The sequence below is a fragment of the Sphingomonas astragali genome, assembly GCF_051400615.1.
In the GTDB taxonomy this organism is placed as follows: domain Bacteria; phylum Pseudomonadota; class Alphaproteobacteria; order Sphingomonadales; family Sphingomonadaceae; genus Sphingomonas.
Window position 1 is genome coordinate 725666 of the sequence record NZ_JBLFFH010000001.1, and the last position, 53651, is coordinate 779316.

The window sequence follows — 53651 nt, forward strand, 5'->3', positions numbered from 1 at the left end:
ACGCCGGAGTCCATCGACCGGCTGACCAGGCTCGCCCCGCTGGAACGGCTCGGCCGGCCCGAAGACATCGCTGCCACAGTCGCCTTCCTCGCCGGCCCTGATGGGGCCTGGATCAACGGTCAGATCCTCCGCGCCAACGGCGGGATCATCTGAAACCCAATCTCACAGGAGGATGAAATGACCGACCGTAGCAGCGTGACCATCGTTGAAACCTTTTGGCGGAAGGTCTGGCAGGACCTCAATCCCGAAGCGGTCGACGAACTGGTTCACGAGGATTTCGTCATCACGTCGGGCGGCAACGACATTGTTGGGCGGGACGAGTTCAAGGCCTGGGTGCGGGACTTTCAGGCGAAGGTCCACGAGTTCGAGTTCCATATCGTCGAGACGTTCCAGAACCATGATGGGAGCCGCGTTGCGTCGCGCTGGCGCGTGACCGGACGCAACAACGGCCTCATGGACACCGAGCCCAACGGCGCGCCGTTCGAGATGTTCGGCACCGCCATCCTCGAAGTCGGACCCGATGGCCGGCTCCGCCGCAATTGGGTCGAGCGCAACGCCTTCGAAGTCCACGGCGCGATCACCCGCGAGAGCGGCGAGAGCAACGTCTTCTGACGGCTGCTCTCCCACTTCCTCAAAACCCAATACTCGAAAGGAAATCGTCATGACGAAGAAGATCATTCTCATCACTGGCGCGTCCAGCGGCTTCGGTCGCATGACCGCCGAAGCACTCGCCCGGGCCGGCCACACCGTTTACGCCTCGATGCGCGACATCGCAGGGCGCAACGCGAGGAACGCCGGCGAGCTGGCGGCGATCGAAGGCAGCGACATTCGCCCGATCGAGCTTGACGTTCAGTCGGACTCGTCGGCCAACGAAGCGGTCGCGAAGATCATCGCCGAGAGCGGCCGCATCGACGTGTTGGTCCACAATGCCGGTCACATGATGTTCGGCCCGGCGGAAGCCTTCACGCCGGAGCAGTTCGCCCAGCAATACGATGTCAACGTGCTGGGCACGCAGCGCGTGAACCGCGCTGCCCTGCCGCACATGCGCAGCCGGCGGCAGGGCCTTCTAGTCTGGGTATCGAGTTCCAGTTCGGCTGGCGGGACGCCGCCCTATCTGTCCCCCTATTTCGCGGCCAAGGCGGCGATGGACTCGCTGGCGGTCCAATATGCCCGCGAGCTGGCTCGGTGGGGCATCGAGACAACGATCGTGGTACCCGGAGCCTTCACCAAGGGCACCAACCACTTTGCCCATTCCGGCAGCCCCGCCGACACCGCACGCCTCGCTGAATATGAGGCGGGTCCCTACAAGGACTTCATGAACGACCTGCCGCCGGCCCTGGCGGCGACCGTTCCCGACGACGCCGATCCTATCGGCGTTGCTGAGCGCATCGTTGCGGCGGTGGATATGCCCTTTGGCGAGCGTCCGTTCCGGATCCATTTCGACCCGGCCGAGGACGGCGCGAACGTCGGTTTTGCGGTGCTCGACCGCGTGCGCGCCGAAATGCTCCACCGCATCGGCCTCGCGGACCTGCTCAAGCCTGCGAGGCTTGCCTGACGCGAACAGTCGGCGGCGTCCGCGACTGGCGGGCGCCCCCTTTCCCGCCGACACACGCGACAGGAGCATCCTATGTCGACCCAGACTGCGCTCATCCTCCCCCGTCTCGCGCCGTTCTACGAACGGGCAAAACCGCTAACCTACACGCTTCTCCGAATGGCCTTCGGCCTGACCATCCTCACCCATGGTATTCCGAAGCTCTTGGGAACGGCTCACGGGTCGATGGCCAACCCGATGGCGGGATCAACGCGCCTGATCGGCGAGGTACTTGGCCTGCCGTTCGCGCCGCAGCTCGCCGTGTTCGTCGCGCTGCTGGAGACGTTCGGCGGCCTGGCCGTGGCGGGCGGCCTCGCGACCCGGATATTCGCGCCCATGCTGGCGATCCAGATGGCCGCTATCTGCTTCGCCGTCGGCCCAACCTATCCGTGGATCGATCGCGGTTTTGAGTATCCGCTGATCCTGGGCTTCGTCGGGCTGATGATTTCCATCCATGGCGGCGGCAAATGGTCGGTTGATCGGCTGATTGGCCGCGAGGTCTAGACCCCGTGCGTTCCTCAGGCAGCGTGCCGTGGTGCCGACTAAGATAGAGCATGAGTGCAGCCGCCATGCTTTCGGCATAGGCGGGATCGAAACCTCCATCGAGGCGATGAAGACGCGCGCATTCGGCAACGGCAGCAACGACGAACGGGTGGCGTTCGTTGGTGAAGGCCCCAGCAGATGGCGCTGGCATCTCCGGCCGTAGGCGAGAGAACATGCCGGTGGGAAGCGAGATCGAGGCCCAGCGGGAACGCACGTCCTGCAAGACGAAGCGCCGCTCACAGCCTGCTGGTACGAACGAGACCGCGCCCATGGTCTCGGGTCCTTGAAAGTGGTGGCCGCAGTCGGTGCGGACGTCGAGATGGCGCGCGCCTCCGGTCAGGGTGACGAAGAGCATGTCGCGAGGCGTTCGGATGAGGCCCTCGACGAGCGGCGTGGCGGCCCGGCTTCCAGTGTCGAACGCACCGTCGGTGAAGGGTGCGCTCACCCAGTCGCTTGCGCGCGGGGTGATCCGGCGGATGTCGGGCTCTGCATTTGACATCGTGGCGTCCTGAGCGGCGCATTGCTCGTACGCAGACGTCACGATCGGACCAAAGCGGCCCGACGCTGTTGCGCCGACAGGCGGCTTCGATCAGGTCAGCCACGAAAGAGCCGTGCGGGTGGGGTCGGGCGTGCGAAAGGGAGCTTGGCCGTTCAGCGTCTATCGAGATCAGGGCTTGACAGAGTAAGGAATATTCCTTACCTCCCTTTGCAGGGAGACCGATCATGTCCGTATCACTCGAAGAGATCAGCACCATCACCGCCAAGGGTCAGACCACGATCCCTAAATCCGTGCGCCAGGCGCTCGGCGTCGATTATGGCGGCAAGATCGCCTTCCGCGTCGACGAGCATGGGGTGTCGGTGCATCGCGCCGATGCCGAGCATGACGATCCGGCGATCGACGGCTTCCTCTCGTTCCTCGCCGAAGACATCAAACGCCGGCCGGAGGCACTGACCGCCCTTTCCCCGACCCTCGCCGAGCGGCTCGCTGCGCTGACCGAAGGCGTCAAGGTCGATCTGGATGCGCCGATCGACGGCGACGTCGATCTCTGAGCCATGATCGTCGTCAACGGCTGGCAGCTTTTCGGCCATCCGCTGTTTCTCGACCAGCTCGAGAAACTGATGGCGGCGGTCGAATGCGCACGGTCGAAAGACCCGCGCGGCTGGCGCAAGTCGGCCAACGCGAAGCTGCTGGCGGCGCTGCGCCAGCTCGTGTTCGAGACGATCCCACAGGACCCGGCGCGCACCGAGTATCGGCAGGGTGGAACGCTCGGCGAGGACCGCAAGCACTGGTTCCGGGCGAAGTTCGGCGCCGGACGCTTCCGCCTGTTCTTCCGATACAGCACGAGCGCGAAGATTATCATCTTCGCCTGGGTCAACGACGAGACCACGCTGCGCACCTACGGCTCAAAGTCGGATGCCTATGCGGTGTTCCGCAAGATGCTCGACAAGGGCAATCCGCCCGATGATTGGGCGGCGCTAATGGCTCCGACACGACGACGGCACCTATGCTCGCAATCACATTCGCGCGGTTGCGCAACGGGTCGAGGTGATCAGCAAGACGGAGGTTCGCATTCGGGGCACCCGCACCGAATTGCTACGAACCCTCACCGCCGCCTCTGGCGTAGAGGCGGCGGCGCTAGGGTCTCGTGGTTTTGGACCGAAATGGCGCACCCGACAGGATTCGAACCTGTGGCCTCTGCCTTCGGAGGGCAGCGCTCTATCCAGCTGAGCTACGGGTGCCGGCGGAGGCCCACCTAGCAGGCGCCCGCGGGGTGCGCCAGCCCCTCGCGTTCAGCGTGCTGTCTTGGCCAGCTCGACCGGCTGGAACCGGCCGAGCCCGCAGCTTGCTCCGCGCGTGATGCCCGGGCCGGTAAGGACGGTGATGATGTCCGTCGAGCAGAGCTGACCCGTTGAGACCTGATAGCTGAAGCGCCGCTCGAACCCGAGCTGGGGACAGCCGCCGTCCAGCGCGTTGCGGTAGACCTTGTTGCTCTTGGTCACGAAATCGATCACCTCGTCGCTCCGGACGCGGCTCTCGCGGATGTCGTTCAACCGGATGCAGTCGACCGGCTTGCCGGTGGGTGTCGCCGCCGGGACCGGCTTGTCGCGGCCGAGAGCGGGGGCGGCGACGGCGAGGACGGCTAGCGCGAGCACGGCGCTTCTCATCACGGCTCTCCTCTGGCCGCGGCGGACGATCGCTTGCGCGCCGCCGGCGGCGGGGTCTTGGGCTGGTAGGGGCAGAGGTCGGCGACGATGCAGCGCCAGCACTCCGGCACCCGAGCCTTGCACGTGTATCGGCCGTGCAGGATTAACCAGTGATGAGCGTGGATGCGGAACGGCTGCGGTACGCTCTCCTCGAGCTTGCGCTCGACCGCGAGCGGATCCTTGCCGGGGGCGAGGCGGGTGCGATTGCACACGCGGAAGATGTGGGTGTCGACGGCGAAGGTCTCCTGCCCGAAGGCCGAGTTCAGCACCACGTTCGCGGTCTTGCGACCGACGCCGGGCAGCTTCTCCAGCGCCGTGCGGTCGGCGGGCACCTCGCCGCCATGGTCGCGGATCAGCGCCTCGCTGAGCGCGATCACGTTCTTGGCCTTGGTGTTGTAGAAGTTGATCGTGCGGATGCGCTCGCGCAGCGCATCGACGCCAAGCGCGACCATCTTCTCGGGCGTGTCGGCTTCGGCGAACAGGCGCCGTGTCGCCTTGTTGACGCCGGCATCGGTCATCTGCGCCGAGAGCACCACCGCCACCAGCAGGGTGAAGGGATTGGCGTATTCGAGCTCGGTCTCCGGGTGCGGATTGTCCGCGGCGAGCCGGGCGAAGAACTCGACGACGTCGGCCTGGTTCAAAGCCCCAACACCTCGGCCATGGTGTAGCGGCCCGCCGGCTGCTTCGCGAGCCATAGCGCCGCCGCGATCGCGCCGCGGGCGAAGATCGCGCGGCTGTCGGCGCGGTGGACGAGCTCGATCCGCTCGCCCTCGCCGGCAAGGACGACGCTGTGGTCGCCGATCACCGAGCCGCCGCGCAGCGAGGCGAAGCCGATCGTGCCCTCGCTCCTGGCGCCGGTGATGCCGGAGCGGTCGTAGGCCGCCGCCTCGGCGAGCGTGGTGCCGCGTCCCTCGGCCGCCGCGGCGCCGAGCAGCAGCGCGGTGCCCGACGGCGCGTCGACCTTGTGGCGGTGGTGCATCTCGGCGATCTCGATGTCCCAGTCGGCCGCGCCCAGCCGCGCCGCCGCCTCGCGCACCAGCCGGGCGAGCAAGGTGACGCCGAGCGATGTGTTGCCGGTCTGCAGCACCGCGATCTCCCGCGCCGCCTCGTCGATCGCGGCGTGATGGGCCTCGGTGAGACCGGTGGTGCCGATCACGATCGGCTTGCCCGCGGCGCCGGCCGCGGCGAGATGCGCCTCCACTGCGCGGGCGCTGGAGAAATCGACCAGCACGTCCGCCGCCTCGGCGACCAGCGCCGGATCGTCGGTGGCATCGGCGCCCCCGGCATGGCGCGCGCCCATCCCGGCGAGCTCCGCAACGATTGCCTGGCCCATGCGGCCGAGGCTGCCGTAGATGCCGATCGCGGTCACTGTACGCCTCTCCCTCTCGGTGAAAGTTGACCAGAAAAGTTGACTGAATTGACTCACCCCAATGCCCGCGCCGGGCCCGGTTCGGCGCGACCCGCAGAGCCTACTCACCCGCCTCTGGCACAGCTCGACCCGTGTAGGACAGCGGAATTTGGCCTTGACCTCTCCATAACTTATAGGTTATATAACTATTCAATGATCGAAGCAGCTGCTCTCGACCGTCGCTTCGCTGCGCTCGCCGATCCCACCCGCCGCGCGATCCTCTCCCGGCTCGCGCGAGGCGAGGCGACGGTGGCGGAGCTCAGCCGACCGTTCGCGATCAGCCAGCCGGCGATATCGAAGCATCTCAAGGTGCTCGAGGAAGCGGGGCTGATCGCGACCGGTCAGGCGGCGCAGGCGCGCCCGCGCCGGCTCAATGCCGAGGCTTTGGCCGAAACCGTCGCCTGGGCCGACGGCGTGCGGCGGATGTGGGAGGAGCGGCTCGACCGGCTCGACGCGTTCCTCAAGGACCAGATGAAGGGAGACGACCATGCTGACCGTGACTAGCCCGGCGCCTGAAGCCGACAGCGATTTCGTCCTTGTCCGGCGGTTCGCCGCGCCCCGCGAGCTGGTGTGGCGCGCGTGGACCGATCCGGCGATGCTCGCCCGCTGGATGGGCCCGGCGGGCTGTGCGGCCACGGTCGAGCATCACGACCTCCGCGCCGGCGGCCACACGCTGATCCGGATGGAGATGGGCGAGATGACCCTGCGCGCGCGGCTCGGCTGGCGCGACGTCGAGCCGCCGGCATTGCTCGCCTACGAGCATTCGGCGGGGGACGCGGACGGCAATGTGGTGCGGATGCCGTTCGACGGCGATTGGCCGCTCAGGCTGATGACCGTGGTCGAGTTCCACGACGAGGGCGAGGCGACCCGGCTCGAGCTGCGCTGGTGGCCGATCGAAGCCAGCGCCGCGGAGACAGCCTATTTCGCCGGCCAGCATGATTCGATGCGGCAGGGCTGGGGCGGCAGCTTCGACAAGCTCGACGGCGTGCTCGCCCGCTGAAAGCGAAGCGCAATTTGATCCATAATTCCCGTTCGCCCTGAGCTTGTCGAAGGGCGAACCGGGTCAAATGATTCCAATCGATCTGAAATCGCCTTAAGCCCGCCGTCGTGTCCGAGGTTCGCAACATCGTCATCCTCACCGGCGCCGGCATCTCGGCGGAAAGCGGCATCGCCACCTTCCGCGGCCCCGGCGGGCTGTGGGAAGGGCATCGCGTCGAGGACGTGTGCACGCCGCAGGCGCTGGCACGCGATCCGGCGCTGGTGCACCGCTTCTATGACCTGAGGCGCGAGGCGGTGGAGGGAGTCCAGCCCAATGCCGCGCACGAGGCGCTGGCGCGGCTCGATGCCGCATGGCCGGGCGAGCTGCTGATCGTCACGCAGAACGTCGACGACCTCCACGAGCGCGTCGGCGCGAAGCGGCTGCTGCACATGCACGGCAAGCTGGGCTCGGCGCTGTGCGCGGCCTGCGGCGGGCGGCAGGCGTGGCGCGGATCGCTGCCGCCGGGTACCGAGTGCGGCACGTGCGGGCGGCCCGCGCTGCGGCCCGACATCGTCTTCTTCGGCGAGATGCCCTATGAGATGGAGGCGATCGACCGCGCCCTCGCCCGCGCCGACCTGTTCGTGTCGATCGGCACCTCGGGCGCGGTCTATCCTGCCGCGGGGTTCGTCCGCACCGCCCGCTATCGCGGCGCCGACACGCTGGAGCTCAACCTCGAGCCGTCCGAAGGCAGCGTCTACTTCGCGGAGAGCCGGATGGGGCCGGCGGGGGTACTGGTGCCGGCGTGGGTTGAGGAGGTGCTGGCGGGTTAGCGCCAGTCCGGTTCGGACCGGAAACGATATTCGGTGCTCCTGCGAAGGCGGGAGCTCTGGCCGCAAGCGCCGTACCCATGATCCAAGGCTCCTGCCTTCGCAGGAGCACGGTCTCGCTATATCCGGCAGATGCTAGTCTGCCTTTTCCAGCGCCAATGCCATGAACAGCGAGCAGGGTGTCGGCTCGTAATAGGCCGGGATGCGGCGGAAGCCCATCGCCTCGTACATGGCGATGGCGGCGGTCATCGACGGCAGCGTGTCCAGCCGGAGCTCGCGATAGCCACGCTCCCGCGCCGCGCCGATCGCCGCCTCGGCGAGCGCACGGCCGAGCCCGAGGCCGCGCGCAGCGGGGACGAGGTAGAGGCGCTTCATCTCGCAGACGCCCTCGTCCGCCAGCGGCCGCACGCCGACGCAACCGAGCGGTTCACCGGCGTCGTTGCGGGCGAGCAGCAGCGCCCCGCGCGGCGGCGCATAGCTGCCGGGCAGGCCGGCGAGCTCGGCGGCGAAGTTCTGATAACCGAGGTCGACCGGCAAGGATGCCGCATAATCCTCGAACAACCTCGCGACCGTTCGCAGATCGTCGTCGCTGACTGCCGGTGCGATGCGGAAGCCGGTCACGACCGCGCCACCGCCTCCTCGCCCGCCCGCGCCAGCACCCGCTCCGCCTGGAGGAGATGTGGGCGGTCGATCATCCTGCCGCCGAGGCTGAGCACGCCGGCGCCCGGATGCGCGGCGAACGCCTCCACCACCGCCCGGGCATGGGCGACCGCCTCGGCTGAAGGAGTGAAGGCGGCGTTGATCACCGGCACCTGCATCGGGTGCAGCGCCATCATGCCGGTGAAGCCGTCGCGCGCGCCGCGGGCGGCATAGGCGGCGAGGCCGCCCAAGTCGCGGAACGCAGGATAGACCGTCTCGATCGGCGCCACCCCTGCCGCCGCGGCACCGAACAGGGTGAAGGCGCGCGCCACCTCATAGGGCGGGGTGTAGCGGCCGTCCGCCTCGCGGCTGGTCTCGGCGCCGATCGCGGCGGGCAGGTCCTCCGCGCCCCAGGTGAGGCCGGCGAGCCGCGCCGCCTGCGCGCCATAGGTGCCGAGCTGGAAGATCGCATTGGCGGTCTCGGTCGCGATCGGCAGGATTAGCGCGGTCTCGTTGCCGCGCCGTTCCAGTCGCGCGGCGAGGTCCGCGACCGAGATCGCGCCCTCCGCTTTGGGCAGCACGATGCCCTCGGGGTCGAGCCGCGCCACCGCGTCGAGATCGAGGTCCGCCATCAGCGTGTCGAGCGGATTGACCCGCACATAGGCCGGCACCGCGCGCGGCTCGCCGAGCCAGGCCGCCACCGCCTCGCGGGCGGCGGACTTGGCTTCGAGCGCGACCGAATCTTCGAGGTCGAGGATCAGCGCATCGGCACCCGACGCGGCAGCCTTGGCGAAGCGCTCGGGCCGGTCGCCCGGCACGAACAGAAGCGAGCGGAGGCGGGTCATGATGGGGGGCTTATCGCCGATCGGAACGGAATTCGACCGGCAATCCGCGATTTCCGTTCGCCCTTCGACAAGCTCAGGGCGAACGGAAACCCATATCGGCTTCTCAGCACACCTCCGCCGTGTTCATCGGCAGCGGTCCGGGCGGCACGCGCGCGGCGCTTTCGTAGAAGGGATCGGCGCCGAGGCGATGGCGATCGCCATAGGCGGCGCGCAGCACCTCGGCGAGCGGCGGATCATAGGCGGCGAGATCGGCGTCGGAGAGGATGCGACGGCCGTCGAAGATCGCAAGTCTGTTGGAATTGAACCAGAACTGGCTGCCTTCCGCCCAATATTCGTCGAGGCTGGTCGCGGCATATTCGTCCTTCCACCGCCCGGCCTTCAGCGCCGCGGCATAGGCGGCCTCGACGCGCGCATAGAGCGCCGGGTCGCGCGCGCGGATCGCCATCAGCACGTCGTGGGCGAACTCGTGGACGAAGATCGTCTCGCCATAGTAGCGCGAGCTCCGGAGGCCCAGCAGGTCCTCGGTCGCGGCGCTGGTGAAGCGGCCCGCCATGCCGCGGGCGCGGGCGTTCCAATATTGCGCGTCGGTGAGCCGACCGATGCGCTCGTCGTAATGTTTGCGCTCGCAGCGTGTGAGGCGTGGGTCGTCGCGCGCCGGCCGGGTCCAGTGGCGCTGTTCGGGCAGGTCGAGCGTGCCCTCGTCCTCCGCCATCACCGCGACGCGGAAACCGTCGGCGGCAAGCTGCGCGGCGAGGTCGGGACGATGGGCGAGCATCTCGACGATGATGTCGTGCGCAATCGTCAGCGCCCGGTCGGGCACCTTGGCGGAGGCGATCACCGGGATGCCGCCAGCGTCGAGGTACTTGGCGTAGAAAGGATCGGCGCGGAGCGTCGCCGGGGGTGGGCCGATGCTCACCGCGATTCCGTCATGCGCCGACACGCCCATGGTCCAGACGGCGGCGAGGATCAGCATCGTGCGGAACGACGCCTTCCGAGGTATATTTGCATCACGAGCGGGCACCGGTAGCAGCCATATCAAGCCCCTCCCCTTCAGGGGAGGGGTTGGGATGGGCCTATCCACTCGGGCGTCGGTCTCGGTGAGACTGAAATGCCCCACCTCCAACCCCTCCCCTGAAGGGGAGGGGCTTATTGTAGACGCTGCTCACCCCTTCCATTTCGCTTTCGTTTCGCGGGACCGATGCCTATATCCTAGGCATGGCAGACACCCCCCCGCAGAACGAATACGGCGCCGAATCCATCAAGGTGCTGAAGGGCCTCGACGCGGTGCGCAAGCGTCCCGGCATGTACATCGGCGATACCGACGACGGCTCGGGCCTCCACCATATGGTGTTCGAGGTCAGCGACAACGCGATCGACGAGGCGCTCGCCGGCCATTGCGACCGCATCTCGATCACGCTCAACCCCGACGGCTCGGTCTCGGTCGAGGACAACGGCCGCGGCATCCCGACCGGCATCCACCCGGAGGAGGGCGTCTCCGCCGCCGAGGTGATCATGACCCAGCTCCATGCGGGCGGGAAGTTCGAGAACACCTCGGACAGCAACGCCTACAAGGTGTCGGGCGGCCTGCACGGCGTCGGCGTGTCGGTGGTGAACGCGCTCAGCGAATGGCTCGATCTCACCATCTGGCGCGACGACGAGGAGCATTACATGCGCTTCGCCAACGGCGACCCGGTGGCGCCGCTCAAGGTGGTCGGACCGGCAAACGGCAAGAAGGGGACGCGCGTCACCTTCCTCGCCTCGCCGCAGACCTTCAAGATCACCGAATACGACTTCGAGAAGCTCGAGCACCGCTACCGCGAGCTTGCCTTCCTGAATTCGGGCGTGCGCCTGTTCCTCAAGGACGCGCGGCACGAGGAGGTGAAGGAGGTCGAGCTCTACTACGAAGGCGGCATCGCCGCCTTCGTCAAATATCTCGATCGCAACAAGCAGCCGCTGATGCCCGATCCGGTCGCGATCTCGGGCACCCGCGACGACGTCACCATCGACGTCGCGCTGGAGTGGAACGACAGCTATTACGAGAACGTCCTCTGTTTCACCAACAACATCCCGCAGCGGGATGGCGGCACGCATCTGGCGGCGTTCCGCGCGGCGCTGACGCGCACGATCAACGGCTATGCCGACAAGTCGGGGGCGCTCAAGAAGGAGAAGGTCTCGCTCACCGGCGACGACATGCGCGAGGGGCTGACCGCAATCGTCTCGGTCAAGCTGCCCGATCCCAAGTTCAGCTCGCAGACCAAGGACAAGCTGGTCTCGTCCGAGGTGCGCCAGCCGCTCGAAAGCCTGATGGCCGACAAGCTCGCCGAATGGCTGGAGGAGAATCCGGCGGTCGCGCGCCAGATCGTGCAGAAGGTGATCGACGCGGCGGCGGCGCGCGAGGCGGCGCGCAAGGCGCGCGAGCTCACCCGGCGCAAGGGCGTGATGGACATCGCCTCGCTGCCCGGCAAGCTCGCCGACTGCCAGGAGCGTGATCCCGCCAAGTCCGAGCTGTTCCTGGTCGAGGGCGATTCGGCCGGCGGATCGGCCAAGCAGGGCCGCGACCGGCATTTCCAGGCGATCCTGCCGCTTCGGGGCAAGATCCTCAACGTCGAGCGCGCGCGGTTCGACCGGATGCTGGGGTCGAAGGAGATCGGCACGCTGATCCAGGCGATGGGCACCGGCATCGGCCGCGACGACTTCAACCTGGAGAAGCTGCGCTATCACAAGATCGTGATCATGACCGACGCCGACGTCGACGGCGCCCATATCCGCACGCTGCTGCTGACCTTCTTCTATCGGCAGATGCCGGAGATCATCTCGGCCGGGCACCTCTACATCGCCCAGCCGCCGCTCTACAAGGCGACGCGCGGGCGGTCCGAGGTGTACCTCAAGGACGATGCCGCGCTCGACGACTATCTGGTCGAGGCGGGCGTGGCGGCGAGCATCCTGCAGACGCCGGGCGGCGACCGCACCGGCGCGGACCTGCGCGACCTCGTCGACCATGCGCGGCGGATGCGCACGCTGATGCGCTATGCGCCGCGGCGCTACGACGCCAGCATCATCGAGGCGCTGGCGATGGGCGGAGCGCTCGATCCCGACGCCTCGCGCGAGGTACGGGCCGAGCGGCTCGCGGCGGTCGCCCAACGGCTCGACATGACCGATGACGACGCGCGCTGGACCGCGCGGCTGACCGAGGACGGCGGCTTCCACTTCGAGCGGCTGTGGCGCGGCGTCACCGACCATCACATCATCGAGGCGGCGTTCCTCGCCTCGGCCGAGGGCCGCAGGCTCCACACGCTCGCGGCGGACGCGGTCGAGAGCTATGCCGGCATCGCCAAGCTGGCGCCGCTCAAGGGCGCGCAGCAGGCGGCAGCCGAGGAAGCACCGGCGGGCGAGGAGGGCGAGGAGGAGCCCGTCACCGCCGGCAAGGGCGAAAGCCTGATCGCACGGCCGTCGCAGCTGCTCGAGGCGATCCTTGCGGTGGGGCGCAAGGGGCTGTCGATCCAGCGCTACAAGGGCCTCGGCGAGATGAATGCCGAGCAGCTGTGGGAGACCACGCTCGATCCCCAGAACCGCTCGATGCTCCAGGTCGCGGTCGATCAGGCCGACGTCGCCGACGAGATCTTCACCCGGCTGATGGGCGACGTGGTCGAGCCGCGCCGCGACTTCATCCAGGAGAATGCGCTGTCGGTCGCCAACCTCGATGTCTGATGCACGGCGGGTCGGGCTGGCGTTGGCGGCACTGATGCTGCCGATCGCCGGCCCGGCGGCGGCGCAGACCAACACGCTGCTGCCGCCGGCCGTGCAGGTCCCGCCGTTCGTGCTGCCGCCGTCGAACCAGCTCTCGCCCGAGGCGCGGGCGGTGCTGCTGCGGATGAAGGCCGCGACTGCACCCGAAGCGATCAGGGACGACGTCGCCAAGCAGCGCGCCTTCTACCAGGAATACAACGACGACCGGCTCGCCGAGATGCGCCATCATTTCCGGACGCGCGAGACGCACGCGACGTTGGGCGGGGTCGGTGTCGACGTGGTCGAGCCCGCATCGGGAATCGCGCCGGAAAACGCGCGGCGCGTGCTGATCAACGTCCATGGCGGCGCCTTCATGTGGGGCGCGGGCAGCGGCGCGCTGGTCGAAGCGATCCCGATCGCCGCGACGATGCGGATCAAGGTGGTCACCGTCGATTATCGCCTGGCCCCCGAGCACCGTTATCCGGCCGCATCCGAGGATGTGACGGCGGTCTATCGCGCATTGCTCAAGCAATACCGGCCCGAGGACATCGGCATCTACGGCTGCTCGGCGGGCGGGATCATCACCGCGCAGGCGACCGCGTGGATCGCGAAGCAGGGCCTGCCGCGGCCGGGCGCGATCGGCACCTTCTGCGGCACCGGCGCGCCGTTCAGCGGCGACAGCCCGTACATCGCCGATCCGATCACGGGCGGCGCACCGCTCACGGCGCCCGAGCTGCCGCCGGTGCTGCCGCTGTCCTACATGGAAGGCGCGCCGGCGAGCGATCCGCTCGCCTACCCCCTCCAGTCCGACGCCGAGGTCAAGGCGATGCCGCCGACGCTGTTGCTCGCGGGCGGGCGCGACTTCGCGGTGAGCGCGCTGACGCTCGCCCACCGCAGGCTGGCCGCGGCAGGAGTGGAGAGCGAGCTGCATCTGTTCGACGGCCTGCCCCACGCCTTCTTCGTCTGGCCGGACATGCCCGAATCGAGCGAGGCCTACCGGCTGATCGCCGGCTTCTTCGACCGCCATCTCGGAGCCCGCCATGTCCGACGTCGCCGATAACCGCGACGCCAGCCGCTACGAGCTGGTCGAGGACGGACACAAGGCGGTGGCCGCCTATAGACTGTCGGGCGACACGATCACCTTCACCCACACCGTGGTGCCGCAGGAACTGCAGGGCCGCGGCATCGCCAGCCGCCTGATCAAGGCCGCGCTCGACGACGTCCGCGCCCGCAGGCTGAAGGTGGTGGCGCAGTGCCCGTTCGTCGCCGCCTATATCGAGAAGCATCCGGAGGAACGGGACCTGCTCGCCTGAACCGGAAGGGGTGACCTTCCGCCCCGTCTCTGCCATGGGACCGCGCATCATGGAGCAGCCGCATCACGTCAGCGCGAATCGCGCACCGATCGCGTTCGTCGAATTCGTCGTGCTGGTCGCGGCGATGATGGCGATGGGTGCGCTCGGCATCGACGCGATGCTGCCCGCGCTGCCGGCGATCGGCCGCGATCTCCACGCAGCGCAGCGCGACCTGCCGCTGATCATCGTCATGTTCTCGGTCGGATTCGGCGCGGCGCAGCTCGTCCACGGGCCGCTGTCCGACCGGTTCGGCCGGCGTCCGGTGCTGATCGGATCGCTGGGGCTCTACGTGATCATGAACCTGCTCTGCGCGGTGGCAGGGAGCCTCGAGCTGCTGCTGATCGCGCGGGTGTGCGGCGGGCTCGCCATCGCGGCGACGCGCGTGGTGACGGTGGCGCTGATCCGCGACTGCTTCGTCGGGCGCGCGATGGCGCGGGTCAGCAGCCTGGCGGTGATGACCTTCATGATCTTCCCGATCATCGCGCCCAGCATCGGCCAGCTCATCCTGACGATGGGATCATGGCGGCTGATCTTCCACGTCATCGCCGGAGTGAGCCTGATCGTCGCGATCTGGTTCGCGCTCCGGATGCCGGAGACGCTCGCGCCCGAGCATCGCGTGCCGCTCGAATGGTCGCGGCTCGTCGCCAACTGGCGGCTGACGCTGAGCGATCGCCAGTCGGTCGGCTATGCCGGCGCGGTGATCGGCCTGCAGGGCGCGCTGTTCGGCTATATCACCAGCATCCAGCCGATCGTCGCCGAGGTGTTCGGCCAGCCCGAGCGGCTGGGGATCGTGTTCGCGGGCTGCGCGGTGGTGATGGCGTGCGGCAACCTCCTGAACTCGCGGATCGTGATGTGGCTCGGGATGCGGCGCATCTCGCATGGCGCGATGCTGCTGCTGATCGTCGTCGCCTCGGCCAGCCTGGCGATCGAGGCAGCGGGGTGGGAGACGCTGTGGCTGTTCGTCGTCCTCCAGTCGGTCACCCTCGCCTGCTTCGGCCTGGCCGCGTCGAACTGCTCGGCGATGGCGATGGCCAACATGGGCGACATCGCCGGCACCGCGTCGAGCCTGCAGGGCTTCGTGGTGACCACCGGCGGGGCGATCATCGGCGGACTGATCGGCCGCGCCTTCGACGGCACGACGACGCCGCTGCACCTCGGCTTCCTCGCCGCCGGCATCGTCGCGATGGCGCTGGCGGCGATCGTCGAACGCGGGCGGCTGTTCCAGCCGAGCTGAGCGCCTGCTGCGCCCGACGGCGCGTTGCGGCCCCGGCCTGGAAATGCGCTCTTCCGCACGTTTCCGAAACCACCTCTGACTGGCGGGAACCCTGAGGCCATGATCGTCGTTCGCACGTACGGAAACGGAGGTGCGCGATGGGCGGTCATCAGGTTCCGGAGCAGGGCCCCAACGACGACGGCTATGACGAGGACGGCTACGACGAGAGCCAGCGCGCGGAGATCCTGGAGGCGACGCGCGACGGGCCGAGCGACGGCACCATCCTGACCGACCTCGCGCCCGATCTCGGCGAGGACCCGCTCGACGACGACGATACGGACGGCCTCGAGATGGAGGCGACCGACCTGGCCGAGGAGGACGAGGACATCCTCCAGGACGAGGAGGACATGGCGGAGGATTCGCTCCAGGAGGATTTCGAGAGCGACGCCGAGGACCTCGACGAGGAGCTCGGCGACGGCGACGACACCGCACTGCGGCCTTGATTTGCGCCTCGGCCGGGCGCTGCATCCCCGCACGGCGCTGCAAGAGCTGCCGCGGCTGGGCGTCGTCGGCGACAAGCCGTTGGCGGAGTGAGGAACGCCGCGCTACACCCTCGCGTTCACCGGGCTAGCGAGGAGGAGCCATGCGTATTCACCTGATCGTTGCCGGATGCCTGGTGCTCGCCGGCTGCAACGGCCAGCCGGGCGGAACGACGAACGAAACCGCGGTCGCCGGGCCGGCCAACATCACCGACATCCCGGCGGACGAGAACGTCGCGGCCGGCGGCAATACGGCCGAGGCCGAGCCGGCCGACGCGCCGGTCGACACTGCCGCGCTCCCGCCGGTCGAGCCGATCGCGCCGGGCCAGCCTGGCGGCCTGCCCGACGATCGCACGCCGGTCTCCGAAGCGCCGTTCACCGACGACAGCGCGCAAGGGGCGGCGCAGGTCGTCCAGAGCTATTATGCGCTCATCGAGCAGGGCCGCTACGGCCGCGCCTATGCGCTGTGGGAGCCGCAGTCGGCCGGCATGGGCGGCAAGGCGTTCGCCGACAGCTTCGCCAGATACTCGGAATACCACGCCGAGATCGGCGCGCCCGGGCGGATCGACGCCGGCGCCGGCCAGCGCTACGTGACCGTGCCGGTGCAGGCCTATGGTCGGCTCAAATCGGGCGAGCCTTTCCACCTGCGCGGAGAGGTGACCCTCCACCGCACCGGCGACATCCCCGGCGCGACGGCGGAGCAGCGGCGCTGGCGCATCCGCAGCATCGACCTCAAGCGTCACGCCAGCCCGCGCTGACGGCTGGCGGCGGCCACGGCGCTTCTCTAGAAAGCGGCCATGGCGCGCTTCACGCTTCCGATCACCGCGACCGCCGACGACATCGACGAGCTCGGCCATGTCAACAATGCGGTGTGGGTGCGCTGGATCCAGGACATCGCGGTGGCGCACTGGGCCACGGTCGCCTCGCCGGAGCACGCGGAGGCCTATATCTGGGTCGTGACGCGCCACGAGATCGACTATCGCGGCAATGTCGCGGCGGGCGAGACCGTCACCGCCGAGACCTGGGTACCGGAGCCGCCGCGCGGCGCGCGGTTTGACCGCCGTGTCCGCTTCATCGGCGCCGATGGCCGGGTGAAGGTCGACGCGAAGACGACCTGGGCGATCATCGACCGCGCGAGCGGCCGGCTGATCCGCGTGCCCGAGGAGGTGGCGGCGCCGTTCCTCGACCACGCCGGATGATTCCGGGTCAGCCCGAGTTCCGGAGCGCCGTCGCGATCGCGTTGATCGAGAGCAGGATGCCCTCGCCGACGCGCGGATCGTCCTCGCCGGCCCGATGGCGCTTCAGCAACTCGATCTGGAGGAGGTTCAAGGGTTCGATGTACGGCAGGCGCAGGCGGATCGAGGTTTCGAGGCCGGGGTTTTTCTCGAGCAGCCGGGTCTGGCGGGTCACCTGGAGGAGGCCGTCGTGCGTCTTGTGCCAGCTCTCGCGGATGCGGCCAAAGATCGCCTCGCCCAGCGCCTTGTCCTCGACCAGCGCCGCGTAGCGCTTGGCGATGCCCATGTCGGACTTGGCGAGCACCTGCTCCATGTTGGCGAGCGTCGACTGGAACAGCGGCCAGGCACTCGCCATCTCGCGGAGCAGCCCCTTGTCCTCGAACGCCGCGATCGCCTCGCCGACGCCGTACCAGCCGGGCAGCATTACCCGCGCCTGGCTCCACGAGAACACCCAGGGGATCGCGCGCAGGTCCTCGATCGCGTCGGATTTCTTGCGCGATGCCGGACGCGAGCCGATCTTGAGGCCGGAAATCTCGGCGATCGGCGTCATCTGGCGGAAGAAGGTGCGGAACCCCTCGGTCTCGTACACCAGCCCCCGATAAGCCCTGAACGCGGCGTCGGAGAGCCGGTCCATCGCCGCATGGAAGCGCTCGGCGTCCCTGGCGGGCAGCTCGGCCGGGGCGAGGCTGGCGAGCAGCGTCGCCGAGGCCATCGCCTCGAGGTTGGTCATCGCGCTCGCCCGCGTGCCGTATTTCGCCGCGATCACCTCGCCCTGCTCGGTGATGCGGATGCGGCCCTGCACCGTCCCCGGCGGCTGCGCCTGGATCGCCTGGAAGGCCGAGCCGCCGCCGCGCCCGACCGCGCCGCCGCGGCCGTGGAACAGCTGCATCGCCACGCCCGCCTGTTCGAACACCGGCTTCAGCGCCGACGAGCCCTTCGAGAGCTGCCAGGTCGAGGTGAGATAGCCGCCGTCCTTGTTCGAGTCGGAATAGCCGATCATCACTTCCTGCATCCCGCGGGCATGGGCGATCGCCGCGACCTCGGGCAGCGCCAGCCATTCGGCCATGATCACCGGCGCGCGCTCCAGGTCGGCGACGGTCTCGAACAGCGGGACCGCCATGATGTGCCCCTGCGGCGGATCGCCCGGAACATAGAGGCCCGCTTCCTTGAGGAGCAGGTGCACCTCGAGCAGGTCGGAGACCGAGGTCGCCATCGAGATCACATAGTTGACGATGCAGCCGCGCCCGTAGGTCGCGTGCGCCTCCGCGGCGGCATGGACGATCGCCAGCTCGGACGCCGTCTCCTCCGAATAGGCCGCATAGGGGCTGGTGAGCGGGCGCGGGCTCGCGAGCTCGCGGCGGAGCAGCGCGACACGCTCGTCCTCGGCGAGGCTCGCATAATCCTCGGCGACGCCGGCCGCCTCGAGCAGCTCGCCGACGACGCGCTCGTGGATCGCGCTGTTCTGGCGCATGTCGAGCGTGGCGAGATGGAAACCGAAGGTCTCGACCGAGCGGATGAGGCGCCCGAGCGCACCTTCGCTGGCGAGCGGGCCTTCGCCGAGCCCGTGCGCGATCGCGACCAGGTCGCGGCGCAGCTCGCCGGGATCGGCATAGGCCTCCCCGACCAGCGGATGCGGGCGCGGCGCCGGGCGGCCGATCAGCTTCTCATAGGTGGCGGCGAGCCGGGCGTAGATGCCGGACAGCGCGCGGCGATAGGGTTCGTCCTCGCGGCTGGCGGCATTGTCGCCGCTCGCCTCGGCGAGCTCCGCCACCTCGTCGGGAATGGCGGCATGGTCGCTCGAGATCGACAGCTCCGCCCCCAGCGCGTTGACCGCGTCGAGATAATGGCTGAGCACCGTCTCCGCCGCGCGGCGGAGCGCCAGCCGCAGCGAATCGGCGGTGACGAAGGGATTGCCGTCGCGGTCGCCGCCGATCCAGCTGCCGGGCTTGAGGAAGCTCGGCACGCGCTGGCCCATCGCCCGGTCCCAGCGCGCGTAGAGCGCGGGCAGCGCCGGCAGGAACACGTCGCGCAGGTACGAGAGCGCGGTCTCGACCTCGTCGGCGACATAGAGCCGCTCGCGCCGCAGCACGCGCGTCTGCCACAGCAGCGCGATCTGGCGCAGGATCGCCTCCTCGACCTGGTCGCCGTCCTCGGTCTCGGCGATGCCGCGGTCGCGGATCGCCATCAGCTCGGCGATGCGGTTGCGGTGGTCGATCATCGACTTGCGCCGCACCTCGGTCGGGTGTGCGGTCAGCACCGGCGCGATCAGCGCGCCGTCGAGCAGCGCCATCACCGCCTTGCGGTCGACACCCTCCCGCTCCAGCGTCGCCAGCGCATGGGCGAGATCGGCGCCCTCCTCGGCGGCGACGCCCTGCCGGTCCTCGGCGAGATTGGCGAGCATCGAGAACAGCATGAAGCCGCGCACGAAATCGAGCGTCTCGTCGAGCGTCAGCCGCTCCAGCCCCGGATCGATCGCATCGGCCCCCGCCACGCCCCGCGCGCGGTCGACCGAGGTCGCGCGGATATATTCGGTGCGCTTGAACAGCTCATCGCCGCCATAGGCGCGGATCACGTCGCCGAGCAGGCGTCCCAGGAAACGGACGTCGGGATTGTTGGTGATCGGGGGGAGAGTCGCCATCGTGTCACCTGATGTTGCAGCGCGGCGATAGGCCCGGAGCACCGTTGACCGCAACCGAACAAATGCTTAGTGTGTTAGATAGATAATACAGGAGGCATGGAAATGCGCCTTTACCCGATCGCGTTGCCGCTTTCGCTTGCGCTCGCCGCCTGCGGCGGCGGCGGCGAGGGCACGGCGATCACGCTCAACGTCAACGATCCCGACGCCTCGTTCAACGCTTCGGCGGCGAAGGACGGCACGGTCTCGGTGAATGCTCCCGGCTTCAAGGGGGCGATCAAGCTGCCTAGCATCCAGCTCGACGCCGACGACTTCGACATCAACGGCGTGCACCTGCCGCCGGGTTCGAGGATCGGCGGGATCAACGTCGAGGGCAACAAGGGCGACGACAGGGTTCGGGTGAGCTTCACCAGCCCGATCGCGCCTGCCGAGGTGCGCGACTGGTTCCAGGGCAAGCTGGCTGCCAACGGCTTCAAGCTGACCGCTGTCGGCGACGGTCTGTCCGGCACCACCGACGAGGGCAAGCCGTTCTCGCTCACCAGCAAGGCCGCTGCGGGCGGATCGGCGAGCGCGATCGTCATCGCCGACTGACCAGGCGCGAAACCCGCGGAAAACCGTCGAAGGTCACGAAAGTCATAGGTAGAACGCAGTGTAATATTAACCTATATCGATGGTTGATTGTGCAGAGAATCGCCAAATCGGTTGCACAGAAAATCCAACATTGGAAGGGGCATCACTGTCCCTCTCCCATTGGGAGAGGGAAGGAGCCGCCGAAGGCGGCGGGAGGGTGGCTACGGCGAGCGAGGTCGCCCTCACCCTCCCACTCGGACTAGGTCCGAGCGGGCCCCTCCCTCTCCCAATGGGAGAAGGGCAGGAAGGACGACGATCGGGCCGTCTGGTCCCGGGGCGAGCACCGGCTTATGATGCCGGCAATACCGCAATCAGGATGCCGCCATGCTCGATGCCCCGCTCGCCCAGGTGCCGCTGGTCAACCTCGCCGACCAGGATGCCGATCCCGACGCCTTCGCCGCCGAGCTCGGCGGCTCGTTCGAACGCTTCGGCTTCGCGATGGTCTCCAACCATGGCGTGCCGCAGGAGGTGGTCGACCGCGCCTGGAGGATGACCAAGGCCTTCTTCGACCTATCCGAGGAGGAGAAGCGCAGCTATTTCGTCCCCGGCGGCGGCGGCGCGCGCGGCTACACCCCGTTCAAGACCGAGATCGCCAAGGGCGCGACGCATGTCGACCTCAAGGAATTCTGGCATGTCGGCCGCGAGCTGCCGGCCGGACACCGCTTCGAGACGGACATGGCTCCCAACATCTGGCCGGACCGGCCGGAGGGGTTCCGCGAGACCTTCCTCGACCTGTTCGCGGCACTCGACGACGCCGGCGACCGGCTGCTGTCGGCGATCGCGCGCCATCTAAAGCTCGAGCCGCACTGGTTCGATCCGGCGGTCAAGGACGGCAATTCGGTGCTGCGCCTGCTCCACTATCCGCCGGTCCCGGCCGACGCGCCGGAGGTGCGCGCGGGCGCGCACGAGGACATCAACCTCATCACCCTGCTGCTCGGCGCCGAGGAGGCGGGGCTGGAGCTGCTCGACAAGGACGGCCAGTGGCTGCCGGTGCGCCCGCCCGAAGGCGCGATGGTAGTCAACGTCGGCGACATGCTCCAGCGCCTCACCAACCACGTGCTGCCCTCGACCACGCACCGCGTCGTCAACCCGGCGCCCGAGCGGCGCGGCTTCTCGCGCTATTCGATGCCGTTCTTCCTGCATCCCGCGCCCGATTTCCTGATCAAGACGCTGCCGTCGACGGTCACGCCCGACAATCCCGACCGCTATCCCGAGCCGATCACCGCGCACGACTATCTGCACGAGCGGCTGGTCGAGATCGGATTGATCAGGAAATAGCGAAAAGGGGCCTATGCCGCTCGTCGCCGGGCTGGAGCCGGGTTCGGACGAAACCGAATCGTGCTCCTGAGAAGGCAGGAGCCCTGGATCGCCGGGATGCCGCTTCCGGCCTGAGCTCCTGCCTTCTCAGGAGCACTGGTACTCGGACGGGCCGCATCGCCGCATCCGCTCATTCGAGCAGCTTCGGCACGTCCCGCGTCAGCTTGGCGCGGATCTTCTCGGCGAACAGCGCCAGCATCGGCGGCAGGTCGAATTCGGCATGGACCCTGGCGTCCTCGACCGCGATCCGGCTGACCACGCGCTGCCCGAGCGCCTCGACCGCCAGGTGCAGCGTGTCCCCTTCCCAGCGCTGCTCGGCGATCATGCCGCCGGGGACGAACTCGGCGAGCCGCCCGGCGCCCTGCGCGATCCGGCCCCGCGCGCCGTCGCGGCCGAGCTCATGGGGAATGTCGATCGCGATCGGCTCGGTCATGTCGCGAACAGCATCGCGTCGTCGGCGAAGGCCTTGAACTCGAGCGCGTTGCCGCTCGGATCGCGGAAGAACATCGTCGCCTGCTCGCCCGGCTGGCCCTTGAAGCGGATGTGCGGTTCGATGCCGAAGGCGATGCCCGCCGCCTTCGCCCGCTCCGCCAGCGCTTCCCAATCGGCCATCGCCAGCACCACGCCGAAATGCGGCACCGGCACGTCGTGGCCGTCGACCGGATTCTCGACCGTCACCGGCTTCGCCGCGGGATCGAGATGCGCGACGATCTGGTGCCCGTAGAGGTCGAAATCGACCCAATGCGCGGCCGATCGCCCTTCCGGACAGCCGAGGACGCCGCCGTAGAAGCGCCGGGCCTCGGCGACGTCGTGGACCGGAAAGGCGAGGTGAAAGGGACGAAGCGCCGGCATCGCCCATGCATAGCGCCTCGACCGGACTCCCGCCAGCACCGGATCGGCGCAATATTCAACCGATCGGTTGACAGTTTCCGCCGCCGCCATATATTCAACCGTATGGTTGAACAATGTCTCGATTCCACCTTCGCCGCGCTCGCCGATCCCACCCGGCGCGGGATGCTGGCGCGGCTGGCCGAGGGCGAACGCTCGATCGGCGAGCTCGCCCAGCCCTTCGCGATGAGCTTCGCCGGTGCCTCCAAGCATGTCCGCGCGCTCGAGAAGGCGGGTCTCGTCGAACGTCGCAAGGCCGGGCGACAGATGCTCTGCCGCCTGCGCGCCGAGCCGCTGCGCGAGGCGGAGGCGTGGCTGAGGCAATGGGAGAAGGTCTGGACGACCAGCCTCGATAAGCTCGAGGCGTTGCTGCGCGACCGCAAGGGAGAGGAACAGTCATGAGCTATGTCGACGGCTTCGTGCTGGCGGTGCCGACGGAGAACCGCGAACGATTTCGCAACATGGCGGCACGGGTCGCCAGGATCTTCACCGATCATGGCGCGCTCCGGGTCGTCGAATGCTGGGGCGACGACGTGCCCGACGGGAAGGTCACCGATTTGAGGCGCGCCGTGCAGGCGAAGCCGGGCGAGACGGTCGTCTTCTCCTGGGTCGAATGGCCGTCGAAGGAAGCGCGCGACGCCGGCAACGGGAAGATCGCCGCCGACCCGCGCCTCGCGCCCGACCCGGCCGAAGCGGACATCATGGATTCGAAGCGGATGATCTTCGGCGGCTTCGTACCCGTCGTCGAGGAGCCGAAGGCTTGACCGCGCCGATCGTCCTCACCGTCACGCGCGAGATCGCCGCGCCGCCCGAGCGCGTGTTCGACGCCTGGCTCGATCCGGCGCTCGCCGGCCAGTTCCTGTTCCGCACCGACGAGGGCGAGCTGGTGGCTTGCGAGATCGAGCCCCGCATCGGCGGCCGCGCCACCATCGTCGAGCGCCGCGGCGGCGTCGACGCGCGCCATCGCCTGAGGTTCGAGGAGATCGACCGGCCGCGCCGGCTGGTGATGCTGTTCGCGGCCGATCCCGCCGACGAGGGCGAATGGACCCGCGTCACGATCGCGCTCGCGCCGAGCGGCGCCGGATCGACGCTGACGCTCACCCACGAAATGGACCCGCAATGGGCCGAGTACGAGGACCGAACCCGAGAGGGCTGGACGATGATCCTCGGCAATCTCGCCCGCATCCTGGAGAGGCATCATGGCTGAGACCGACATCATCACCGCCGCGGAACTGCGCCTCGAGCGGCTGCTCGACGCGCCGGTCGACACCGTCTGGCAATATATCGTCGACCCCGAGCTTCGCGCGCAGTGGTTCATGGGCGGCGGGATCGAGCCGCGCGTCGGCGGCCGGATCGAGATGGTGTTCGATCACGATCGCCTCTCCGACGACGACGTGCCGATGCCCGATCGCTATGCGCCCAACCGCGGCAAGCGCTGGCACGAGACGATCACCGCGATCGCGCCGCCGACGATGATCGCCTTCAGCTGGTCCGGCGGCGAGGCCGGCACGGTGACGATCACGCTGGTCGACGCGGGCGACGGCAGGACGCGGCTGAAGCTGCATCACACCGGCCTGCGCGGTCCGGACGATGCCAGGAACTTCGGCGGCGGGTGGATGTCGCATCTCGATGTGCTCGAGGCGCGCGTCGCCGGGCGGCGCGTGCCGGACTTCTGGGCACTCCACGCCCGGTCGGAGGCCGAAGCGGCGGCGGCGGTGGAGACGTCGGCATGAACGTGGTCGCGCATCTTCGGCGTATCGTGGCAGCTCAGCCTGCCGCAGGACCCGCGCTCATGAGGTCGGATATAGGCTGACGCTCCGGCCGCCGGCGACCCGCGGCGGATCAATCGCCGCAAAGCTGCCGCGATCGGGCGGCAGCCGCCGGGTACCGGCGGTGAGGGGACGCAGCGATGACGCTTCATACATGGTGGTTGTTCGTGGGCGCGGTCTTCCTGCTGTCGGGCACGCCGGGGCCGAACATGCTCCACATCCTGTCGCGCAGCGCGGAGATGGGGATGACGCGCAGCACGGCGGCGATGGCGGGCTGCCTGCTGGCGCTCGTGACCGTCCTTGCCGCTTCCGCCGCGGGTCTCACGACGCTCCTGCTGGCCGTGCCCGGCGCGTTCGAGGTGCTGCGTTATGCCGGCGTCGCCTACCTGATCTATCTCGGCGTCAAAGCGTGGCGCAGCGAAGTGACCCCGCTGGACGTGAGCAAGGGCGAGCTGCCCGCGGCGATATCGACGGCGGCGCTGTTCCGCGGCGGCTTCGCGATCTGCATCAGCAACCCCAAGCTGATCCTGTTCGCCGCGGCCTTCCTGCCTCAGTTCGTCAATCCCGCGCGACCGCAGGCTCCCCAGTTCGCGATCCTCGTCGCGACCTTCGCCGCGATCGAGTGCTTCTGGTACGCCGTCTATGCGTTCGGCGGGCGCTCGCTTTCCCATTATCTCGGCCGTCCTCAGATAAGGCGGGTGTTCAACCGCGTTACCGGGGCGATCTTCGTCGGCTTCGGACTGGCGCTGCTGAAGGCGAAGCCATCCTGATCGCCCTTTGCGGAGCGGCCGCAAGCCGCAACGATCAGGGAATCTCGAACAGCCCCGCCGCGCCCATGCCGCCGGCGGTGCACATCGAGACGACGACGTATCGCACCGCGCGCTTGCGCCCTTCGATCAGCGCATGGCCGACGAGCCGCGATCCGGTCATGCCGAACGGATGCCCGATCGCGATCGCGCCGCCGTTGACGTTGAGCCTCTCGGGATCGATGCCGAGCGTGTCGCGGCAGTAGAGGCACTGCGACGCGAACGCCTCGTTGATCTCCCACAGCCCGATGTCCTCGATTCGCAAGCGGGCGCGCTTCAGGAGCTTGGGGATCGCGAGCACCGGGCCGATCCCCATCTCGTCGGGCTCGCAACCGGCGACCTGGAAGCCGCGGTAGATGCCGAGGATGTCCCTGCCCTCCGCCTCCGCTGCCTTGCGCTCCATCAGCAGCTGCGCCGACGCCCCGTCCGAAAGCTGGCTGGCGTTGCCGGCGGTGACGTGCCGGCCCTCCTTGATCACCAGCTCGTCCTTGAAGACGGTACGCAGCCCCGACAGGATCTCGGCCGTGGTGCCGTCGCGGATGCCTTCGTCCTGCACCACCGTCACCGGCTCGGTGCCGAGGAGATTGCCCTCCTTGTCGTAATTGGCCTTCTCCACCGTGATCGGCGCGATCTCCTCGGCGAAGGCGCCGCTGCGGAGCCCCGCGAAGGCGCGCTGCTGGCTGGTCGCGCCGAACGCGTCCTGCGCCTCCCGGCTGATGCCGTAGCGTTCGGCGACGACCTCGGCAGTCTCGATCATCGTCATATAGGCGAGCGGCTTCCTCGCCATCACCGACTGGTTGAGGACCCGCGCCGGCGCCTGCTTCACGGTGAGCGAAATCGATTCCATGCCGCCGGCGAGCGCGACGTCGATCTCGTCGCAGACGATCCCGCGTGCGGCCAGCGCGATCGCGGTGAGGCCGGAGCCGCATTTGCGGTCGAGCGAGACCGCCGGCACCGCGGTCGGCAGCCCCGCCGCGAATACGCACATGCGCGCGAGGTTGGCGCCCTGCGTCCCCCATTCGTTGCCGGCGCCGAAGAAGATGTCGTCGATGCGCGCGGGATCGATGCCGACGCGTTCGATCGCGGCGTTCATCACATGGGCGCCGAGCACCGGCGCCTCGGTCATGTTGAAATAGCCGCGATTGGCTTTGCCGATCCCGGTCCGGGCGGTCGAGACGATCACGGCTTCACGCATTCGGCGGCTCTCCTGGATTTTCGTATTTCGGGTACGGACTAGCACGGGCGGCGCACAGGCACCATCTCACCCATGCAGTCAAGCAGACGACGGCAGATGCCCGAGAAGCTCGAGCCGGCCCCGACCGTCCGATTACGATCACGCCCGCCGAGCGCCGCGTGGTGGTGAAAGCCGGAGGACGCACCATTGCCGATACCGCCCAAGCGCTGAAGCGCGAGGCCGATTATCCGCCGGTCTATCATGTCCCCCGCGAGGATGCTGACATGAGCGCACCGACCCGCGTCGGTCACGCCACTCATTGCCCACACAAGGGCGACGCCAGCTGAGGCGCCGCACGACGCGGTCGCCGCGATCAAGGATCGTCGCGCCTTCTATCCCGATCGCGTCGACTTGATCGAGGTGAGCTAGAGCGTGACGGGCTTGCATTGGAAGAGGCCGTCATCCCGGCGAAAGCCGGGATCTCAGGCGGTTGCAGGATCATAAACCTCACGAGAACCCGGCTTTCGCCGGGATGACGCTTCAGTTTGAGACCAATCCCGCTTTAGTCGGCGAAGTCCGGCGCGCGTTTCTCGATGTTCGCGCGCACCGCCTCGATCTGGTTCGGCGAGCGCAGCAGCGCCGCCTGCTCGGCGCTCTCGGCGGCAAGGATGGCGGCGGCATCCGCCTCGACCGCGAGGTTGGCGAGCCGCTTGGCGGCACGGATCGCACGCGGGTTGCGCCCCGCGACGGCGGCGGCGAGCGACAGCGCCTCTGCCCTGGGATCGTCCACTGCGCGGGTCGCGAAGCCGTGGCCGACCGCCGCCGTCCCGCTGAACTCGGCGGCAGTATAGGCGAGCTCGCGCAGCACGTCGTCGCGCACCCGGGCGCGCCACAGTGCGAAGCCGGCCATGTCGGGGACGATGCCCCATTTCATCTCCATCACCGACAGCCGCGCCTCCGGGTGGACCAGCACCACGTCAGCCCCGCTAGCGATCTGGAGCCCGCCGCCGAACGCGATGCCGTGGACCGCGGCGATCACCGGCACCGGCAGCGTGCGCCAGCCCCAGGCGACCTGCTGCACGCGATTGGCAGCGCCGTGGCTGCGCGTCGCAAGGTCGATGCCCGAGCCGCCCGTCGCCATGCTCGCCATGTCGAGCCCGGCGCAGAAGGCGCGCCCCTCCCCCGACAGCACCACCGCGCGCAGGCCCGGTTCGCCCGCGAGCCGGTCGATCGCGGCGATGATCGCGTCGAACATGGCCGAGTCGAGCGCGTTGAGCTTGTCGGCGCGGGTCAGGCGGACGTCGGCGACGCCGCCGGCGATGGCGATCGAGATACGGTCGGTCATGCCGCGACTATCGCGCGCGCCTCAGGTCACGGCAAGCCGGTAGCCGACCCCCTTCTCGGTCTGGAGCATCGGCGCCGCGAAGCCGCGGTCGAGCTTGGCCCTGAGCCTCGACATGTGCACCGCGACGACGTTGGTGCCGGGATCGAAGCGCAGCCCCCATACCGCCTCCAGCAGCACTTGGCGCGGCACCGCCTCGCCGGCATGTTGGGCGAGATGGAGCAACAGCGCATATTCGCGCGGGAACAGCCCGATCGCATGGCCGGCGCGCGTCACCTTGCGCGCGACCCGGTCGATCAGCAGCTCGCCGACGCCGATCGGAGCCGCGGCGAAGCGCAGCCGGGCGGCGATGCGCGCGGCGATCTCGTCGATCGGAGCGCCCGCGATCACGGCGTCGTCGGCACCGGCATCGAGCGCGGGAGCGACCTGCGCCAGCGTCTCCACCATCAGGATCAGGGGACCGTGGCTGCGCGCCTCGGCCAGGCCTTCCGACGTGAAGCTGGCCGCCCGGGCGAAGGTCGCGATTCCCTTGGCCGCGACGCGAATACCGCGTGCCGCAAGCGCCGGCGCCAGTCCGGGTACGTCGCATTCGATGCGCACGCTGCCCACCATATCAGCAACTTAGCCGGAGTTAGGTCCATTCATGCGGTAAGCTCCTCCGGATCGGACCCAATCCGGTCGAGCCGCAGCCGGGCATGTGCCGCGACGTAACGGCCGCGATCGCCCGCGGCCCGCTCGAGCGCGGGCAGCGCCGCCGTTCCATCCACCGACAGCAACGCGTCGAGCGCGGTCACCCGCATCCGCTCGCAGGGGTGGCGTCGCGCATAGTCGCGCGCGAGGCCGAGGCCCGCGTCTCCGCCCAGATGCGCGGCGATCGTGAGCAATCCCTCGGCCGGGGTGACGTTGAGTCCGTGGACGATGGTGCCGTGATCCAGATCGAAGCGATACTGATCGATCCAGGGCTGCCCGGGGGCATAGCCGAGGATGTTGAGCGAGACCGAAAAGGCGTCCGGCGGGAGCTGGCGGTGGACGTCGCGCCGCGCGCGGTAGAGCATCAGCTTGCCCTGCTCGAGCCGCGAGCGCTCGACGAAGCGCAGCCCCGCCGGCTCGCCCGGCACGCCGGTCACGGCAGCGGCGTCGCGCTCGTAATAGTCGCTCCAATAGCCGGGGCCCTGATAGCCATAGGTCAGGAACGGGAAATTATGATCGTGCGGCATGTCGTAGAGGAAAGCGGCCGCGCCGCTCGCCCGCACGGCGACATCCCCCAGCGCGGGCCAGAAGTTGGCACGGATCAGATAGCGGCCGGCAGGCGGCTTCAGCAGGAAGGATTGCGCGCCATAGCCGTTGCTCGCCGCCTGGCCGGCGCAGCGCGCCTCGAGCTCGGCGATCGCGAGGTCGGCGAGGAAGTCCGGATTGCGCCCCAGCCGCGCGAGCAGCGGTCCGACGTCGGCGAAGCCGTCCTCGTCGCTGGGATCGAAGGGATGCGTCTCGAGCGCCTCGACCAGCTCGTCGAGCCCGATCGCCTCGCCATGGCCGGGATCGATCAGGCGGGGCACGGCGCCGTCTCCATCTGTACGCGAATGGCGGCGAGCGTCGCCGCCGCCGCCTCGCGCACCTCGCGATTGGGATCGCCGGCCGCCATCTCGACGAGCCGCGGCAGCGCGGCGCGGGTATCGAGCGCCAACCATTCGCGCATCGCCGACCAGCGGACGTGGAAGGCGCGATCGCGCGTCGCCGCGTCGAACACATGACCGGCATCGGCGCGGCACTGCGTGCGCAGCAGCGTCAGCAGCATCGCCCCGCGCGAGGCATAGTCGTCGAGCGTCGACACCCGCAGCAACCGTCCGTCGGCGATCGCATATTCGCGGATCAGCGCCGTTTCGGGCGGCCGGATCGTGACGCCGAGCGTCACCACATCGCTCGTGGCGCCGACCGCGACATGGCCGTCGGTCGCTCCGTCCTGGATGATCACGTCGCCGTCGGCGAGCACGAACGGCATGATCTCCGCGGCCGGCGGAGCCGTTGCGGACGAGACGTCGGCGCCGGCGGCGTCCACCCGCCAGCGCCGCAGCGTCACGCCGCCCGCACGGACGTAGCGGGTGACGCCGACATGCCCCGGCATCACCACGCTGAGCGGCGGAGCGCCGGCGAGCGCCCTCGCCGACAGGACTGCAGCGCTCACCCGCACGCCGGGCGAATCGAACAGCACCACGCCGATCCGGGCGGGGTCGCGACTCACCTTGAGCGGCGGGTCGAACAGCGGATCCGCCGCCAGCGCATCGACCAGTGGCGCGAGCAGCGCCTCGACCCAGCGGATGTCCGACAGCAGCGCAGCGGCGCGCCGGCGAAGATCGGCGGCGGGCAAATCGAACGCCTCCGCCAGCATCGTCATCGGGGCCGACGCCCGCCAGCGCGCGTTGGTCGGCGGAACGGGCCCGCGCCGCCGACCAGCGCGCCGCCGGGATATCGGTCGAGCCGCTCACCCTCGGACCTCGGCTCAGTCGGGATACATCTCGTAGACCAGTGCGGCGACCCCGACGATCGTCTCGAACAATTGGTCGCCCGAATATTCGGCGATCACCGCCGCGCCGTTGATCGCCACCTGCGTCGCCAGATCGGCGATGTCCGCGATGTTGATCGTGAACAGATCCATCGTCCCTTCCCCCCATTGTCGCCGGCCGGTGCCGGCGGCGGGAAGGCTAAGTCGAGTGCGCTGCGGGCGCTTAGTTACAAGTTTGTAAAGTGCCGGCGGCGGCAAGAGGGCGACGGCGACGAGCCTGCCCTTCCACCCGCGCGCGTTTTCCGTAGGAACCTATGCGCTTCTTTCCCAATGCCACGCTCGACTCGCGTCGGCTATCCGCGGCGCGGCCAGGCAAGACGGTGATCGGGCGGGGAATGCCGTCGCGTCACCCGTTCGATCGCCGATCCGCTCGCGCATGTCGCCGCACCTTCATGCTGACGCAGGGATGATGCGGCCCGCCCCTGTGCCGAGCTCCTCGGCCATTCGGCGGGTATCGACGCACCCCTTCCTTTTCCGTCACCCCGGCTTTCGCCGGGATGCGGATTGGACGGTATCAGTAACGGCGCCCAACCGCGACTAGGCGGCCGCCAGATCCTCCGCGATCGCGTCGGCGAGGCTGGTGCCGTCGAGGATGCGTGCGGTTTCGTCGCGCACGCGCGCCATCGCGATGCGGATCGCGCAGCTCGCTTCGTCGCGGCAGTCGTTGCACGGGCGGTAGGCGGTGCGGCTGACGCAGGGCACCAGCGCCAGCGGCCCCTCGATCACACGGATGATCTCGCCCAATGAGATGAGGTGCGGCGGGCGCGACAGGCAATAGCCGCCCGCCTTGCCGCGATGCGAATGGAGAAAGCCCGCCTCGCGCAGGTCGGCGAGGATCAGCTCCAAGAACTTCCTCGGCACATTGGCGGCGGCAGCGATCCGGTTCATCGGCACCGGCGGCCCTCCTGCGGCCTGTTCGGCCAGAAAGAGCATCGCGCGGAGCGCATAACGGGAACGCTGGGTCAACATAGGTGGAAATCCCCTTGCCCCACCATTATGGCGGAGTGAAGGCCGCAACCTCCTTTTCTTCGGCGATTATGGCCCTATATTCATGAACGCCGGCTTGCCGGCTATGGCGATAAAATGTTGCGTGCAATAGGCGCAGCGGACCCGGGGGCAGTACCCGGCGGCTCCACCATCGGAGCTGAGGCGCTCGGTGCCACGCTTCACGCGCGGCGCCGTACGGCTCAGCCTCGCTGACGGGGCCGAACCAGGATCGACGTGTGTTGAAAAGCGCAGCTTTCGCCCGGAATGGGACCACCGCAACGGCCCATTACACAAGTGCCAACGATAACGAGGCGCTCGCGATTGCCGCGTAACTGACGGCCTAACGGCCTAGGTTATCTGGACAAAAGCGCGGTCGGGCCGCACCGGGCAACAGAAGCGGATTCCAGCGGCCGCCGGAGGGGCCGGGCAACAGAACCCTCCGGACCTTTCCTTTCAGCCTCCCCCGTCATCCCGACGGAAGCCGGGGTTTCAGCCCGTACGCGCCTCGCATGAGATCCCGGCTTTCGCCGGGATGACGTTTCAGGACGGAAATCTTCTGCCTATCCGGCGTACCGGGGATTTGAAGACTCGCCCCAACCAGCGTATCCTGGCGCCAAAGCAGGACGGAGAGGTACACCCGATGGCCACGCTCGCTCGCGAACCCGAGACCCGACCCGATACCCGGATGGCGCCCGGCGAATGGGAGGCGCGGGTCGATCTCGCCGCCGCCTACCGCCTCGTCGCGCTCTACGGCTGGGACGATCTCATCTTCACCCACCTGTCGTGCCGGGTGCCGGGGCCCGAGCATCATTTCCTGATCAATCCCTACAACATGATGTTCGAGGAGATCACCGCCTCCTCGCTGGTCAAGATCGACGTCGGCGGGATGCCGGTCGGCGAGGCGACGCAGCCGGTGAACCCCGCGGGCTTCACCATCCATTCGGCGATCCACATGGCGCGTGAGGATGCGGTGGCGGTGATGCACCTCCACACGCCCCACGGGCAGGCGGTGAGCGCGATGGAGTTCGGCCTGCTGCCGCACACCCAGACCGCGATGATCGCCAAGCACAATGTCGTCTATCATGACTATGAGGGCATCGCGACCGACCTCGACGAGCGCGAGCGGCTGGTGAAGGACCTCGGCGACAAGCACGCGATGATCCTGCGCAACCACGGCACGCTGGCGGTGGGGGACAGCGTGGCGTCGTGCTTCCTGCGCCTCTATTTCCTCGAGCGCGCGTGCCAGGCGCAGGTGATGATGCTTTCCGCGGGCGTCGAGAACCTCAACAACCCGCCGCAGGGGACGGAGGAGAAGGTCGCGATGCAATCCCCGGCCGGCGGCGTGGGGATGCTCGCCAAGGGTCTCGCCTGGCCGGCGCTGCTGCGCAAGCTCGACCGCATCGACCCGAGCTATCGCGACTGACCGGCGATGGCGCTGATCCCGATCGTCCGCGTGACCGACATGGCCCGGGCGGTCGAGTTCTACACGCGCGTGCTCGATTTCGAGCATGAGGGGACCTGGCCGGCGATGACCGACCCCTCCTACACCGTGCTCAGGCGCGAGGGGCATGAGCTGCACCTCTCCAGCCATGCCGGCGACGGCGTGGCCGGGCAGGCGGTGGGGGTGCTGGTCGGCGACGTCGACGCGCTGGTCGGGCGGCTCGCTGCGCGCGGGCTCGACCAGCGGCATCGCAGCGATTCCTCCGTCCATTGCGGACCGGTCGACCAGAGCTGGGGCACGCGCGAATTCTACGTGGACGACCCCGACGGCAACAGCGTCCGGTTCATCCAGCGGTGAGCGCGGTCGAGATCATCGGGCTCGCCGCCAGCATCAGCCTGCTGGCCGGATGGCGGCTGTACCTGTGCGTGTTCGCGGTCGGGACGGCGATGCATTTCGGCTGGCTGGGGCTGCCGGACCAGCTGCGCAGCCTCGACGCGCTCGCCAATCCCTGGGTGATCGGCATCGCCGGCGCGGGCGCGCTCGCCGAGTTCCTGGCCGACAAGGTGATGTGGATCGACAGCGCCTGGGACGCGGTGCACACGCTGGTGCGGCCGGTGGGCGGAGCGCTGCTCGCGCTGGCGATCGTCGATCCGTCCAATCCGGCGTGGCAGGTGGCGGTGCTGCTGCTCGGTGGTGGGGCGACGCTGCTCACCCACGGCGCCAAGGCGGGGACGCGCGCGGTGGTCAACGCCAGCCCCGAGCCGGTGAGCAACGCGGTGGTCTCGACCGGGGAGGATGTCGCGACCGTCGGGTTGCTGGCGCTGGTGACGGCGTTCCCGGCGGTAGCGATCGTGGTGGCGCTGGTGCTGCTGGCGGCGGCGGTGACGGCGCTGCTGATCGTGCGACGGGTGCTGCGGCGCCTGTTCAGCGCCCCCGCGCCAGCCGCTCCTCCTCCCGGCTGAAGCGCGACCTGCCCTTGCTGTCGTCGCGGACGGCGGTGGCGAAGAAGGCGACGCCGGTGCCGCCGGCGGGATCGATCCACAGGCCCGAACGCAGCGCATAGGCCTCGCCCGCATGGCCGGTGCGGGTGCGACCGTCGCCGAACAGGTCGTCGTCGCAGCCGGGGCGCCTGGTGGGAAGCGTCGTCACCGCGAGGCCATACTGGCAGTAGAAGCCGCTGGAGGTGTCGCCATTGGCGCCGTCGAACACCCAGGCGGGCGTGGCGAGCGTCGCGATCGATTCGGGCTTCAGGAAACTGTCGCCGCGCTTCAGCAGCATCTGGCCGATACGCGCGAGGTCGCGCATCGAGATGTCCATGCCGCCTTGAGGCGAGAAGATGCCGCCGTTGTCGCCGATGCGGTAGGTGAAGAGATCGCAGGGGCCGCGCGAGACGGTCGGGCAGGCGGGGCGCCGGCCGCGCAGGTCGTCGCGGGCGATGTCGCCGTTCGCGCGATAGAGCACCACCGCGCGCTGGATCGCCGCGTCGCTGCAGCCCGACCAGTTGTAGCAGCCGTCGAGGCCGAGCGGGCGGAACACTTCGCGCTGCATCAGGCGATCGAAGCGCTCGCCCGACGCCTTCTCCATCACCGTCGCGATCACGGGGAAGTTGAGGTTGGCGTAGCGGAAATAGGTGCCGGGGGCGTGCTCCGGGTCCCACGCCTTCGGATCGGCGACCGCATCCCGGATGCGGACGCCGAACGGAATGATGTAGTCGATGCCGTCGATCAGGCTCGAGCGGTGCGAGAGCAGCAGGCGCAGCGTTACGGCCGTGTCCGGATAGGCGGGATTGAGCAGGCGCCAGCCGAGATAGTCGGAGACGTCGCGGTCGAGGTCGAGCGTGCCTCGCTCGACGAGCCGCATCACGCCCAATGCCACCACCAGCTTGGAGATGCTGGCGACGCGGACGGGATCGGCAGGAGTGACCCTGCGGCCGGTGCGGCGGTCGGCGATGCCGCGCGCCTGCTCGGCGGTGATGCGGGTGGCGTCGAAGGCGACACGGACCTCGGCCGGGCGCGGCGCGGCTGCGCAGCCGGCGAGGAGGGCGAGGAGCGGCAGGGCGAGACGCATCGCCCAGTTATGACGGGGGCTGGTTGTGCGGGCCAGCCCTCGTCAAAGTCTGTCCGAACGGAAAGAAGCGTGCTCCTGCGAAGGCAGGAGCGTTGGACTTCAGGCCATTCGTTTGCTGCCTGGGCTCCTGCTTTCGCAGGAGCACGAGCTGCTTCAATAACGCTCTCCGATCACGCCGCCTGCTTGAGCGAGGCCATGTCGATCACGAAGCGGTACTTGATGTCGCTCTTCAGCATCCGCGCATAGGCGGTCTCGATCTCCTGGATCGGGATGATCTCGATGTCCGCGGTGATGCCGTGATCGCGGCAGAAATCGAGCATCTCCTGCGTCTCGGCGATGCCGCCGATCGGCGATCCGGCGAGCGAGCGGCGCCCCATCAGCAGGTTCCAGATGCTCGGCGAGGGATGCGGATGCTCGGGCGCGCCGACCAAGGTCATCGTGCCGTCGCGGCGCAGCAGCACCATGAACTGGTCGAGGTCATGGCTGGCGGCGACGGTGTTGAGGATGAAGTCGAAGCTGTTGGCGTGCGCCGCCATCGCCTCGGGATCCTTCGAGATCACCACCTCGTGCGCACCGAGCCGCCTCGCATCCTCGACCTTGTCGGCCGAGGTGGTGAAGGCGACGACATGCGCGCCCATCGCCGCGGCGAGCTTGATGCCCATATGGCCGAGGCCGCCGATGCCGACCACGCCGACCTTCTTGCCCGGCCCCGCCTGCCAGTGGCGAAGCGGCGAATAGGTGGTGATGCCGGCGCACAGCAGCGGGGCGACGCCGGCGAGGTCCTTCTCGTCATGGCCGACCTTCACCACGAAGCGGTCCTTGACCACGATATGGTCCGAATAGCCGCCGAAGGTGTGGCCGCCCAGGATCGTGTCGGGGCCGTTGTAGGTGCCGACGAAGCCGGTGGTCTCGCAGAACTGCTCCTCGCTCGCCTGGCACGACGGGCAATGGCCGCAGCTGTCGACCATGCAGCCGACGCCGACGAGGTCGCCGACCTGGAACTTGGCGACCTCGCTGCCGACCGCCGTCACGCGGCCGACGATCTCATGACCGGGGACGCAGGGGTAGAGCGTGCCGTCCCACTCGCCACGTGCGGTGTGGAGGTCGGAATGGCAGACGCCGCAGAAGAGGATGTCGATCGCGACATCGTCGGGACGGAGGTCGCGGCGCTCGAAGCTGAACGGCGCGAGCGGCGTGGTGGCCGACTGGGCGGCATAGGCCTTGGCTTGGCTGGGCATGATGGTCCTCGATGGCTCGGGGCGGAGAAGTCAGGTTCCGGTCGGCATAGGCTCACATGGCGAGCCCGCTCCCGCCGAGAGAGATAGCGCGGACCCGACCCGCGATTAGGCACTGTAATCTGAAAGCGGTTATGAGTATTTTTCAGCAATGAACCGCCAGGACCTGCCGGATTTGTCGGCCTTCGTCGTGGTCGCCCGCGAGCGCAGCTTCACGCGCGCGGCGGCGCGGCTGGGCGTCACGCCCTCCGCGCTCAGCCACGGCATAAGGGGACTCGAGGAGCGGCTGGGCGTCCGGCTGCTCAACCGCACCACGCGCAGCGTCACCCCGACCGAGGCTGGCGAGCGCGTGCTGCGCTCGGTCGCCTTCCACCTCGACGAGATCGAGACCCATGTCGCGGCGCTCAGCGATCTGCGCGAGCGGCCCGCTGGCACGGTGCGGATCACCGCCGACGAACTCTCGCTCCGGACGGTGCTCTGGCCGCGGCTGCGCGGGCTGCTCGCCGACCATCCCGACATCAAGGTCGAGATCGAAGCCGACTATCGCCTGACCGACATCGTCGCCGAGCGGTTCGACGCCGGCGTGCGGCTCGGCGACATCATCGACAAGGACATGATCGCGGTGCCGATCAGCCCGCCGATGCGGATGCTGGCAGTGGCGACGCCCGGCTACTTCGCAAACCGCCCGCGGCCGCGGACGCCGCAGGAGCTGACCGCCCATCGCTGCATCAACATCCGGCTGCCGACCTATGGCGGCCTCTATGCCTGGGAGTTCGAGCGGGGCGGCCGCGCGCTGCGCGTGCGGGTGGACGGGCAGCTCACCTTCAACAGCATCTTCCAGGTCCAGGACGCGGCGCTCGACGGGTTCGGGATCGCCTATCTGATGGAGACCACGGTCCGGCCCCATCTCGACAGCGGGGCGCTGGAGTCGGTGCTCGAGGACTGGTCGCCCCCGTTCTCGGGCTATCACCTCTACTACCCGAGCCGCCGGCAGCCGACGCCGGCCTTCGCGGCGATCGTCGAGGCGCTGCGCTATCGGCCGGGACGGGAGGGGTAGGACCACCCTTCGTCACCCCGGACTTGTTCCGGGGTCCACCGGGCGGCCCGGCGCAGGCTTCTCGGTTCGAGCTGCGACCTCGACACCTGTCTTTGCGGAGACGTGGATGCCGGAACAAGTCCGGCATGACGGTGATTGTGAAAAGGGGCCCGCGTCGCCGCGAGCCCCCCTTCCGTCACAGCGCCATCGCCGGTCCTAGTCGTCGCCGGTGAGGAAGGCCGGCAGGCCGATGTCCTCGCCGCCTTCGTCCTTCGCCTCCGGGCGCTCGCGGCGCGGACCGCGATCACCACGGTCACGGCGCGGTCCACGGTCGCGATCGCCGCCGTCGCGGCGAGGGCCGCGGTCGCCGCGCGGGCCACGATCACCGCGATCACCGCGATCACCGCGCTCCCGCGGCTCACGCGCGGGACGCGTGTCCTCGAGCTCGGCGCCCGTCTCCTGGTCGACGACGCGCATCGACAGGCGGACCTTGCCGCGCGGGTCGATCTCGAGGACCTTGACCTTCACTTCCTGACCCTCGGACAGCACATCCGAGACCTTCTCGACGCGCTCGTTCCTGATCTCCGAGACGTGGACGAGGCCGTCCTTGCCGCCCATGAAGTTCACGAACGCGCCAAAGTCGACGAGGTTGACGACCTTGCCGTTGTAGATTTTGCCGACCTCGGGCTCCTCGACGATGCCCCTGATCCAGTTCATCGCCGCCTCGATCTGCGCGACGTCGGACGAGCTGATCTTGATCACGCCCTCGTCGTCGATGTCGACCTTGGCGCCGGTGGTGGCGACGATCTCGCGGATCACCTTGCCGCCGGTGCCGATGACGTCGCGGATCTTCGACTTGTCGATCTGCATCGTCTCGATGCGCGGCGCGTGCGCCGACAGCTCGGTGCGGGTCTCGCCCAGCGCCTTGGCCATCTCGCCGAGGATGTGCGCGCGACCCTCCTTGGCCTGCGCCAGCGCGACCTTCATGATCTCCTCGGTGATGCCGGCGATCTTGATGTCCATCTGCAGGCTGGTGATGCCCTCGCTGGTGCCCGCCACCTTGAAGTCCATGTCGCCGAGGTGATCCTCGTCGCCGAGGATGTCGCTGAGCACCGCGAAGTCCTTGCCCTCCAGGATCAGGCCCATCGCGATGCCGCTGACCGGGCGCTTGATCGGCACGCCGGCGTCCATCAGCGCGAGGCTGCCGCCGCACACCGTCGCCATCGACGACGAGCCGTTCGACTCGGTGATGTCGCTGGTGATACGGATCGTGTAGGGGAACTCGTCCTTGGTCGGCAGCACCGGGTGCAGCGCGCGCCAGGCGAGCTTGCCGTGACCGACCTCGCGGCGGCCCGGCGCGCCGAAGCGGCCGACCTCGCCCACCGAATAGGGCGGGAAGTTGTAGTGCAGCATGAAATGCTGGTAGCTGAGCCCGTCCAGCCCATCGATCATCTGCTCGGCGTCCTTGGTGCCGAGCGTGGTGGTGGCGATGGTCTGGGTCTCGCCGCGGGTGAACAGCGCCGAGCCGTGCGCGCGCGGCAGGAAATGGACCTCGGCCTCGATCGGACGGATCTGGGTGGTGGTGCGGCCGTCGATGCGGACGCCGTCCTTGAGGATCGCGCCGCGGACGATGTCCGCCTCCAGCTTCTTCACCAGCTTGAGGCTGGCGAGATAGGCCTGGGGATCGCTGTCCTTGAGATCGGCGAGGCCCTCGCGGGCCTTGGTGCGCGCCTCGTTGATCGCGTCCTGGCGCTGGGCCTTGTTGGTGATCTTGTAGGCGGCGGCGAGGTCCTTGCCGATCAGCGCCTTGAGCTTGGCCTTGACCTCGGCGGCGTCGTCCTGGAGCTTGAGCTCCCACGGCTCCTTGGCGGCCTGCTCGGCAAGCTTGATGATCGCCTTGATCACGTCCTGCGACGCCTTGTGCGCGAACATCACCGCGCCCAGCATCACCTCTTCCGACAGCTCCTTGGCTTCGGACTCGACCATCATCACCGCGTCGTGGGTGGCGGCGACGACGAGGTCGAGCAGGCCGGTCTCGACCTGCTCGTCGGTCGGGTTGAGGATATAGCCGCTGCCGTCATAGCCGACGCGCGCGGCGCCGATCGGGCCCATGAAGGGCACGCCGGACAAGGTCATCGCAGCCGAGGCGGCGATCATCGCCAGGATGTCGGGCTCGTTCTCGCCGTCGTAGGAGAGCACTTGCGCGATGCAGTTGATCTCGTTGTAGAAGCCTTCGGGGAACAGCGGGCGGATCGGGCGGTCGATGAGGCGGGAGACCAGCGTCTCCTTCTCGGTGGCGCCGCGCTCGCGCTTGAAGAAGCCGCCCGGGATGCGACCCGCGGCCGAGAACTTCTCCTGGTAATGGACGGTGAGCGGGAAGAAATCCTGCCCCTCCTTGACGCTCTTGGCAGCCGTGACGGCGCAGAGCACGACGGTTTCGCCGAGGGTCGCGATCACCGCGCCGTCGGCCTGGCGGGCAACCTTGCCCGTTTCGAGCGTGAGGGTCTTGCCGCCCCACTCGATGCTTACTGTCTTCTTGTCGAACATTCGTTTTCCTTCACTCCCCGCACCCTATGCGCGGGGGGCCTATGAGCGAGCCGTATCGGCTCATGGGACGCGACCGGATTGTCTGGTCCCTGTCGTGCCCCGGCGGAGGCCGGGGCCCAGCTCCAGCGGCTGGACGGTGCTCCCGCACCGATATTTGCTGGATACCGGCCTGCGCCGGTATGAAAATGGCGCCCTAAGGCGCCATTTTCACTTGCGAAGGCCGAGCTTCGCGATGAGTGCCAGATAGCGCTCGCCGTCCGTCTTGCGGAGGTAATCGAGCAGCGACCGGCGCTTGTTGACGAGCATCAGCAGGCCGCGGCGCGAATGGTTGTCCTTGGCGTGCGTCTTGAAGTGCTCGGTGAGGTTCTGGATCCGCTCGGTGAGGATCGCGACCTGCACCTCGGGCGAACCGGTGTCGCCGCTGACGCGGCCATGTTCCTTGATGAGCGCGTCCTTGCGCTCCTGCGTGATCGACATCGTCGTCCTTTCTCAGTCAGATGTTGAAGCCTCGGACGACGCGGACCTCTCCGCGCTCGACTTCCACCAATGCGACCGGGGTCTCGCCCAGCATCGCGAAGTGGAGGCCATCGTCTCTGGCGATCCCGGCCAGCACACGCCCCTGTCGGAGCGCTCCTGCCTGGTCGGGGTCGAGGGGTAGAGCCGGGATGTCGTCCAGCCCCGCCCTCAGCGGCAGGAGAATCTGTTCAAGGCGGCGCGCATTACCGAGTTCCGCCAATTTGTCCAGCGATATCGCCGATTCGAGGCCGAACGGGCCGGCTTTCGTGCGACGGAGCATCGTCACATGCCCCACAGTGTCGAGCGCCCGCGCGATGTCGCGGGCGAGGCTGCGGATGTAGGTGCCCTTCGAGACATGGGCGGCGAGGGTGATGGACTCCAGCGACAAATCCTCCCCGAGCTTGCTCGGGGAGGGGGACCGTCGCGAAGCGACGGTGGAGGGGCTGGCGGAGTACTGCCCAAGCCCCTCCACCACCGCCTTCGGCGGCGGTCCCCCTCCCCGAGCGAGCTCGGGGAGGATTTGGAGGGAGTGGACCACGACATCCCGGCTCGCCAGCGCCACCTCCTCGCCGGCGCGGGCGAGGTCGTAGGCGCGCCGGCCGGCGACCTTGAGCGCGGAATAGGCGGGCGGCACCTGGGCGACCGGCCCGGTGAAGCGCGGCAGCACCGCCTCGATATCGGCGCGCGTCGGGCGAACGTCGGATGTCGCCACCACCGCGCCCTCGGCATCGAGCGTATCGGTCTCCTCGCCGAAGCGGATGGTGAAGTCATAGGCCTTGTCGCTGTCGAGCATCCGCCCGGCGAGCTTCGTCGCCTCCCCCAATGCCACCGGCAGCACCCCCGAGGCGAGCGGATCGAGCGTGCCGCCGTGGCCGACCTTGATCTTGCCGTAGCCGCCCGCGCGCAGCGCGCGCTTGGCCGCGGATACGGCCTGCGTCGAACCGAGCCCTACGGGCTTGTCGAGGATCAGCCAGCCGTGCATCGCGTTCAGCCGCCGAGCCCGACCAGCGACAGGAAGCCGCGGATGATGGTCTGTGCGATCGGCCCGATCACGCGCGCGACGATGTTCGCCTTGGGCGCGATCATCGGCAACACCAGCAGCAGGAAGATCAGCAGCGGAAAGCCGAAGCGCGCGATCTTTCGCCAGCCGGGCACCAGCGCGCGCGGCAGCGCCCCCTCGACGACATGGCCCCCGTCGAACGGCGGCAGCGGAATGAGGTTGAAAACGGCGAGGAAGACGTTGATCAGCAGGAAATTGATCAGATTGTCGGTGAGGAACCCCGCTACGCCCGCTTCCGGCAGATCGCCCGCCACGGCATAGGTCGCGCCGAGCGCGAGCGTGGTCAGCAGCGCCAGCACCAGGTTGCTGCCGGGGCCCGCGAGCGCGACCAGCACCATGTCGCGGCGCGGGTTGCGCAGGCGCTTGGCGCGGACCGGCACCGGCTTGGCCCAGCCGAAGATCGGCGCGTGCGCGATCGCCAGCAGCAGCGGCAGCGCGACCGTGCCGATCGGATCGACGTGCTTGATCGGATTGAGCGTGAGCCGCCCGAGCTTCGCCGCGGTCTGATCCCCCAGCGCGCGCGCCACCCAGCCGTGCGCGACCTCGTGGCACACGATCGCGAACACCAGCGGGATCAGCCACACCGCAACGGTGTAGACCATGTTCTGTTCAGGCATGAGATGCTTCTAGCGAGCGGAAGCCTGATCGGCCATCACCGCTTGCGGGGCTGGCGCTTGGGCGGCGGCCCGCTCTTCGTCAGGCTCGAGATCCAGCACGCCTGGCCGTCGACATAGATGCGTCCGCTATTGTCGAGCCGATCGCCGGCGAAGCGCGTGTCGACCGCGATCCGCGTCGCGAACGGCAGGGTGGTGCACGGGCCGTTCAAGTCGGCATGATACCACTGCCGGGCGCGGTTCTGGAGATAGATGCCGCGGTCGCCATCGGCTTCGAAGTCGCGGATGTTGCCGAACTGGACGAAGGGAATCGAGTCCTCCTTCGGACGATCCGGCATCGCCTGCTGCGCGGCGGCAGGCACGGCGAAGACGGCGAGCGTCGCCAGGGCGATGAGCGTGCGAGGCATGTCGCGTTCTCTAGCCGATGCCATCTGAACCGGCGCTGAGCGGCAGCGCTTGCAGGCGTCGGCGAATAGCGGCGCGTGTCTGCCGAGCGGAGGCGTGACTCGGCTCTTGAAATTTTATAACACGTGCGCGCAACGCGAATCCACGCGCTCGGCCAGCGCTCGGGATGTGGATCGAACGCTGGAGAGAGCATGACCGACCCCGGCGCCCGCGCCAATCTGCCCCGTCTCAGCCTGCATGTGCCGGAACCGCGGTTCCGGCCCGGCGACGAGGCCGACTTCGCCGACGTGGCGGTGCCGCCCGCCGGCGCCGCCCGCCGCCCCGATACCTCCGAGAAGGCGGACGGCTTCCACGAGCTCGCCTATGGCCTGGTCCGCGTGCTCGACGAATCGGGCCAGGCGGTCGGCCCCTGGGACCCCCGGCTCGATCCCGGCACGCTCCGCCGGATGCTCCGCTACATGGCGCTGGTCCGCGCCTTCGACGAGCGCATGTTCCGCGCCCAGCGCCAGGGCAAGACCAGCTTCTACATGAAGTCGACCGGCGAGGAGGCGGTGGCGGTCGCGGCGACGATGGCGCTCGATCCCGAGGACATGTGCTTCCCGAGCTATCGCCAGCAGGGCATCCTGATCGCGCGCGAATGGTCGCTGGTCGACATGATGAACCAGATCTATTCGAACAGCGCCGACCGCTTGGGCGGCAAGCAGCTGCCGATCATGTATTCGGTGAAGGAGCGCGGCTTCTTCTCGATCTCGGGCAATCTCGCCACCCAATATCCGCAGGCGGTGGGCTGGGCGATGGCGAGCGCCGCCAAGGGCGACAGCCGCATCGCCGCGACCTGGTGCGGCGAGGGCTCGACCGCGGAGGGGGATTTCCACTCCGCCTGCACCTTTGCCAGCGTCTATCGCGCGCCGGTGATCCTCAACGTCGTCAACAACCAATGGGCGATCTCGAGCTTCTCGGGCTTCGCGGGGGCGGAGGAGACCACCTTCGCCGCGCGCGCGATCGGCTACGGCATCGCCGGTCTCCGGGTCGACGGCAACGACGCGCTCGCGGTCTATGCCGCCACCCGCTGGGCGGCCGAGCGGGCGCGCACCAACCAGGGCGCGACGCTGATCGAGCATTTCACCTATCGCGCCGAGGGTCACTCCACCTCGGACGACCCGAGCGCCTATCGCTCCGCCCAGGAATACGGCAAATGGCCGCTCGGCGATCCCGTCGTACGGCTGAAGCGTCACCTGATCGCGCTCGGCGAATGGGACGAGGAGCGCCACGCCGCGCAGGACAAGGAGGTCGCCGAGCAGGTCAGGGCCGCGCAGAAGGAGGCCGAGGCCAACGGCATCCTCGGTCACGGCCTGCACCAGCCGCTCGACACGATGTTCGAGGGCGTGTTCGAGGAGATGCCCTGGCACCTCAAGGAGCAGCAGGCGCAGATGCTGGCGGAAGAGGAAGCGAGCGGACGGCCATGGGCGCGGAAGTGACAATCTCCCTCTCCCACTGGGAGAGGAGCAGCGGGTGGACAGCGCCCCGCGCTGTCCAGGCCATGCCGGGGGCATGGCCGACCCGATGCTGGGCCCGCGCGGCGCAGCCGCGCGGGAAGGGTGAGGGTGACGGACCTTCACTCACCCTCACCCTTCCGCCGCTGCGCGGCTCCCTCCCTCTCCCCAAGGGAGAGGGATCATGAGCGAGACAATGGAAACCGAGACCCCCGCCACCGCCCGCATGAACATGATCCAGGCGATCAACTCCGCCATGGACGTGATGATGGCGCGCGATCCGGACGTGATCGTGATGGGCGAGGACGTCGGCTATTTCGGCGGCGTGTTCCGCGCGACCGCGGGGCTGCAGGCGAAATACGGCAAGACCCGCGTGTTCGACACGCCGATCACCGAGACCGGCATCGTCGGCGTCGCGATCGGCATGGGCGCCTATGGCCTGAGGCCGGTGCCCGAGATCCAGTTCGCCGATTACATCTACCCCGCGCTCGACCAGCTCGTCAGCGAGGCCGCGCGCCTGCGCTACCGCTCGGCCGGCGAGTTCACCGCGCCGATCACCGTGCGCTCGCCCTTCGGCGGCGGCATCTTCGGCGGGCAGACCCACTCGCAGTCGCCCGAGGGCATCTTCACCCATGTCTCGGGCCTCAAGACGGTGATCCCCTCGACCCCCTACGACGCCAAGGGCCTGCTGATCGCCGCGATCGAGGACAACGATCCGGTCATCTTCTTCGAGCCCAAGCGCATCTACAACGGCCCGTTCAACGGCCATTGGGACCGCCCGGCGGAGAACTGGTCGAAGCACCCCGGCGGCGAGGTGCCGACCGGCTACTACCGCATCCCCCTGGGCAAGGCCGAGATCGTCCGCCCCGGCGAGGCTTTGACGATCCTCGCCTACGGCACGATGGTCCATGTCGTGCGCAGCGTCGTCGAGGAGGCCGGCGTCGACGCCGAGATCATCGATCTGCGCACGCTCGTCCCGCTCGACATCGAGGCGATCGAGGCATCGGTCCGCAAGACCGGCCGCTGCATGATCGTCCATGAGGCGACGCGTACCTCCGGCTTCGGCTCCGAGCTGTCGGCGCTGGTGCAGGAACGCTGCTTCTATCACCTGGAGGCGCCGGTCGAGCGCGTCACCGGCTTCGACACGCCTTATCCCCACAGCCTCGAATGGGCCTATTTCCCGGGCCCGGTCCGCATCGGCGAGGCGCTCCGCAAGATCATGAAGGACTGACCAGAATGGCGCGCTTCACCTTCCGCCTCCCCGACATCGGCGAGGGCATCGCCGAGGCCGAGATCGTGGCGTGGCACGTCAGGGTCGGCGACCGCGTCGAGGAGGATCAGCAGGTCGCCGACATGATGACCGACAAGGCGACCGTCGAGATGGAATCGCCGGTCGCCGGCACGGTGGTCGAGCTCGCGGGCGCGGTCGGCGAGCAGGTGCCGATCGGCGCGACGCTGATGGTGATCGAGACCGATGCGGCGGAGGCGGCGGCGCCCGAGGCCGAAAAGGTCGAGGAGCAGATCGAGGCCGAGACGCCGGGAATGGAGGCGGTCGAAAGGTCCTCTCCCCTTCAGGGGAGAGGGTTGGGAGAGGGGGAAGGTGTCTCACCGAGCCCTGCGCCTGAGACTGCCCCTCTCCCCAACCCTCTCCCCGCAAGCGGGGAGAGGGAGAAGCACGTCCTCGCTTCCCCCGCGGTCCGCGCCCGCGCGAAGGACCTCGGCATCGATCTCGCCCAGGTAAAAGCCGATGGCGACCGCATCCGCCACGCCGACCTCGACGCGTACCTGCGCTACGGCAGCGGCCAGGGCTATCACGCCCCGCACGCCAGCCGCGCCCGCGAGGACGAGCCGGTCAAGGTCATCGGCCTCCGCCGCCGCATCGCCGAGAACATGGCGGCGTCGAAGCGCCACATCCCCCACTTCACCTATGTCGAGGAGATCGACGTCACCGCGCTCGAGGAGATGCGTGCCGACCTCAACGCCAACCGCGGCGGCCGGCCCAAGCTGACGATGCTCCCGTTCCTGATCGTCGCGATCTGCCGGACGGTGCCTGCCTTCCCGATGATCAACGCCCGTTACGACGACGAGGCGGGGGTGGTCACGCGTCACGGCCGCGTCCATCTCGGCATGGCGACGCAGACCGACGCCGGGCTGATGGTCCCGGTGATCCGCGACGCGCAGGACAGGAACGTCTGGCAGCTCGCGACCGAGATCGCCCGTCTCGCCGAAGCGACACGCACCGGCAAGGCCAAAAGCGAGGAGCTTTCCGGCTCCACCCTCACCGTCACTTCGCTCGGCCCCTTGGGAGGCGTCGCCACCACGCCGGTGATCAACCGGCCCGAAGTTGCGATCATCGGCCCCAACAGGATCGTCGAGCGTCCGGTCTTCGACGGCGACGACATCATCCGTGCCAAGCTTATGAACCTGTCGATCAGCTGCGATCACCGCGTCGTCGACGGCTGGGATGCGGCGAGCTTCGTTCAGGCATTGAAGAAGCTGCTCGAGACCCCGGTGCTGCTGTTCGCCGACTAGCTCTTTTCCCCGTTCGCCCGAGCTTGCCGAGGGGTGCTGTGCCCTCAAGCAATTCGCATGTGGCATTCGCCCTTCGACACGCTCGGGACGAACGGGATTGATTCCAATTGACTCAAACTCGTTCTAAGCGATCCGGGCCATGCATCTCGATCTGCTCCAGGCGCTGAGCCTCGCCGGCGACCCCGCCACGCCCAACGACGATCGCGCCGGCATCGCGCTCCGCCATGCCTGGGTGATCGACGGCGCCACCGACCTCGGTCCGCCCGGACTGGTCGGCCCGCAGGGCGGCGCGGCATGGCTGGCGAGCGAGGCGCAGGCCGCCTTCACAGTCGCTGCGGATGGGCCGGTCGAGGCGATCTTCGCCGGCGTCGCCGAGCGGCTGGTCGCCGCCTATGCCCGCGACCGCACCCGCGAGCCCGAGGGACGCTGGGAGCTGCCGCTCGCGTCCGGGCTGGCGGTGCGGCTCGGTGACGGCGTGCTCGAATGCGGCTGGCTCGGCGACTGCTCAGGGCTGCTGCGGCGCGGCGAACGGGTGATCCGCCTCGGCCCGGTCGCGGAGGATCGCGGAAAGGAGATCGCCCATGCCGCCCGCCTGGCCCGGCACGGGCTCGGCAGCGTCAAGCAGAACGCGCCGATCCTCGCCGACCTGCGCGCCGGCCGCGGCCGGCCCGGCATCCGCGTGCTCGGCGTGCTGCCCGAGTGGATGGTGCAGGTCGATACCGTGCGCATCCCTTGTGCGCCTGGCGACGACCTGCTGCTGATGACCGACGGCTTCGCGGCGCTCGTCGACGGCTATGCCGCCTATGATGCCGCCGGCCTGATGGCGGCGATCGCCGAGAAGGACCTCGCCGCCCTCGCCGCCGAGCTGCGCGGAATCGAGCAGGCGGACATTGCCTGCGCGCGCTTCCCGCGCTTCAAGGTCTCCGACGACGCCACCGCCCTGTGGCTGCGCATCGGAGGCTGAGCATGGCGCATTATCTGCTGATCTACGAGCTTGCGTCCGACTATCTCGACCGGCGCCCGGCGCATCGCGACCTCCATCTGAAGCTCGCCTGGGCAGCGGCCGATCGCGGCGAGCTCACCCTGGCCGGCGCGCTCGCCGATCCCGCCGACCGCGCGGTGCTGCTGTTCAGCGGCGACGGCCCCGCGGTCGCGGAGGCGTTCGCCCGGGCCGATCCCTATGTCGCGAACGGCCTGGTCCGGCGCTGGGAGGTACGGCCCTGGACCACGGTGGTGGGCGAAGGCGCCGCCACGCCCGTCCGCGCCGATGCCTGACCGCCGGCGGTGACCCTCCTCCTCTCCCTCCTGCTCGGCGCGCTCGCCGCGACCGGGTTCGCGCCGCTCGACTGGTGGCCGGTGACGCTCGCCGCCTTCGCCTGGTGGATGAAGCTCGTCCACGACGCGCCGAACCTCCGGCGCGTGCTGCTGATCGGCTGGCTGTTCGGCGTCGGCCATTTCACGGTGAACAACAACTGGATCCAACACGCCTTCGACTTCCAGGACAAGATGCCGCCGGTGCTCGGCTATGTCGCGGTGGTCCTGCTCGCGCTCTATCTCGCCGTCTATCCGATGCTCGCCGCCGGCCTCGCGTGGCGCCTGGCGAGTCCCCGCGCGGCGGGCGACGGGACGACGCGGCCAGGCGCGGCCTTCGTCCTCATGTTCGCCGCCGCCTGGATCGTCGCCGAGTGGCTGCGCGCGACGATGTTCACCGGCTATGCCTGGGACCCGCTCGGCGTCGCCTGGCTGCCGCTGGCCGGCGTCGCACGGCTCGCCGCCTGGGTCGGCACCTATGTCCTGTCCGGCGTCGCCATCCTTGCCGCCGGAGCGTTGTTGCTGCTCGCGAGGAAGCGCTGGCGTTTCGCTGCGGCGGTGCTCGGGCCGCTCGCGCTTGCGGCGGTCCTGCTCGCCGTGCCCTATGCGCCGCCCGCCGATCCAACCCGCAAGGTCCGCATCGTCCAGCCCAACATCGGCCAGGACGAGGTCGCGGCGCCCGACTATGCCCAGCGCATCCTGCGCACGATGGTCGCGCTGTCCGGCCGCCCCGGCCCCGTCCCGCGGCTGGTGGTGTGGCCGGAGGGATCGGTCGATCCCTATCTCGAGGACGGCTATCCACACTGGTGGTACCATCGCGGACCCGCGCCTGCGACGCGCGGCACGATCGCTCGCGCACTGGGTCCGCACGACCGCGCCCTGGTCGGCGGCACCGCGCTCATGTTCGACCGGCCGGGCGAGCAGGGCGAGCTGACCGGCGCCGGCAATTCGATCTTCGTCGTCGGCCCCGACGCGCGGCTCGGCGAGCGCTACGACAAGGCGCATCTCGTCCCATACGGCGAATATCTGCCGATGCGCCCGCTGCTCGAGCCGATCGGCCTGTCGCGTCTCGTCGCGGGCGAGATCGACTTCCTGCCCGGACCCGGCCCGCGCACGCTCGACGTGCCCGGCTTCGGTCCGGTGGGGATGCAGATCTGCTACGAGATCATCTTCTCGGGGCAGGTGGTCGACCGCGCGCATCGGCCGGCGCTGATCTTCAATCCCTCCAACGACGGCTGGTTCGGCAACTGGGGCCCGCCGCAGCATCTCGCCCAGGCGCGGATGCGCGCGATCGAGGAGGGGCTGCCGATCGTCCGCGCGACGCCCAACGGCATCTCGGCGGCGATCGCCGCCGACGGCCGGCTGCTCGGCGCGATTCCCCGTCACACGATGGGCGCGATCGAGCTGCCGATGCCGCGCCCGCTGCCGCCGACCTTGTTCTCGCGCCTCGGCAACTGGAGCGCCGCGATCGCCGTGATGATGCTGCTCGCGCTTGCAGCCGCGCTCCGCCGACGCTAGGCCGCGACCGCATATAGACACATAAGCATTTCTTTATATCGCGCGCCCGCGCCCCGGATTAAGGCTGCAACCCATGCGTACGAACTATCTCTTCACCTCCGAATCGGTCTCCGAAGGCCATCCCGACAAGGTCGCCGACCAGATCTCCGACGCGGTCGTCGATCTGTTCCTCTCGCGCGATCCCGTGGCGCGGGTCGCCTGCGAGACGATGGTGACGACGCAGCGCATCGTCCTGGCCGGCGAGGTCCGCTGCAACCAAGAGACCTTCCCCACGCTCGACGAGATCGAGAAGGCCGCGCGTGAGACGGTGAAGCGCATCGGCTACGAGCAGCACGGCTTCCACTGGCAGACCGCCGACTTCGCCTGCCATCTCCACGGCCAGAGCGCGCACATCGCCCAGGGTGTCGACGAGAGCGGCAACAAGGACGAGGGCGCCGGCGACCAGGGCATCATGTTCGGCTTCGCCTGCGACGAGACGCCGGACCTCATGCCGGCGACGCTCTATTATTCGCACCGCATCCTCGAGAAGCTGGCGCAGGACCGCCATGCCAAGGTCGTCGACTTCCTCGAGCCCGACGCCAAGAGCCAGGTGACGCTGAAGTTCGAAGACGGCGTTCCCACCGGCGCCACGGCGCTGGTCGTCTCGACCCAGCACAGCAAGGCGCTGTCGAACGACGCCGGCCAGCGCCAGCTGCGCGACTATGTGATGACCGTGTTCGAGGAGGTGCTGCCCAAGGGCTGGATGCCGGCCGACCAGAGCCAGATCTACGTCAATCCGACCGGCATGTTCGAGATCGGCGGCCCGGACGGCGACGCCGGCCTCACCGGCCGCAAGATCATCGTCGACACCTATGGCGGCGCGGCCCCGCACGGCGGCGGCGCCTTCTCGGGCAAGGACCCGACCAAGGTCGACCGCTCGGCGGCGTACATCAGCCGCTACCTGGCCAAGAACATCGTCGCCGCCGGTCTCGCCAAGCGCTGCACGATCCAGCTCTCCTACGCGATCGGCATCGCCGAGCCGCTGTCGCTCTACGTCGACACCCACGGCACCGGCAAGGTCGAGGAGGCGAAGATCGAGGCGGCGCTGCCCAAGCTCGTGCGCCTGACGCCCAAGGGCATCCGTACCCACCTGGGCATGAACAAGCCGATCTATCAGCCGACCGCCGCCTACGGACACTTCGGCCGCAAGGCGGACGGCGACCTGTTCACCTGGGAGCGCACCGACCTGGTCGACGCGCTCAAGGCGGAGCTCGGCTGAGGCGCCTCAGGTCCCGGCGCGGCCGGACCGGTCGAGGGCGCGCTCGGCGGCGCGCAGCGCGAGCTTCGCACCGGTGTCGGCGAGCCAGCCGATCGCGATGCCGGCGATCACGTCGCTGAGATAATGTTTGCCCGCCGGCAGCTGCGTCGCGGCGACTCCGCCCGCAGCGGCGGCCAGCGGCGCCGCCTGCGGCTGCTCGCCCGCCACCGCCTTGGCGACGGCGACCGCGCCGGCGGTGTGGCCGGACGGAAAGGAGCTCAGCTCGTGCGCGTCGCTGTGGCCGGGCTTGAACCTGCTCTTGCCGGTCCTCGCGGCCTGCTCCGGCCGCGTGCGATCGACGCTGCGCTTGAGCGCGTACTTGAGGCCGGTGGCGATGCCGTGGGCGAGGAACATGCGCGCTCCGGTACGCACCAGCCCCGGCCGGCGCAGCAGCAGCCCGGCGGCGAGCGTCACCCCCGAAGCGATGAACAACGGCGGCTGGTCGGCCGCCTGGCTCACGGCATGTGCCGCGCGGACGACCGGATGACGCCGCGCCTTGGCCGCATGTCTGCCGAGCCGGCGATCGGCGTTGTGGAGGTGCTTGACGGCGTGTTTCGCCTGCTTGGCCGACTTGCTCATGCGGTGCCGAACGGTCGAGGGGCCGATGCGCTCCGTCCACCGCTTGCTTCGGCGCTTGTTCTGGCGCTTTGCTCCGGGCTTCCGGCACGCGCGCCGAGGCTCTACCACGGCGGTGATGAAGACGCTCGCCGATCCGAACCGGGCACTGGCTGAGGGCCTCGCCAGGCTCCGCCACGAGTTCCAGGTTCCCGCCGACTTCCCGCCCGAGGTCATCGCCGCCGCCAACGCCGCCGCCGCGCGCACGCCCGCCGATCATGTCGACCGCACCGGCGCGCGCTTCGTCACGCTCGATCCTGCGACCTCGACCGACCTCGACCAGGCCTTCGCGATCGAGCGCAGCGGCGCCGACCTGCTGCTCCACTACGCCATCGCCGACGTCGCCTGGTTCGTCGACGACGATGGCGCGATCGACGCCGAGGCGTGGCGGCGCGGCGAGACGCTCTACCTTCCCGACGGCAAGGCGCCGCTCTATCCCAAGGTGCTGAGCCAAGGCGCGGCCAGCCTGCTTCCCGACGGCCCCCGTCCGGCGGTGGTATTCACCGTCCGGGTGCCGCCTGACGGCATCGCGCACCTCGACGGCGCCGAGCGCGGGCTGATCCGCTCCGCCGCCAAGCTCGCCTACGATACCGTCCGTGAGGAGGATCTGCCGGACGGCTTCGCCGAGCTCGCCCGACGCATCCAGACCGCCGAGGATCACCGCGGCGCCGCCCGTGTCGATCCGCCCGAGCAGGAGGTGATCGCGCTCGGCGACGGACGCTACCGGCTCGCCTTCCGCCCGCGGCTGGCGACGGAGGACCACAACGCCGCACTGTCGCTGGCGGCCAATCTCGCGATCGCCGCCGCACTGCAGGCGCATCGCACCGGCCTGTTCCGGGTGATGGCAGGCGCGAGCGAGCAGGCAGTCGCCCGGCTGCGACACACCGCGCGGGCATTCGGCCTCGATTGGCCGGGCGAGGTCACGCTCAAGCAGTTCGAGCGCACGCTCGACGCCGCCGACCCGCGCCATGCCGCCTTCATGCTCGCGATCCGCCGCGCCGGGAACGGCGCCTCCTACGCCCCGTATCGCGACGGCGTGGTGCCGTGGCACGCGGCGATGGCCGCCACCTATGCCCAGGCGACCGCGCCGCTCCGCCGGCTCGCGGATCGCTATGTCGTGCAGGCGACGCTCGCCGTCGCCAATGGCCGACCGGTGCCCGACGCGGTCGCGGCGGCGTTCGAGCGGCTGCCCAAGGTGATGGCCCGCGCCGGCGCACTGAGCGGACGGATCGACAATGCGGTGATCGACCTCGCCGAGGCGATCATGCTGCGCGACCGGGTCGGCGAGATGTTCGCGGCGGTGGTCACCGACATCGACGAACGCGGCGCCCGCATCCAGCTCGCCGAGCTGCCGATCGTGGCGCGTGTCTCGGCGCATCGCGTGCGTCCCGGCGATGCCGTGCGCGTGCGGCTGGAGGCGGCCGATCCCGACCGCCGCAGCCTCGCGTTCGAGCGGGTGGGGTGACATAGGCCCTCGCTGCCCCTAAGCGCGCCCACCATGATCGATCCCGCCACCCATCGTCAGCTCTACGGCCGCCGTTCGGGCCACAAGCTTCGCGCGGGACAGGCGGCGCTGATCGAGGAACTGCTGCCCCGTGTCGCGATTCCCGGCGTCGGTTCGCTCGGCGCCGACATCCTATTCGGCGATGACCGCCCGCTGGAGCTCGAGATCGGCTTCGGCGCCGGCGAGCATCTCGCGGCCCAGGCGGCGGCGCGGCCCGGCACCGGCTTCATCGGCTGCGAACCGTTCCTCAACGGCGTGGTCGGCGCGCTCGGTCACATCCGCGACGGCGGGTTGGAGAACGTCCGCCTGCACATGGGCGACGCGATCGAGGTGATCGATCGCCTGCCCGACGCCAGCCTGGAGCGCGTCTATCTGCTTCATCCCGATCCTTGGCCCAAGGCACGCCACGCCAAGCGGCGCATGGTCAACGACGGGCCGCTCGACCTGATCGCCGCCAAACTCAGGCCCGGCGGCGAGTTCCGCCTCGGCACCGACGATCCCACCTATTGCCGCTGGTCGATGATGGTGATGGGCCGTCGCCGCGACTTCGCCTGGCAGGCGCGCCATCCGCGCGATTTCCTCACCCGCCCCGCCGACTGGCCCGAGACCCGATACGAACGCAAGGCACGTCGCCAGGGTCACGAAGTCTGGTATTTCCGCTACCTGCGCGCCTGACATAACGGGAGCGATTCGTTAACCATCAGCGGCTATCCTCACGTCCCGGTCGCATGAGACCGGACGATCAGGAGGCCTTCTATGCTCGACAAGGAAGCCAAGACCGAGCGCCGCAACGGCGACCGTCGCGTTACCGACGATCCGGTCTATCCAGGTCCCGAGCGCCGCGTCGCGGAACGCCGCGCCCAGCCGCCGCGCGAGGATTGAGCCCATATCGTCATCCCGGCGAAAGCCGGGATGACGCTTCAATTCGAGGCGATCTCACCTAGCCCCGATTGCCGCTCCGCCGCCACGCAACGGCCAGCGCCTTCGCGACCAGCGCGGGGAGGCCCGGCCGCACCAGCAGCCAGTCGCGGATCGCAGGTCCCTGTTCGGCGCCGATGGTGCGCTTGTAGCCGCTGTCGCCTGCGCCCCAATCGACGGTGCGGATGCCGTCCTCGATTCCGCGCACGAGGTTGCGGTAGTAGAGCAGCTTGCCGGGCGAATGCTTGGCATAAGCTGGGTCGTAGCTGTTCGCGATCGCATATTTGAGGCCGCCCGCGTTGAGGTCGAACGAGAAGGCGGCCGGCTTGCCG

General features: G+C 68.9%; 62 protein-coding genes, 1 tRNA gene, 1 other RNA gene and 1 pseudogene (2 of these 65 running past the window's edge). 39 read left to right on the forward strand and 26 right to left on the reverse strand.

The window, feature by feature from the left end; genetic code table 11:
* The 6 genes and pseudogenes from ACMGER_RS03625 to ACMGER_RS03650 form a co-directional block, all read left to right on the forward strand.
* Positions 1-153, forward strand: the 3' portion of a protein-coding gene (locus tag ACMGER_RS03625) for an SDR family oxidoreductase (RefSeq protein WP_436810749.1). Its footprint begins 588 nt before the window's first position; only the last 153 of its 741 coding nucleotides appear in the window; the start codon falls outside the window, past its left edge; the stop codon is at positions 151-153.
* Positions 154-177: 24 nt separating this feature from the next.
* Positions 178-612: an ester cyclase gene (locus tag ACMGER_RS03630; protein WP_436810750.1), complete on the forward strand. Its 435-nt coding sequence runs from the start codon at positions 178-180 to the stop codon at positions 610-612.
* Between the two features lie 49 nt (positions 613-661).
* Positions 662-1555 (forward strand): SDR family oxidoreductase, encoded by an 894-nt coding sequence (locus tag ACMGER_RS03635; RefSeq protein ID WP_436810751.1) that lies wholly within the window; start codon positions 662-664, stop codon positions 1553-1555.
* Between the two features lie 72 nt (positions 1556-1627).
* On the forward strand, positions 1628-2095 hold the full coding sequence (locus ACMGER_RS03640) for a DoxX family protein (protein WP_436810752.1): 468 nt from the start codon (positions 1628-1630) through the stop codon (positions 2093-2095).
* A 762-nt stretch (positions 2096-2857) separates the two neighbouring features.
* Positions 2858-3184, forward strand: coding sequence for a type II toxin-antitoxin system PrlF family antitoxin (locus ACMGER_RS03645; protein ID WP_436810753.1), 327 nt, complete (start codon positions 2858-2860; stop codon positions 3182-3184).
* Between the two features lie 69 nt (positions 3185-3253).
* Positions 3254-3559: pseudogene (locus ACMGER_RS03650) on the forward strand (type II toxin-antitoxin system YhaV family toxin); the annotation flags it as partial.
* 238 nt (positions 3560-3797) lie between these two features.
* Here ACMGER_RS03650 and ACMGER_RS03655 read toward each other — a convergent pair.
* The 4 genes from ACMGER_RS03655 to dapB all read right to left on the reverse strand — a co-directional run bounded on the left by ACMGER_RS03655 (position 3798) and on the right by dapB (position 5708).
* A tRNA-Arg gene (locus ACMGER_RS03655) sits at positions 3798-3874 on the reverse strand.
* Positions 3875-3925: 51 nt separating this feature from the next.
* Positions 3926-4300 (reverse strand): hypothetical protein, encoded by a 375-nt coding sequence (locus ACMGER_RS03660; RefSeq protein ID WP_436810754.1) that lies wholly within the window; start codon positions 4298-4300, stop codon positions 3926-3928.
* Positions 4300-4980, reverse strand: a complete 681-nt coding sequence (gene nth, locus ACMGER_RS03665; protein WP_436810755.1) for an endonuclease III — start codon at positions 4978-4980, stop codon at positions 4300-4302. The genes ACMGER_RS03660 and nth overlap by 1 nt, the downstream gene beginning before the upstream one ends.
* Entirely contained in the window at positions 4977-5708 is a 732-nt protein-coding gene (dapB, locus tag ACMGER_RS03670) for a 4-hydroxy-tetrahydrodipicolinate reductase (protein ID WP_436810756.1), read from the reverse strand. The genes nth and dapB overlap by 4 nt, the downstream gene beginning before the upstream one ends.
* Before the next feature lie 192 nt (positions 5709-5900).
* Here dapB and ACMGER_RS03675 point away from each other — a divergent pair, with 192 nt between their 5' ends.
* The 3 genes from ACMGER_RS03675 (at position 5901) to ACMGER_RS03685 (ending at position 7556) form a co-directional block, all read left to right on the forward strand.
* Positions 5901-6251, forward strand: a complete 351-nt coding sequence (locus ACMGER_RS03675) for an ArsR/SmtB family transcription factor (RefSeq protein ID WP_436810757.1) — start codon at positions 5901-5903, stop codon at positions 6249-6251.
* On the forward strand, positions 6235-6747 hold the full coding sequence (locus tag ACMGER_RS03680; RefSeq protein ID WP_436810758.1) for an SRPBCC family protein: 513 nt from the start codon (positions 6235-6237) through the stop codon (positions 6745-6747). Before ACMGER_RS03675 ends, ACMGER_RS03680 begins: the two co-directional genes overlap by 17 nt.
* Before the next feature lie 107 nt (positions 6748-6854).
* On the forward strand, positions 6855-7556 hold the full coding sequence (locus ACMGER_RS03685; protein ID WP_436810759.1) for an NAD-dependent deacylase: 702 nt from the start codon (positions 6855-6857) through the stop codon (positions 7554-7556).
* Between the two features lie 132 nt (positions 7557-7688).
* Here the strand turns inward: ACMGER_RS03685 and ACMGER_RS03690 are convergent, their stop codons facing one another.
* From ACMGER_RS03690 to ACMGER_RS03700, 3 genes are all read right to left on the reverse strand, one after another.
* Positions 7689-8174 carry a GNAT family N-acetyltransferase gene (locus ACMGER_RS03690; RefSeq protein WP_436810760.1) on the reverse strand — a complete coding sequence of 162 codons (486 nt, stop codon included), beginning with the start codon at positions 8172-8174 and terminating at the stop codon, positions 7689-7691.
* Positions 8171-9037 (reverse strand): HpcH/HpaI aldolase/citrate lyase family protein, encoded by an 867-nt coding sequence (locus tag ACMGER_RS03695; RefSeq protein ID WP_436810761.1) that lies wholly within the window; start codon positions 9035-9037, stop codon positions 8171-8173. The genes ACMGER_RS03690 and ACMGER_RS03695 overlap by 4 nt, the downstream gene beginning before the upstream one ends.
* Positions 9038-9140: 103 nt before the next feature.
* Positions 9141-10010: a glycoside hydrolase gene (locus ACMGER_RS03700; protein WP_436810762.1), complete on the reverse strand. Its 870-nt coding sequence runs from the start codon at positions 10008-10010 to the stop codon at positions 9141-9143.
* Positions 10011-10252: 242 nt separating this feature from the next.
* On the opposite strand from ACMGER_RS03700, the gene gyrB reads away from it, so the two are divergent.
* From gyrB to ACMGER_RS03735, 7 genes are all read left to right on the forward strand, one after another.
* Complete coding sequence (gyrB, locus tag ACMGER_RS03705; RefSeq protein ID WP_436810763.1) at positions 10253-12745, forward strand: DNA topoisomerase (ATP-hydrolyzing) subunit B; 2493 nt, start codon at positions 10253-10255, stop codon at positions 12743-12745.
* Positions 12738-13823, forward strand: coding sequence for an alpha/beta hydrolase (locus ACMGER_RS03710; protein ID WP_436810764.1), 1086 nt, complete (start codon positions 12738-12740; stop codon positions 13821-13823). The genes gyrB and ACMGER_RS03710 overlap by 8 nt, the downstream gene beginning before the upstream one ends.
* Positions 13804-14076, forward strand: a complete 273-nt coding sequence (locus ACMGER_RS03715) for a GNAT family N-acetyltransferase (RefSeq protein WP_436810765.1) — start codon at positions 13804-13806, stop codon at positions 14074-14076. Before ACMGER_RS03710 ends, ACMGER_RS03715 begins: the two co-directional genes overlap by 20 nt.
* Positions 14077-14125: 49 nt before the next feature.
* On the forward strand, positions 14126-15349 hold the full coding sequence (locus tag ACMGER_RS03720) for a multidrug effflux MFS transporter (protein ID WP_436810766.1): 1224 nt from the start codon (positions 14126-14128) through the stop codon (positions 15347-15349).
* Between the two features lie 137 nt (positions 15350-15486).
* A complete protein-coding gene (locus ACMGER_RS03725; protein ID WP_436810767.1) occupies positions 15487-15831 on the forward strand; it encodes a DNA primase in 345 nt (114 codons plus the stop codon).
* Between the two features lie 140 nt (positions 15832-15971).
* Complete coding sequence (locus ACMGER_RS03730) at positions 15972-16625, forward strand: hypothetical protein (protein WP_436810768.1); 654 nt, start codon at positions 15972-15974, stop codon at positions 16623-16625.
* Positions 16626-16664: 39 nt separating this feature from the next.
* A complete protein-coding gene (locus ACMGER_RS03735; protein ID WP_436810769.1) occupies positions 16665-17066 on the forward strand; it encodes an acyl-CoA thioesterase in 402 nt (133 codons plus the stop codon).
* Between the two features lie 7 nt (positions 17067-17073).
* On the opposite strand, the gene ppc is transcribed toward ACMGER_RS03735, so the two are convergent.
* Positions 17074-19740, reverse strand: a complete 2667-nt coding sequence (gene ppc, locus ACMGER_RS03740) for a phosphoenolpyruvate carboxylase (protein WP_436810770.1) — start codon at positions 19738-19740, stop codon at positions 17074-17076.
* Positions 19741-19842: 102 nt separating this feature from the next.
* Here ppc and ACMGER_RS03745 point away from each other — a divergent pair, with 102 nt between their 5' ends.
* Together ACMGER_RS03745 and ACMGER_RS03750 are read left to right on the forward strand one after the other, a co-directional pair.
* Positions 19843-20328, forward strand: a complete 486-nt coding sequence (locus tag ACMGER_RS03745) for a hypothetical protein (RefSeq protein ID WP_436810771.1) — start codon at positions 19843-19845, stop codon at positions 20326-20328.
* 363 nt (positions 20329-20691) lie between these two features.
* The gene (locus tag ACMGER_RS03750; RefSeq protein ID WP_436810772.1) at positions 20692-21645 is read left to right on the forward strand and encodes an isopenicillin N synthase family dioxygenase; all 954 of its coding nucleotides are present in this window, start codon (positions 20692-20694) and stop codon (positions 21643-21645) included.
* Positions 21646-21814: 169 nt separating this feature from the next.
* Here ACMGER_RS03750 and ACMGER_RS03755 read toward each other — a convergent pair whose 3' ends face one another.
* Entirely contained in the window at positions 21815-22117 is a 303-nt protein-coding gene (locus ACMGER_RS03755; protein WP_436810773.1) for a polyhydroxyalkanoic acid system family protein, read from the reverse strand.
* Positions 22114-22536 carry a VOC family protein gene (locus ACMGER_RS03760; protein WP_436811664.1) on the reverse strand — a complete coding sequence of 141 codons (423 nt, stop codon included), beginning with the start codon at positions 22534-22536 and terminating at the stop codon, positions 22114-22116. Before ACMGER_RS03760 ends, ACMGER_RS03755 begins: the two co-directional genes overlap by 4 nt.
* 102 nt (positions 22537-22638) lie before the next feature.
* Between ACMGER_RS03760 and ACMGER_RS03765 the strand changes: the two genes are divergently transcribed.
* The 5 genes from ACMGER_RS03765 to ACMGER_RS03785 all read left to right on the forward strand — a co-directional run bounded on the left by ACMGER_RS03765 (position 22639) and on the right by ACMGER_RS03785 (position 25111).
* Positions 22639-22974, forward strand: a complete 336-nt coding sequence (locus ACMGER_RS03765) for an ArsR/SmtB family transcription factor (protein ID WP_436810774.1) — start codon at positions 22639-22641, stop codon at positions 22972-22974.
* Entirely contained in the window at positions 22971-23336 is a 366-nt protein-coding gene (locus ACMGER_RS03770; protein ID WP_436810775.1) for a DUF1428 domain-containing protein, read from the forward strand. Before ACMGER_RS03765 ends, ACMGER_RS03770 begins: the two co-directional genes overlap by 4 nt.
* Positions 23333-23779, forward strand: coding sequence for an SRPBCC family protein (locus ACMGER_RS03775; RefSeq protein ID WP_436810776.1), 447 nt, complete (start codon positions 23333-23335; stop codon positions 23777-23779). Before ACMGER_RS03770 ends, ACMGER_RS03775 begins: the two co-directional genes overlap by 4 nt.
* Entirely contained in the window at positions 23772-24305 is a 534-nt protein-coding gene (locus ACMGER_RS03780; RefSeq protein ID WP_436810777.1) for an SRPBCC family protein, read from the forward strand. Before ACMGER_RS03775 ends, ACMGER_RS03780 begins: the two co-directional genes overlap by 8 nt.
* A gap of 176 nt (positions 24306-24481) precedes the next feature.
* Positions 24482-25111 carry a LysE family translocator gene (locus ACMGER_RS03785; RefSeq protein ID WP_436810778.1) on the forward strand — a complete coding sequence of 210 codons (630 nt, stop codon included), beginning with the start codon at positions 24482-24484 and terminating at the stop codon, positions 25109-25111.
* A gap of 34 nt (positions 25112-25145) precedes the next feature.
* Here ACMGER_RS03785 and ACMGER_RS03790 read toward each other — a convergent pair whose 3' ends face one another.
* Positions 25146-26342, reverse strand: a complete 1197-nt coding sequence (locus ACMGER_RS03790; protein ID WP_436810779.1) for an acetyl-CoA C-acyltransferase — start codon at positions 26340-26342, stop codon at positions 25146-25148.
* Between the two features lie 164 nt (positions 26343-26506).
* On the opposite strand from ACMGER_RS03790, the gene ACMGER_RS03795 reads away from it, so the two are divergent.
* Entirely contained in the window at positions 26507-26668 is a 162-nt protein-coding gene (locus ACMGER_RS03795) for a DUF427 domain-containing protein (protein WP_436811665.1), read from the forward strand.
* A gap of 215 nt (positions 26669-26883) precedes the next feature.
* Here ACMGER_RS03795 and ACMGER_RS03800 read toward each other — a convergent pair whose 3' ends face one another.
* The 6 genes from ACMGER_RS03800 to ACMGER_RS03825 form a co-directional block, all read right to left on the reverse strand.
* Positions 26884-27666: a crotonase/enoyl-CoA hydratase family protein gene (locus ACMGER_RS03800; protein ID WP_436810780.1), complete on the reverse strand. Its 783-nt coding sequence runs from the start codon at positions 27664-27666 to the stop codon at positions 26884-26886.
* Positions 27667-27687: 21 nt separating this feature from the next.
* Positions 27688-28263 (reverse strand): winged helix-turn-helix domain-containing protein, encoded by a 576-nt coding sequence (locus tag ACMGER_RS03805; protein WP_436810781.1) that lies wholly within the window; start codon positions 28261-28263, stop codon positions 27688-27690.
* Between the two features lie 41 nt (positions 28264-28304).
* Positions 28305-29219 (reverse strand): transposase, encoded by a 915-nt coding sequence (locus ACMGER_RS03810; protein ID WP_436810782.1) that lies wholly within the window; start codon positions 29217-29219, stop codon positions 28305-28307.
* Positions 29207-30055: a hypothetical protein gene (locus ACMGER_RS03815; protein WP_436810783.1), complete on the reverse strand. Its 849-nt coding sequence runs from the start codon at positions 30053-30055 to the stop codon at positions 29207-29209. The genes ACMGER_RS03810 and ACMGER_RS03815 overlap by 13 nt, the downstream gene beginning before the upstream one ends.
* A gap of 105 nt (positions 30056-30160) precedes the next feature.
* A complete protein-coding gene (locus ACMGER_RS03820; protein WP_436810784.1) occupies positions 30161-30316 on the reverse strand; it encodes a hypothetical protein in 156 nt (51 codons plus the stop codon).
* A 444-nt stretch (positions 30317-30760) separates the two neighbouring features.
* Positions 30761-31192, reverse strand: coding sequence for an RrF2 family transcriptional regulator (locus ACMGER_RS03825; protein ID WP_436810785.1), 432 nt, complete (start codon positions 31190-31192; stop codon positions 30761-30763).
* A 49-nt stretch (positions 31193-31241) separates the two neighbouring features.
* Between ACMGER_RS03825 and ssrA the strand changes: the two genes are divergently transcribed.
* From ssrA to ACMGER_RS03845, 4 genes are all read left to right on the forward strand, one after another.
* Positions 31242-31615, forward strand: a transfer-messenger RNA (tmRNA) gene (gene ssrA / locus ACMGER_RS03830).
* Positions 31616-31850: 235 nt separating this feature from the next.
* Positions 31851-32633 (forward strand): class II aldolase/adducin family protein, encoded by a 783-nt coding sequence (locus ACMGER_RS03835; protein WP_436810786.1) that lies wholly within the window; start codon positions 31851-31853, stop codon positions 32631-32633.
* Positions 32634-32639: 6 nt separating this feature from the next.
* Complete coding sequence (locus ACMGER_RS03840) at positions 32640-33008, forward strand: bleomycin resistance protein (RefSeq protein WP_436810787.1); 369 nt, start codon at positions 32640-32642, stop codon at positions 33006-33008.
* Positions 33005-33613, forward strand: coding sequence for a DUF4126 domain-containing protein (locus tag ACMGER_RS03845; protein WP_436810788.1), 609 nt, complete (start codon positions 33005-33007; stop codon positions 33611-33613). The genes ACMGER_RS03840 and ACMGER_RS03845 overlap by 4 nt, the downstream gene beginning before the upstream one ends.
* On the opposite strand, the gene ACMGER_RS03850 is transcribed toward ACMGER_RS03845, so the two are convergent.
* Together ACMGER_RS03850 and ACMGER_RS03855 are read right to left on the reverse strand one after the other, a co-directional pair.
* Positions 33576-34718: a serine hydrolase domain-containing protein gene (locus ACMGER_RS03850; RefSeq protein ID WP_436810789.1), complete on the reverse strand. Its 1143-nt coding sequence runs from the start codon at positions 34716-34718 to the stop codon at positions 33576-33578. The two genes, ACMGER_RS03845 and ACMGER_RS03850, sit on opposite strands and share 38 nt — an antisense overlap.
* A 170-nt stretch (positions 34719-34888) precedes the next feature.
* Entirely contained in the window at positions 34889-35956 is a 1068-nt protein-coding gene (locus tag ACMGER_RS03855; RefSeq protein ID WP_436810790.1) for an NAD(P)-dependent alcohol dehydrogenase, read from the reverse strand.
* Between the two features lie 148 nt (positions 35957-36104).
* Here ACMGER_RS03855 and ACMGER_RS03860 point away from each other — a divergent pair, with 148 nt between their 5' ends.
* The gene (locus ACMGER_RS03860; RefSeq protein WP_436810791.1) at positions 36105-37010 is read left to right on the forward strand and encodes a LysR family transcriptional regulator; all 906 of its coding nucleotides are present in this window, start codon (positions 36105-36107) and stop codon (positions 37008-37010) included.
* Between the two features lie 195 nt (positions 37011-37205).
* On the opposite strand, the gene pnp is transcribed toward ACMGER_RS03860, so the two are convergent.
* From pnp to ACMGER_RS03885, 5 genes are all read right to left on the reverse strand, one after another.
* Positions 37206-39536, reverse strand: coding sequence for a polyribonucleotide nucleotidyltransferase (pnp, locus tag ACMGER_RS03865; protein ID WP_436810792.1), 2331 nt, complete (start codon positions 39534-39536; stop codon positions 37206-37208).
* Between the two features lie 207 nt (positions 39537-39743).
* Entirely contained in the window at positions 39744-40013 is a 270-nt protein-coding gene (gene rpsO, locus ACMGER_RS03870) for a 30S ribosomal protein S15 (RefSeq protein ID WP_436810793.1), read from the reverse strand.
* A gap of 16 nt (positions 40014-40029) precedes the next feature.
* Positions 40030-41034: a tRNA pseudouridine(55) synthase TruB gene (truB, locus tag ACMGER_RS03875; protein WP_436810794.1), complete on the reverse strand. Its 1005-nt coding sequence runs from the start codon at positions 41032-41034 to the stop codon at positions 40030-40032.
* 5 nt (positions 41035-41039) lie between these two features.
* The gene (locus ACMGER_RS03880) at positions 41040-41729 is read right to left on the reverse strand and encodes a site-2 protease family protein (protein ID WP_436810795.1); all 690 of its coding nucleotides are present in this window, start codon (positions 41727-41729) and stop codon (positions 41040-41042) included.
* 35 nt (positions 41730-41764) lie between these two features.
* Positions 41765-42133 (reverse strand): DUF6491 family protein, encoded by a 369-nt coding sequence (locus ACMGER_RS03885; protein ID WP_436810796.1) that lies wholly within the window; start codon positions 42131-42133, stop codon positions 41765-41767.
* A gap of 189 nt (positions 42134-42322) precedes the next feature.
* Between ACMGER_RS03885 and ACMGER_RS03890 the strand changes: the two genes are divergently transcribed.
* From ACMGER_RS03890 to metK, 7 genes are all read left to right on the forward strand, one after another.
* A complete protein-coding gene (locus ACMGER_RS03890; protein ID WP_436810797.1) occupies positions 42323-43609 on the forward strand; it encodes a 3-methyl-2-oxobutanoate dehydrogenase (2-methylpropanoyl-transferring) subunit alpha in 1287 nt (428 codons plus the stop codon).
* A gap of 241 nt (positions 43610-43850) precedes the next feature.
* The gene (locus tag ACMGER_RS03895) at positions 43851-44855 is read left to right on the forward strand and encodes an alpha-ketoacid dehydrogenase subunit beta (RefSeq protein WP_436811666.1); all 1005 of its coding nucleotides are present in this window, start codon (positions 43851-43853) and stop codon (positions 44853-44855) included.
* A 5-nt stretch (positions 44856-44860) separates the two neighbouring features.
* Positions 44861-46156 (forward strand): dihydrolipoamide acetyltransferase family protein, encoded by a 1296-nt coding sequence (locus ACMGER_RS03900; RefSeq protein ID WP_436810798.1) that lies wholly within the window; start codon positions 44861-44863, stop codon positions 46154-46156.
* A 139-nt stretch (positions 46157-46295) separates the two neighbouring features.
* A complete protein-coding gene (locus tag ACMGER_RS03905; protein ID WP_436810799.1) occupies positions 46296-47120 on the forward strand; it encodes a SpoIIE family protein phosphatase in 825 nt (274 codons plus the stop codon).
* Positions 47121-47122: 2 nt separating this feature from the next.
* Positions 47123-47431, forward strand: coding sequence for a YciI-like protein (locus ACMGER_RS03910; RefSeq protein WP_436810800.1), 309 nt, complete (start codon positions 47123-47125; stop codon positions 47429-47431).
* Positions 47432-47440: 9 nt separating this feature from the next.
* Positions 47441-48985: an apolipoprotein N-acyltransferase gene (gene lnt, locus ACMGER_RS03915; RefSeq protein ID WP_436810801.1), complete on the forward strand. Its 1545-nt coding sequence runs from the start codon at positions 47441-47443 to the stop codon at positions 48983-48985.
* Between the two features lie 73 nt (positions 48986-49058).
* The gene (gene metK, locus ACMGER_RS03920; RefSeq protein ID WP_436810802.1) at positions 49059-50243 is read left to right on the forward strand and encodes a methionine adenosyltransferase; all 1185 of its coding nucleotides are present in this window, start codon (positions 49059-49061) and stop codon (positions 50241-50243) included.
* A gap of 6 nt (positions 50244-50249) precedes the next feature.
* Here the strand turns inward: metK and ACMGER_RS03925 are convergent, their stop codons facing one another.
* Complete coding sequence (locus ACMGER_RS03925) at positions 50250-50861, reverse strand: phosphatase PAP2 family protein (protein WP_436810803.1); 612 nt, start codon at positions 50859-50861, stop codon at positions 50250-50252.
* A 115-nt stretch (positions 50862-50976) separates the two neighbouring features.
* Between ACMGER_RS03925 and ACMGER_RS03930 the strand changes: the two genes are divergently transcribed.
* The 3 genes from ACMGER_RS03930 to ACMGER_RS03940 all read left to right on the forward strand — a co-directional run bounded on the left by ACMGER_RS03930 (position 50977) and on the right by ACMGER_RS03940 (position 53283).
* Positions 50977-52362: an RNB domain-containing ribonuclease gene (locus ACMGER_RS03930; RefSeq protein ID WP_436810804.1), complete on the forward strand. Its 1386-nt coding sequence runs from the start codon at positions 50977-50979 to the stop codon at positions 52360-52362.
* A gap of 33 nt (positions 52363-52395) precedes the next feature.
* Complete coding sequence (trmB, locus tag ACMGER_RS03935; RefSeq protein WP_436810805.1) at positions 52396-53076, forward strand: tRNA (guanine(46)-N(7))-methyltransferase TrmB; 681 nt, start codon at positions 52396-52398, stop codon at positions 53074-53076.
* A gap of 81 nt (positions 53077-53157) precedes the next feature.
* The gene (locus ACMGER_RS03940; protein WP_436810806.1) at positions 53158-53283 is read left to right on the forward strand and encodes a hypothetical protein; all 126 of its coding nucleotides are present in this window, start codon (positions 53158-53160) and stop codon (positions 53281-53283) included.
* A gap of 58 nt (positions 53284-53341) precedes the next feature.
* On the opposite strand, the gene ACMGER_RS03945 is transcribed toward ACMGER_RS03940, so the two are convergent.
* Positions 53342-53651, reverse strand: partial view of a GNAT family N-acetyltransferase gene (locus ACMGER_RS03945; protein ID WP_436810807.1) — the final stretch only. 785 nt of this gene lie beyond the right edge of the window; the window shows 310 of its 1095 coding nt (coding positions 786-1095); its start codon lies beyond the right edge, outside the window; the stop codon is at positions 53342-53344.

Coding starts and splice junctions, on each gene's coding strand:
- ACMGER_RS03645 (WP_436810753.1), top strand. CDS start 2,858: ATGTCCGTATCACTCGAAGAGATCAGCACCATCACCGCCAAGGGTCAG.
- ACMGER_RS03905 (WP_436810799.1), top strand. CDS start 46,296: ATGCATCTCGATCTGCTCCAGGCGCTGAGCCTCGCCGGCGACCCCGCC.
- ACMGER_RS03730 (WP_436810768.1), top strand. CDS start 15,972: ATGCGTATTCACCTGATCGTTGCCGGATGCCTGGTGCTCGCCGGCTGC.
- ACMGER_RS03695 (WP_436810761.1), bottom strand. CDS start 9,037: ATGACCCGCCTCCGCTCGCTTCTGTTCGTGCCGGGCGACCGGCCCGAG.
- ACMGER_RS03715 (WP_436810765.1), top strand. CDS start 13,804: ATGTCCGACGTCGCCGATAACCGCGACGCCAGCCGCTACGAGCTGGTC.
- ACMGER_RS03680 (WP_436810758.1), top strand. CDS start 6,235: ATGCTGACCGTGACTAGCCCGGCGCCTGAAGCCGACAGCGATTTCGTC.
- ACMGER_RS03835 (WP_436810786.1), top strand. CDS start 31,851: ATGGCCACGCTCGCTCGCGAACCCGAGACCCGACCCGATACCCGGATG.
- ACMGER_RS03890 (WP_436810797.1), top strand. CDS start 42,323: ATGACCGACCCCGGCGCCCGCGCCAATCTGCCCCGTCTCAGCCTGCAT.
- ACMGER_RS03930 (WP_436810804.1), top strand. CDS start 50,977: ATGAAGACGCTCGCCGATCCGAACCGGGCACTGGCTGAGGGCCTCGCC.
- ACMGER_RS03825 (WP_436810785.1), bottom strand. CDS start 31,192: ATGTTGACCCAGCGTTCCCGTTATGCGCTCCGCGCGATGCTCTTTCTG.
- rpsO (WP_436810793.1), bottom strand. CDS start 40,013: ATGTCGATCACGCAGGAGCGCAAGGACGCGCTCATCAAGGAACATGGC.
- ACMGER_RS03720 (WP_436810766.1), top strand. CDS start 14,126: ATGGAGCAGCCGCATCACGTCAGCGCGAATCGCGCACCGATCGCGTTC.
- gyrB (WP_436810763.1), top strand. CDS start 10,253: ATGGCAGACACCCCCCCGCAGAACGAATACGGCGCCGAATCCATCAAG.
- ACMGER_RS03755 (WP_436810773.1), bottom strand. CDS start 22,117: ATGACCGAGCCGATCGCGATCGACATTCCCCATGAGCTCGGCCGCGAC.
- ACMGER_RS03895 (WP_436811666.1), top strand. CDS start 43,851: ATGAACATGATCCAGGCGATCAACTCCGCCATGGACGTGATGATGGCG.
- truB (WP_436810794.1), bottom strand. CDS start 41,034: ATGCACGGCTGGCTGATCCTCGACAAGCCCGTAGGGCTCGGTTCGACG.
- ACMGER_RS03725 (WP_436810767.1), top strand. CDS start 15,487: ATGGGCGGTCATCAGGTTCCGGAGCAGGGCCCCAACGACGACGGCTAT.
- ACMGER_RS03745 (WP_436810771.1), top strand. CDS start 19,843: ATGCGCCTTTACCCGATCGCGTTGCCGCTTTCGCTTGCGCTCGCCGCC.
- ACMGER_RS03750 (WP_436810772.1), top strand. CDS start 20,692: ATGCTCGATGCCCCGCTCGCCCAGGTGCCGCTGGTCAACCTCGCCGAC.
- ACMGER_RS03790 (WP_436810779.1), bottom strand. CDS start 26,342: ATGCGTGAAGCCGTGATCGTCTCGACCGCCCGGACCGGGATCGGCAAA.
- ACMGER_RS03780 (WP_436810777.1), top strand. CDS start 23,772: ATGGCTGAGACCGACATCATCACCGCCGCGGAACTGCGCCTCGAGCGG.
- ACMGER_RS03820 (WP_436810784.1), bottom strand. CDS start 30,316: ATGGATCTGTTCACGATCAACATCGCGGACATCGCCGATCTGGCGACG.
- ACMGER_RS03815 (WP_436810783.1), bottom strand. CDS start 30,055: ATGACGATGCTGGCGGAGGCGTTCGATTTGCCCGCCGCCGATCTTCGC.
- ACMGER_RS03675 (WP_436810757.1), top strand. CDS start 5,901: ATGATCGAAGCAGCTGCTCTCGACCGTCGCTTCGCTGCGCTCGCCGAT.
- ACMGER_RS03940 (WP_436810806.1), top strand. CDS start 53,158: ATGCTCGACAAGGAAGCCAAGACCGAGCGCCGCAACGGCGACCGTCGC.
- ACMGER_RS03860 (WP_436810791.1), top strand. CDS start 36,105: ATGAACCGCCAGGACCTGCCGGATTTGTCGGCCTTCGTCGTGGTCGCC.
- ACMGER_RS03925 (WP_436810803.1), bottom strand. CDS start 50,861: ATGAGCAAGTCGGCCAAGCAGGCGAAACACGCCGTCAAGCACCTCCAC.
- ACMGER_RS03760 (WP_436811664.1), bottom strand. CDS start 22,536: ATGCCGGCGCTTCGTCCCTTTCACCTCGCCTTTCCGGTCCACGACGTC.
- ACMGER_RS03785 (WP_436810778.1), top strand. CDS start 24,482: ATGACGCTTCATACATGGTGGTTGTTCGTGGGCGCGGTCTTCCTGCTG.
- ACMGER_RS03640 (WP_436810752.1), top strand. CDS start 1,628: ATGTCGACCCAGACTGCGCTCATCCTCCCCCGTCTCGCGCCGTTCTAC.
- ACMGER_RS03765 (WP_436810774.1), top strand. CDS start 22,639: ATGGTTGAACAATGTCTCGATTCCACCTTCGCCGCGCTCGCCGATCCC.
- ACMGER_RS03770 (WP_436810775.1), top strand. CDS start 22,971: ATGAGCTATGTCGACGGCTTCGTGCTGGCGGTGCCGACGGAGAACCGC.
- ACMGER_RS03850 (WP_436810789.1), bottom strand. CDS start 34,718: ATGCGTCTCGCCCTGCCGCTCCTCGCCCTCCTCGCCGGCTGCGCAGCC.
- ACMGER_RS03900 (WP_436810798.1), top strand. CDS start 44,861: ATGGCGCGCTTCACCTTCCGCCTCCCCGACATCGGCGAGGGCATCGCC.
- metK (WP_436810802.1), top strand. CDS start 49,059: ATGCGTACGAACTATCTCTTCACCTCCGAATCGGTCTCCGAAGGCCAT.
- ACMGER_RS03855 (WP_436810790.1), bottom strand. CDS start 35,956: ATGCCCAGCCAAGCCAAGGCCTATGCCGCCCAGTCGGCCACCACGCCG.
- ACMGER_RS03840 (WP_436810787.1), top strand. CDS start 32,640: ATGGCGCTGATCCCGATCGTCCGCGTGACCGACATGGCCCGGGCGGTC.
- pnp (WP_436810792.1), bottom strand. CDS start 39,536: ATGTTCGACAAGAAGACAGTAAGCATCGAGTGGGGCGGCAAGACCCTC.
- trmB (WP_436810805.1), top strand. CDS start 52,396: ATGATCGATCCCGCCACCCATCGTCAGCTCTACGGCCGCCGTTCGGGC.
- ACMGER_RS03885 (WP_436810796.1), bottom strand. CDS start 42,133: ATGCCTCGCACGCTCATCGCCCTGGCGACGCTCGCCGTCTTCGCCGTG.
- ACMGER_RS03635 (WP_436810751.1), top strand. CDS start 662: ATGACGAAGAAGATCATTCTCATCACTGGCGCGTCCAGCGGCTTCGGT.
- ACMGER_RS03660 (WP_436810754.1), bottom strand. CDS start 4,300: ATGAGAAGCGCCGTGCTCGCGCTAGCCGTCCTCGCCGTCGCCGCCCCC.
- ACMGER_RS03630 (WP_436810750.1), top strand. CDS start 178: ATGACCGACCGTAGCAGCGTGACCATCGTTGAAACCTTTTGGCGGAAG.
- ACMGER_RS03880 (WP_436810795.1), bottom strand. CDS start 41,729: ATGCCTGAACAGAACATGGTCTACACCGTTGCGGTGTGGCTGATCCCG.
- ACMGER_RS03700 (WP_436810762.1), bottom strand. CDS start 10,010: ATGCTGATCCTCGCCGCCGTCTGGACCATGGGCGTGTCGGCGCATGAC.
- ACMGER_RS03735 (WP_436810769.1), top strand. CDS start 16,665: ATGGCGCGCTTCACGCTTCCGATCACCGCGACCGCCGACGACATCGAC.
- ACMGER_RS03800 (WP_436810780.1), bottom strand. CDS start 27,666: ATGACCGACCGTATCTCGATCGCCATCGCCGGCGGCGTCGCCGACGTC.
- ACMGER_RS03910 (WP_436810800.1), top strand. CDS start 47,123: ATGGCGCATTATCTGCTGATCTACGAGCTTGCGTCCGACTATCTCGAC.
- ppc (WP_436810770.1), bottom strand. CDS start 19,740: ATGGCGACTCTCCCCCCGATCACCAACAATCCCGACGTCCGTTTCCTG.
- ACMGER_RS03710 (WP_436810764.1), top strand. CDS start 12,738: ATGTCTGATGCACGGCGGGTCGGGCTGGCGTTGGCGGCACTGATGCTG.